Source organism: Pseudomonas haemolytica, from assembly GCF_009659625.1.
Lineage (GTDB): Bacteria > Pseudomonadota > Gammaproteobacteria > Pseudomonadales > Pseudomonadaceae > Aquipseudomonas > Aquipseudomonas haemolytica.
In genome coordinates, this window is record NZ_VOIW01000003.1 from 676,755 (window position 1) to 734,021 (window position 57,267).

Sequence of the window (57,267 nt, forward strand, 5' to 3'; positions counted from 1 at the left end):
GGCCCGACCATGAAGCGGCGGATTTCCCCAGTGCTCGGGTCGGCACACAGCATCTGGTTGTTACCCATGCCGGCAAATTCGCCTGCGTTGCTGTAGTCGCCATCGGTGAGGATCCACAAGCGCCCGGCCTTGTCGAAACCCAGGCCATCGGGGCTGTTGAACATGTTCTGTGGGTTGATATTGGATGAGCCGCCCTTGGGTGTACCGCCGTGCACGCGTGGGTTGCCGGCCACCACGAACAGGTCCCAGCTGAAGTCCGTGGCGCCGTGGTTATCGGCGTCGGCTTTCCAACGCAGGATCTGGCCGTAGATGTTTTTCTCCCGTGGGTTGGGCCCGCCCACGGGCTGACCTTCCTCGCCACGTTTGGCGTTGTTGGTCAGGGTGCAATAGACCTGGCCGTCAGTGGGGCTGACCACGATCCATTCCGGGCGGTCCATGCGCGTGGCTTTCACTACGCTGGCAGCCAGGCGGGCGTGAATGAGCACCTCGGCCTGGTTGGCGAAACCGCTGCTGGCGTCGATACCGTTTTTACCGTGGGTCAACTCTACCCATTGGCCTTTGCCCTTGGGGTGGTCGGCGTTGCCGTCGCCCGCGTCGAAGATCGCCACGTACAAAGTGCCGTGGTCCAGCAGGTGTTTATTGGCCTTGGCATTGTGGTGGTTGATCGGGTCGCGGCTGACGAACTTGTAGATGAACTCACCGCGTTCATCGTCGCCCATGTACACCACGGCGCGGCCGTCGCGGGTCTCGGCGAGAGCGGCGTTCTCGTGCTTGAAACGGCCCAATGCCGTGCGCTTGACCGGAGTGGATTGCGGGTCGAATGGATCGATTTCCACCACCCAGCCATGGCGATTGAGTTCGTTGGGGTTCTTGGCCATGTCGAAGCGTGGGTCATGCTGATGCCAGTTGATGTCTTTACTGGCGCCCACCACGCCATAGCGCTTCTGCCCGGCGTCGAAGGCTTGCTGGGGGTTGCTGCTGCCGAAGCAGTCGGTGAAGTTTTCTTCGCAGGTCAGGTAAGTGCCCCATGGGGTCTTGCCGTTGGCGCAATTCTGGAATGTCCCGAGGGCTTTCTTGCCGGTTTTGTCGGCGCGGGTTTTCAGCCAGTCATGGCCGGCGGCGGGGCCGCTCAGGCGGATCGGTGAGTTGCCGTGGATGCGCCGGTTGTAGCGCGAGTCCTGTACGAACTGCCAGGTGTCGCCCTTGCGCCGCACTTCGATCACCGACACGCCTTCACTGGCCAGGGCCTTGCGCACATCTTCGGCCGATTGCGGCGCGCCACCGTGGGGGAAAAGGTAGCGGTAGTTGGTGTATTCGTTGTTGATCGCCATCAGTGCGCGGTTGTTGTCGCCCGGGAAGGGAAACAGGCTCATGCCGTCGTTGTTGTCGCCGAACTGCTGTTCCTGGGCCTTGGCGGTGCCATTGCCGGACGGATCGAAAGCCGGCGCGTTCTTGTGCAGCGGCTGGCCCCAACTGATCAGCACCGACGCGCTGTAGCCAGGCGGCAAGGTGATGGTGTCGCTGGTGGCGGCGGCGATGCTGGTGAACCCCAGCAGCGGGCTGGCAGAAGCGGCATTCACGGCCAGGGCACTGCGGCTCAGCAGGTTGCCACCCAGAAACATCGCCGCACCGCACAGGGCGCCTGCGCCGATAAAGCGACGGCGGGTGAGGCCGACCATCTGTTCAAGATCGGTGGCGTGGTTTTCTTCTAATAGGCTCATCTCAGGCTCCCTGCGGTTTTTGCAGACACCTTAAGCAGCGCTTGTGACCAGATTGTTGCAGCTTGAAGACGTTCGCCCGCTACACCGGCGTGCCCAGCAACACATTGCTGGGGGCAAATTGCACACGGACCGGCTGGCCTTCGCCAGCGTTGAGTGCCTGGAGTGCGGCGGGCTGGGCCAGCGCGCATAACACCTGGCCGTTGGGCAGAGAGATACGCACCTCACTGGGGCCATCTTCGGCGCCGAGAATCGTCTCGATCACACCGCTCATACAATTGTGTCCAGGTGTTTCAGGCTGGCCGATCGCCAGTAGTTCGAGCCATCCGGCCTTGATCAGGGCGACCACTTCCACGCCGGCCTGCAGTTCCAGTCGTTGGGTACTGTCGTGGGTGATCTGTGCATCAAGATGCAGGCCACCGGCCAACTGCAAGCGAATCATGTCGTTGCGACCCTGGCTGTCGATAGCGCTGACCTGGCCGTGCAATTGGTTGCGGGCACTGGTGCGCAGCATCAGGCGCCCCAGCAGGTTGAAGTCGCTCGCCGCTTCGTCCGAACCCAGTACCTGGGCCTGCAACACTTGCAGGCGCTGATAGAGGCGCAGCACCCGTTGACCTTCTTGCGTCAGCCTGGCGCCGCCACCGCCCTTGCCACCGACGCTGCGTTCAACCAACGGTTTTTGCGCCAGGTTGTTCAGTTCGTCGATGGCGTCCCAGGCGGCCTTGTAACTCAACCCGGCGCTTTTGGCCGCACGGGTAATGGAACCCTGCTCGGCGATGTGCCCCAGCAAGGCAATTCGCTGGGGGCGACGGATGATGTGTTGGTTGAGAGGGCTGGGCAGAGACATGGGCATACGCTTGGATGAGATGAACGGACGTTGCCGCCCTGGCGCAAGGGAGTCAAGTCAGGTGCCGGGTTTGGGCGTGCGGGCCAGGCAATAAACGTCGACCTGGCGTGCACCGGCGGCCACCAAAAGCCGCGCCAGGGCGTGGGCCGTGGCGCCGGTGGTGAGTACGTCATCTACCAGCGCCAGATGTTGGCCTGCTACCTGAGTGCCGGGGGCCAGGGCGAAGGCGTTTAGCAGGTTGCGTTTGCGCGTCCTGGCATCAAGGTCTTGCTGCGCGACGGTTTCATGAGGTCGCAACAGCAGGTGTTCATTGTGGGGAATATCGAGGGCAGCACTGAGCCAACGCGCCACCATCAGTGCTTGGTTAAAGCCGCGTTCGCGCAGGCGTTTGCGTGCCATGGGCACCGGCAGCAGGCAGTCGGGGCGGCTGAGTTCGGCGTTATCGAAGCGGTGTTGCAGATGTTGCGTGAGCAGGCGCGCGAGCATGTGCCCCAGCGGCCAACGCGCCTGATGTTTGAAGCGGCTGATCAGGGTGTCGATGGGAAAACTGTAGGTCCAAGGGGCGACGACCTGGTTAAAGGCGGGTGGATGTTTTTGGCATTGGCCGCAGAGCAAGCCGTCCATCGGCAAGGGCAGGGCACAGCGTTCACACTGCTCCATCAGCCATGGCAGTTCTGTTTCGCAGACGTTGCACACATTTTCAGCCGCTTCAGTGCATTCATCGCAGATCAGGCAGGTTTGTATACTTTTTGACCAGATGTAAACTTGGTGCTTGTACTCAGGTTGACAGTGCATGAATCTTCCTTAAATATGCCGAGCATCCGTGTCGTGCCTGTGGGTATTGCCCTTCCCGCAGCGCTTGCCAAAGCATAATCAAGGAATCGCCCATGAGCGCCAGCACCTCTGCCACCCTGCGTCACGATTGGTCTTTAGCCGAAGTCAAAGCCCTGTTCGTGCAGCCGTTCAATGACCTGTTGTTCCAGGCGCAGACCGTGCACCGCGCGCATTTCGACGCCAACCGCGTGCAGGTGTCGACCCTGCTGTCGATCAAGACCGGCGCCTGCCCGGAAGATTGCAAATATTGTCCGCAGTCGGGCCACTACAACACCGGCCTGGAAAAAGAAAAGCTGATGGAAGTGCAAAAGGTCCTCGAAGAGGCCGCCCGCGCCAAGGCCATCGGTTCGACGCGTTTCTGCATGGGCGCAGCGTGGAAACACCCGTCGGCCAAAGACATGCCCTACGTGCTGGAGATGGTCAAAGGGGTGAAGGCCATGGGCCTGGAAACCTGCATGACCCTCGGGCGCCTCGATCAGGACCAGACCGAAGCCCTGGCCCAGGCGGGCCTGGACTACTACAACCACAACCTCGATACGTCGCCGGAGTTCTACGGCTCGATCATCACCACCCGCACCTACAGCGAGCGCCTGCAAACCCTGGCCTATGTGCGTGATTCGGGGATGAAAATCTGCTCGGGCGGTATCCTCGGCATGGGCGAGTCCCTCGACGACCGTGCCAACCTGCTGATCCAACTGGCCAACCTGCCGGAGCATCCCGAGTCGGTGCCGATCAACATGCTGGTGAAGGTTGCCGGTACACCGTTGGAAAACGCCGACGACATCGACCCCTTCGATTTCATCCGCATGCTGGCGGTGGCGCGCATCCTGATGCCGCAATCCCACGTGCGGCTGTCCGCCGGCCGCGAAGCCATGAACGAGCAGATGCAGGCCCTGGCGTTTTTTGCCGGCGCCAACTCGATCTTCTACGGCGACAAATTGCTGACCACCGCCAACCCCCAGGCTGACAAGGACATGCAATTGTTTGCACGCCTGGGCATCCTGCCGGAAGCCCGTGAAGAGCACGCTGATGAAGTGCACCAGGCGGCGATTGAGCAGGCGTTGGTGGAGCAGAAGAGCAGCGAGCAGTTCTACAACGCTGTCGTCTGATTGAAATGGGATCCCAATGTGGGAGGGGGCTTGCTCCCGATAGCGGTGTGTCAGTCTCAGTATCTGTAACTGAACCACCGCTATCGGGAGCAAGCCCCCTCCCACATTATTTGATCCAGTTGAACCCGCCAAATCGAGGCCAGCATGTCTTTTGATCTCTCCGCACGCCTCGCTGCCCGCCGTGCCGAACACCTTTATCGTCAACGCCCCTTGTTGGAGAGCCCGCAGGGCCCGGAAGTGGTGGTGGATGGCCAACCGCTGTTGGCGTTCTGCAATAACGATTACCTGGGCCTGGCCAACCACCCGCAGGTGGTCGAGGCCTGGCGCGCTGGTGCATCCCGCTGGGGCGTGGGCGGTGGTGCTTCGCATTTGGTAGTGGGGCACGCCACGCCGCACCATGAGTTGGAAGAAGCTCTCGCCGACCTCACGGGGCGCCCGCGGGCACTGCTGTTCACCACCGGCTATATGGCCAACCTCGGTGCGGTAACAGCATTGGTGGGGCAGGGCGATACGGTGCTGGAAGACCGTCTCAATCACGCTTCATTACTGGATGCCGGTTTATTGTCCGGGGCGCGTTTCAACCGCTACCTGCATAACGACGCTGTCAGTCTGGCCAAGCGCCTGGAGAAGGCCACCGGCAATACGCTGGTGGTCACCGATGGTGTGTTCAGCATGGACGGCAATCTGGCCGACCTGCCCGCGCTGGCCCGTGAAGCCAAGGCCAGAGGTGCCTGGCTGATGGTGGATGACGCCCATGGCTTCGGCCCGCTGGGCGCCCATGGCGGTGGCATTGTCGAGCATTTCGGCTTGAGCCAGGAGGAGGTGCCGGTGCTGGTTGGCACCTTGGGCAAAGCCTTCGGTACCGCCGGGGCGTTTGTGGCGGGCAGTGAGGCGTTGATCGAAAGCCTGATCCAATTTGCCCGCCCGTATATCTACACCACCAGCCAACCACCGGCACTGGCCTGCGCCACCCTCAAAAGCCTGGAGCTGCTGCGCAGCGAACATTGGCGGCGTGATCATCTCAACGGGTTGATCCGCCAGTTCCGCCAGGGCGCCGAGCAGATGGGCCTGGCATTGATGGACAGCTTTACGCCGATCCAGCCGATCCTGATTGGCGACAGCGCCCGGGCGTTGCGCCTGTCGCACATGTTGCGTGAGCGTGGCCTGATGGTGACCGCGATCCGCCCGCCTACCGTGCCCGCCGGCAGTGCCCGTTTACGGGTGACATTGACCGCGGCCCACAGCGAGGCGCAGGTGCAGCTATTGTTAAACGGACTCGAAGAATGTTTCCGCTTGTTAGGCACCTCGGAGCCCGACCATGCGTAATCGACTGATATTGCTGCCCGGCTGGGGCCTTGGTGTGTCACCGCTGGAGCCGTTGGCCGCGGCATTGCACGGCCTGGACGAACACCTGCGGGTACAGGTCGAGCCTCTGCCAGCGCTGGACTCCAGTGATTTGAATGAGTGGCTCGACGAACTCGATGCGACGCTGCCGGACAACGTCTGGCTCGGTGGTTGGTCCCTGGGCGGCATGCTCGCTTCAGAGCTGGCAGCGCGCCGTGGCGAACGTTGCTGTGGTTTGCTGACCCTGGCGAGCAACCCGTGCTTCGTCGCCCATGACGGTTGGCCCCACGCGATGCCTGCCGAGACCTTCGACGCATTCCTGGCGGGCTGCCACGCCGACTCCCAAGTCACCCTCAAGCGCTTCGGCCTGTTGTGTGCCAAGGGCGCCGAAGACCCTCGCGGGCTGTCGCGGTTGCTGGTCAGCGGTGCGCCGAATACCGCCCCCAGCGTATTGATGCCCGGCCTGGAGCTGCTGGCCCAACTGGATACGCGGGCGGCCTTACAGGCATTTCGCGGGCCGCAGTTGCATCTGTTTGCCGGCCTGGATGGGCTGGTGCCTGCCGAAGCCGCCAGCGACCTGCTGGCATTGCTCCCTGATGTAGAAGTCGGCCTGATTGAACAGGCCGGTCACGCGTTTCTTCTGGAAGACCCCCACGGTGTAGCGGGGGCCATCCAGGCTTTTTTGCATGAGTGTGTTGATGACTGATTTATCCCATCCTCCCTTGCCAGGGGGCTTGCCGGACAAGCGCCAGGTCGCGGCCTCGTTTTCCCGTGCGGCGGCCAGCTACGACAGCGTGGCCGAGTTGCAGCGGGCGGTGGGGCATGAATTGCTCAGCCGTTTGCCATCCGACGTTTCGCCCCAACGCTGGCTGGATATGGGCTGCGGCACGGGTTATTTCAGCCGCGTATTGGGCGAGCGTTTGCCTGCCAGCCAAGGTGTGGCGCTGGATATCGCCGAGGGCATGCTCAACCATGCGCGGCCATTGGGTGGCGCCGCGTACTTTGTCGCCGGTGACGCCGAGCGCCTGCCGTTGCAGACGAGCAGTTGCGGACTGATCTTTTCCAGCCTGGCGGTGCAGTGGTGTGCACATTTTGATGCCGTGCTCAGCGAGGCTTCTCGTGTGCTGCAACCAGGCGGTGTGTTGGCCTTCGCGAGCCTGTGCGTCGGTACCCTGGGTGAGCTGCGCGAAAGCTGGCGGGCCGTGGATGGCCTGGTTCACGTCAACCGCTTCCGCACTTTCGACGCTTATCAACAGCTGTGTGCGGCCAGTGGTTTACGAGTGGCAAGCCTGGAGCGACAGCCCCATGTGCTGCATTACCCGGACGTGCGCAGCCTGACCCACGAACTCAAGGCGTTGGGCGCCCATAACCTCAACCCGGGCCGCCCGGGAGGGTTGACGGGGCGCGCGCGGATTGTTGCACTGGTAGACGCTTACGAGCAGTTCCGTCAGGCTCAGGGCCTGCCCGCCACCTATCAAGTGGTGTACGCCGTATTGGAGAAACCTTTATGAGCGCCGCTTACTTCATCACCGGCACCGACACCGATGTGGGCAAGACCACCATCGCCGCTGGCCTGTTGCATGCGGCCAGGCTGGCGGGTAAAAGCACGGCGGCAGGAAAACCGGTGGCGTCGGGCTGCCAGCTGACTGCCCAAGGACTGCGCAATGCCGATGCGTTGGCGCTGCTGGCCGAATGTTCAGTACCGCTGAGTTATACCGAGGTCAACCCGGTGGCATTCGAGCCGGCGATCGCGCCGCATCTGGCCGCGCGCGAGGCGGGTGTCGCGCTGACGGTGCAATCGTTGCTCAAACCGATGCAGCACATCCTGGCACGTGGAGCGGATTTCACCTTGATCGAAGGCGCGGGTGGTTGGCGCGTGCCCTTGGCTGACCAGGCCAACCTGTCGGACCTGGCCATAGCGCTCAAGCTGCCGGTGATCCTGGTGGTGGGCGTGCGCCTGGGGTGTATCAGCCACGCACTGCTCACCGCTGAAGCCATCGCCCGGGACGGCTTGCCGCTGGCGGGCTGGGTGGCGAACATTATCGACCCCAAGACCTCTCGTCTGGAAGAAAACCTCGCCACCCTGGCTGAGCGCTTGCCGGCGCCTTGCCTGGGGCGGGTGCCGAAACTCAAGCATGCCGGGGCCGCCGCGGTGGCCGAGTACCTGGAACTGGACCTGCTTGACTGATTTTGGCTATCACTAAGGCAATATGCCATTAGTGTTTTTGACGGGCCTTTTGCCAGGATGTCTGCTTCAATCCAGTTTCACGATTCTCTAAAGGCAGGCTTACGCCATGGAAATCTCTGGAAGCAGCGCGTTTTATTCGGGCCTGAGCAGCATTCAGACCGGGCAGAACCGTGTCGACCAGGCGGCCGGCAAGATTGCCAGCGCCGCGACGACCCAGCCATCGGGTGCACAAAGTGATCGTCTGCAAGCCAACGACCGCGCCCAGCCGTCCAACTCGGCGAGCAATATGGTGGAAATGGCCCAGGGCAAGTTTCAAGTCGAGCTGGGGGCGAAAGTCGCCAAGGCTTCGGATGAAATGCTCGGCACCTTGATCGATACCTACGCTTAATCCCTCTCTAAATTCATGCCTGCTCTTCTGTGGGAGCGGGCTTGCTCGCGAAGGCGAATCTTCAGCCAGCATTGCAGCTGACTGACGCACCGCTTTCGCGAGCAAGCCCGCTCCCACATTTGTCCTGCGTCATTCTGCTGAACCTCTTCGAATCATGCGGCGTCTTGCCGCAAGCATTGGCGTGCCTGAGATTGACCCGCATCAAGACAAACGGCATCCGGCCGACGCTTGACAACCCTGGGTCGTAAACGTATGTTTCAAACACCTGTTTGACCGCCATAACAAATCCACGCGGTTGTTCATCCCAGCTACATCAGCAGAGGTTTATCGCTATGCCTGACTACAAGGCCCCCTTGCGTGATATTCGCTTCGTTCGTGACGAACTGCTCGGTTATGAAGCGCACTATCAGAGCCTGCCGGCTTGCCAGGACGCTACCCCGGACATGGTTGACGCCATTCTCGAAGAAGGTGCCAAGTTCTGTGAGCAAGTACTGGCACCGTTGAACCGCGTGGGCGACATCGAAGGGTGTACCTGGAGTGAGTCAGGCGTTAAGACCCCTACCGGCTTCAAAGAAGCCTACAAACAATTCGTCGAAGGCGGCTGGCCGAGCCTGGCCCACGATGTGGAGCACGGCGGCCAAGGCCTGCCGGAATCCCTGGGCCTGGCGGTGAGCGAAATGGTGGGTGCCGCCAACTGGTCGTGGGGCATGTACCCGGGCCTGTCCCATGGTGCGATGAACACTATCTCCGAGCACGGCACCCCAGAGCAGCAAAACGCCTACCTGACCAAACTGGTGTCGGGCGAGTGGACCGGCACCATGTGCCTGACCGAGCCGCACTGCGGCACCGACCTGGGCATGCTGCGCACCAAGGCCGAGCCTCAGGCTGACGGTTCCTACAAAGTCTCCGGCACCAAGATCTTCATCTCGGCCGGTGAGCACGACATGGCCGATAACATCGTCCACATCGTGTTGGCCCGCCTGCCGGACGCACCGGCTGGCACCAAAGGCATCTCGCTGTTTATCGTGCCCAAATTCCTGCCTAACGCCGATGGTTCGGTGGGCGAGCGCAACGCAGTGACCTGTGGTTCCCTGGAACACAAGATGGGTATCCACGGCAACGCCACCTGCGTGATGAACTTCGACGCGGCCACCGGTTTCCTGATCGGCCCGGCGAACAAAGGCCTGAACTGCATGTTCACCTTTATGAACACCGCTCGCCTGGGTACCGCGCTGCAAGGCCTGTCCCACGCCGAGATCGGCTTCCAGGGTGGCTTGAAATACGCCCGTGATCGCCTGCAGATGCGCTCGCTGACTGGCCCGAAAGCACCGGACAAGGCCGCTGACCCGATCATCGTGCACCCTGACGTGCGCCGCATGTTGCTGACCATGAAAGCCTTCGCCGAAGGTAACCGTGCGATGGTGTACTTCACCGCCAAGCAAGTGGACATCGTCAAGTACGGCACTGACGACGAAGCCAAGAAACAGGCTGATGGCCTGCTGGCGTTCATGACCCCGATCGCCAAGGCGTTCATGACCGAAGTCGGTTTTGAATCGGCCAACCACGGCGTGCAGATCTACGGTGGCCACGGTTTCATCGCCGAGTGGGGCATGGAGCAGAACGTTCGCGACAGCCGCATTTCGATGTTGTACGAAGGTACTACCGGCATCCAGGCGCTGGACTTGCTCGGCCGTAAAGTACTGATGACCCAAGGCGAAGCGCTCAAGGGCTTCACCAAGATCGTGCACAAGTTCTGCCAGGCCAACGAAGGTAACGAAGCCGTCAAAGAGTTCGTTGCACCGCTGGCGGCACTGAACAAAGAGTGGGGCGAGTTGACCATGAAGGTCGGCATGGCCGCGATGAAAGACCGTGAAGAAGTCGGTGCCGCCTCGGTGGATTACCTGATGTACTCCGGCTACGCGTGCCTGGCTTACTTCTGGGCCGACATGGCGCGCCTGGCGGCTGAAAAGCTGGCTGCCGGTACCACCGAAGAGGCGTTCTACACCGCCAAGTTGCAGACCGCACGCTTCTACTTCCAGCGCATCCTGCCGCGTACTCGTACCCATGTGGCGACCATGCTGTCGGGTGCCAACAACCTGATGGACATGAAAGAAGAAGACTTCGGCCTGGCTTACTAAGCCTTACCGGGTCCTTTGAAAACCGCCGTCTCCCTAGGGAGGCGGCGGTTTTTTATGGCCGGTTAAAAAACCACAGCACAGCACTCAGGGATTAGGAGCGCCTGCCGTTAAAGTGATGGCAATGTGATACGTGTCGGTCGGTTGTGCTTAACTGATCGAATAGAGGCACAGTGCCATTATTTTTTACGGGTCGGAGTTTTACCCTTGTCACGCGTGTCCGCTGTACGTTTCAGTCATTTCCTACCTTCGCTGCTGCTGTTGCTGGCTGGGCTCTCGGCTGCGTACGTCAAGGACCTCAACGTCTTCTTCACCTCGCTGTTCAACGTGCTGCCGACCTTGGTGTTGCTGCTCGGCGGTGCGTATTGCGCGGTGTATCGGCGCCAGCGTGAACTGTTCTTGATGATCACGGTGTACGTCGCCTATTTCCTGCTGGATACCCAGACCGATTTCTACCGTGACAATGGCCGTGTGCGCGAAGACGCCGCGGTGGTCTTTCATCTGTGTTGCCTGCTGTTGCCACTGCTGTTCAGCATCTACGCGGTGTGGCAGGAGAAAACCCACCTGTTCCGTGACTTCGTCGCACGCGGCGCGGTGTTACTGGCGGTGGGCAGCGTGGCGTTGGCCCTGGAGCAAAGTTATCCCCAGGCGCTCCTAAACTGGCTGGCGGAGATCCGCTGGCCACTGTTGCATGGCGCCTGGATGAGCCTGATCCAACTCTCTTACCCGATGTTCCTGATTGGTTTCCTTACCCTGGCCGCACAGTACTGGTATCAGCCGCGCCCGCTGCACGCCGCGCAACTGGTAGGGTTGTTGGGCTTGTTCTGGATGCTGCCGCAAACCTTCATTCTGCCATTCACCCTTAACATTATGTGCAGCCAGGTCATGTTGATGATCGCTGCCGGTGTGGCTCATGAAGCCTATCAAATGGCGTTCCGCGACGAATTGACTGGCTTGCCGGGGCGGCGAGCCCTCAACGAGCGCATGCAGCGTTTGGGGCGCAACTATGTGCTGGCGATGAGTGACGTTGATCATTTCAAGCGTTTCAACGACACCCATGGCCACGACGTGGGTGATCAGGTATTGCGGCTGGTGGCGAGCAAGCTGTCCAAGGTCAATGGCGGCGGGCGTGCCTATCGTTACGGCGGCGAAGAGTTCGCCGTGGTGTTTGCCGGCAAGACCCTGGACGAATGCATGCCGCACCTCGAGGAGATCCGCGAGATCATTGCCAGCTACGATATCAAGTTGCGTAATCCGGACCGCCCCCATGATGATCATCAGGGTCGGCAGCGGCGTGCGGGTAGTGGCGCTTCCAGTGTGTCGGTGACGGTCAGCATTGGCGTGGCCGAGCGCCAGGCCGAGCAGCGTAGCCCCGAAGAGGTGCTCAAGTCCGCTGACCAGGCGCTGTATGCCGCCAAGGGTGCCGGGCGCAACTGTGTGGTCGCGGCCGGGCAAACCCGTCGTGGCGCGGTACGCATGGAAAGCGCTGCCGGTTGAGTAATGGCGGTGTATTCAGCAACGCTATAGTGAATGCCTGATGCGACTGCCTGCCGACGTTTGTCCCTTACGGCTGCAAGCTTGATAATCCAAAGAAAAAGGCTGGCATGACTTGTAAATACTTACGGGTCACAACTGGACTCTATGTGTCTTAAAAGTTGTTCGGTTACACTCGGAGCCTGTAAAACCGATCCTGTCGAATTACTTTTCACGTTCTCACGAGGTTTGCCATGGCTGATTACAAAGCGCCGTTGCGTGATATGCGCTTCGTCCTCAACGAAGTTTTTGAGGTCGCCAAGACTTGGTCCCAATTGCCGGCATTGGCAGACGCCGTTGACGCCGAAACCGTTGAGGCGATCCTCGAAGAAGCCGGCAAGGTCACCGCCAAATCCATCGCCCCACTCAGCCGCGGTGGCGATGAGCAAGGCTGCCACTGGACGGACGGCGCAGTCAGCACCCCTGACGGTTTCCCCCAGGCCTACAGCACCTACGCCGAAGGCGGTTGGGTTGGAGTGGGCGGCGACCCGACCTACGGCGGCATGGGCATGCCCAAGGCGGTGTCGGCGCAGGTCGAGGAAATGATCAACTCCTCGAGCCTGGCATTCGGCCTATACCCGATGCTGACCTCCGGTGCCTGTGTATCGATCAACACCCACGCCAGTGAAGAGCTCAAGGCCACCTACCTGCCGAATATGTACGCCGGCACCTGGGCAGGCTCCATGTGCCTGACCGAAGCCCACGCGGGCACTGACCTGGGGATGATCCGCACCAAAGCCGAGCCTCAGGCGGACGGTTCCTACAAAGTCAGCGGCACCAAGATCTTCATCACCGGTGGCGAACATGACCTGACCGAAAACATCATTCACCTGGTGCTGGCCAAACTGCCGGATGCACCGGCCGGGCCCAAGGGCATTTCGCTGTTCCTGGTGCCCAAGTTCCTGGTCAATGCCGATGGCAGCCTGGGCGCGCGTAACCCGGTAACCTGCGGCTCTATTGAACACAAGATGGGCATCCAGGCGTCCGCGACCTGTGTGATGAACTTCGACGAAGCCGTGGGTTATCTGGTAGGTGAGCCCAACCGGGGCCTGGCGGCGATGTTCACGATGATGAACTATGAACGCCTGGGGGTGGGTATCCAGGGCTTGGCGTCCGGCGAGCGCTCCTATCAGAACGCGATTGAATATGCCCGTGACCGTCTGCAGAGCCGCTCCCCGCTGGGTGCACAGGCCAAGGACAAAGTGGCCGACCCGATCATCGTGCATCCCGATGTACGCCGCATGCTGCTGACCATGAAGGCGGCGAACGAGGGTGGCCGGGCGTTCTCCACCTACGTGGCGACGCAGTTGGACATCGCCAAGTTCAGTGACGATGCGGCTGCTCGGGAGCGCGCCGATAAGCTGGTCGCGTTGCTGACGCCTGTCGCCAAGGCTTTCCTTACGGATCTGGGCCTGGAAACCACCGTGCTCGGCCAGCAAGTGTTTGGCGGCCATGGTTACATCCGCGAGTGGGGCCAGGAGCAGTTGGTGCGTGACGTGCGCATTACCCAGATCTACGAAGGCACCAATGGCATTCAGGCCCTGGACTTGATGGGACGCAAGATCGTCGGCAGCGGCGGTGCGTTCTACACCCTGTTCGCCGATGAGATCCGCCAGTTCATCGCTGAGTCGGGCCCTGAGTTGGCCGAGTTCACCAAGCCGCTCAGCGTGGCGGTGGATAACCTGGATGAATTGACGGCCTGGGTGCTGGACCGCGCCAAGAGCAACCCGAATGAAATCGGCGCAGCGTCGGTGGAATACCTGCATGCGTTCGGCTACATGGCCTATGCCTACATGTGGGCGCGCATGGCCAAGGCCGCGTTGGGCAAAGAGGCCGAGGAGGCGTTCTACGCCAGCAAACTGGGCACCGCACGTTTCTACTTTGCCCGTCTGTTACCGCGTATCCACTCGTTGAGTGCGTCGGTAAAAGCCGGTAGCGAATCGCTGTTCCTGATGGATGAAGCCCTGTTCTAAGGGCGGGGAGGGCGTGTAAGCATTCTCTTACATCACGTGCTGCTATTCGTCCTCTATCGCCACATTGGATCCACGGCTAATCTACTTCACATGGACGTCGCGCAGGAAGCGCAAAGCAACAACACGGACACGTAGGATTCTGCCAGGATGGCGGAGTGAAATGGATGTCAGGGAAACAGTCTGCAAAGCCCCGCTTCGGCGGGGTTTTCTTTTGCCCGCGAAAAAGTCAGGCGCTCGCCTGCGGGGCATTCATCACGTCCTCCAGCAAGGTACGCAGCAACGCTACCGTCGCCTGCTGGCGCTGCACATCGCGGCACACCAGCCCCACTTTCAGCGACACCCTGGGTTCACTCAAGGGTTTCCACAGCAGTGCCTTGCTGTTGTGTTCGTCCTGGGAGCGCCCTGGCAGCACCGTCGCCAACCGGGTGTGGGGCAGGCTGTCGAGGATGCCCACCATGGTATTGAGCTCTGCCTGTACTTGCGGGCGTCGTCCCAGGTTGGCCAACTGGCCCTGCCAGATCTGCCTGACTTGAAACTCTTCCCCTAGCAGCAACATCGGCAACTCGGCTGCCTGTTTCAGCGAGACTTTCTTGAATTCGCGCAGCGGATGGTCTTCGGGAATCACCAGCTTCAACTCATCTTCATACAACAACACACCGTGCAGGCCTGGCTGACGTGGCGGCAGGTAGCTGATGCCAATGTCGAGGGAGCCGTTGAGCAGTCGGCGCTCAATTTCGTGCCCCGTCAACTCGTAGATCTGCACCACCAGGTGGGGCTGGGCCTTGCGCACGCGCTCAAGCATCTGCGGCACCAGGCTGGTGTGTACGGTTTGCAGCACGCCGATGGCCAAGGTCCGCATAGCCTGGCCCTTGAAGTTGCGCAGCGCCTCGACAGCCTGCTGCATGCCATCGATGAGCGGCAACGCATGGTTGTATAAGGTATGTGCCGCCAACGTCGGTAGCAGGCGCTTGCTGCTGCGTTCGAACAGGCTCACGTCGAGGTTCTGTTCCAGTTGGCGGATTTGTTGCGACAAGGCTGGCTGGGAGATCGACAGGCGCTCCGCTGCACGACCTACGTGGCCTTCCTCATACACCGCGACGAAATAACGCAGTTGCTTGAAATCCATAAGGTTTGCTTATCGAAAAAGCTGGAAAATCGAAATGGCCGTTGGCCCCCGAGACGCCTAGTCTAGCGCCTATTCGCAGGGCTTACAGGGCCGGATCGGACAATGAATAACCTTTGTGTTGATAGCGTTTACATAGGCAATACAAAAAATTCCCAGGTGGATTGGCCGGGGTGCACCGACCAAGGTCCGGTTGCCATCGGGGGTAACTTGTGAACCTGTTCAATATGCGCCGCCCCGCTCCGAGCCTGGATGACCTTATCCTGGATTCAACACGCAACAATCACTGCGCCGAGTCCCTGATGCCCGCGGTGGCCCGCCCACCTCAAGTGTTCGTACGTGGCCAGGGCTCCTGGCTCTGGGACAGCGAAGAGCGTGCGTATCTGGATTTCAGCCAGGGCAATGCCGCCAACAGCCTCGGCCACAGCCCACAGGTGTTGATCAAGGCCCTGGCTGAACAAACCCAAGTGCTGATCAACCCCGGCAACGGCCTGCATAGCCGCGCACAGCTCAATCTCGTCGAGCGTCTTTGCCGGCAGACTGGCAGCGACCAGGCTTACCTGCTCAACAGTGGCGCACAGGCCTGCGAGGCGGCGATCAAGCTGGCGCGCAAATGGGGGCAACTGCATCGCGGCGGTGCCTATCGCATTATCAGCGCGAGCAACAGTTGCCATGGTCGAAGCTTCGCCGCGCTGGCAGCTTCGGCCGGGGCGCTGGGTAACCGCTTCGAACCGCAACTGCCGGGTTTCAGTCACGTCCCTTTCAATGATCTTCCTGCCCTGCATGCCGCTGTGGATGCCCAGACGGTAGCTATCATGCTGGAGCCGATCCAGAGCGCTGCTGGCGTTATCCCGGCGACCGAGCACTATCTCAAGGGCGTCGAGCGGCTATGTCGCGAACTGGGGATCCTGCTGATCCTCGACGAAGTGCAAACCGGCATCGGTCGCTGCGGCACCTTGCTCGCCGAGCAACAGTACGGCGTACGCGCCGACATCATCACCCTGGGCAAAGGCTTGGGCGGCGGTGTGCCGTTGGCGGCGCTGCTGGCTCGGGGCAAAGCCTGTTGCTTTGATGCCGGCGAGTTGGACGGTACCCACCTTGGCAATGCGCTGATGGCCTCGGCCGGGTTGGCCGTAACCGATACGGTGCTGGAGCAAGGCTTTCTTGAGCATGTACGCGAGTCGGGCTGCTACTTGGGCGAAGGCCTCGCCCGTCTGGCGTATCGCTACGACCATGGCCAATTGCGCGGAAATGGCCTGATGTGGGGGCTGACGTTGTCGGATGATTCTGCGGATGCAGTGGTAAAAGCCGCCTTGCATGAGGGGCTGATCCTCAACGCGCCGCAATCCGACTGCCTGCGCTTCACGCCGGCTCTCACGGTAAGCAAAAGCAATATCGACGAAATGCTCCTGCGCCTGGCCCGCGCTTTTTCACGGGTGCGCACCGCCCAACTGCAATGCCGCCGGGGCATTGCGGTTTAACCCCTTATTCCAGAACCGTCTCGCGGCATACGCGGCGCCCTCAGCCTGATTTTTTTGGCTGGGGGCGTTTTTTTTCCGGTTCAGTAAAGGATGGCGCAGTGCCAGATCCCACTGAACCCTCACGAACGTCCAAGGTCGATTAGCTACACGGCTCACACGAGCCGATTTTTATGGAGCTGACCCATGGACATCATTCGTATCATCATCGCCATTCTGCTGCCGCCACTGGGTGTGTTCCTGCAAGTAGGTTTCGGCGGTGCATTCTGGCTGAATATCCTGCTGACCCTGTGCGGTTACTTCCCCGGCATCATTCACGCGGTGTACATCATCGCCAAGCGTTAAGGCGCTCAGCCTTTTGCAATGAGCCGTGAGTTGCGCTCATTGCGAAAGGCCAGTTGCTCGATGGTCTGGGTGGCGTGTTCGGCTTCTTCCCGTGCCTGAAGAATGATGCCGTGCTGTTCGGACTTGCTGCACACCGGGTCGGCATTGCTGGCATCACCGGTGAGCATGAACGCCTGACAACGGCAGCCGCCGAAGTCCTTTTCCTTTTCATCGCATGAGCGACATGGCTCGGGCATCCAGTCGTAGCCACGAAAGCGATTGAAGCCAAACGAGTCGTACCAGATGTGCTGCATGCTGTGGTCACGCACATTGGGAAATTGCACCGGCATCTGTCGAGCACCGTGACAGGGCAGGGCGGTGCCGTCCGGTGTCACCGTCAGAAAGATGCTGCCCCAGCCATTCATGCAGGCTTTCGGGCGTTCCTCGTAATAGTCCGGAGTGACGAAGATCAGCTTGCACGGGTGGCCTTCGGCCTCCAGCTTGGCGCGGTATTCGTTGGTGATGCGTTCGGCACGCACCAGTTGTTCCCGGGTCGGCAACAAACCCACACGATTGAGCTGCGCCCAGCCGTAGAACTGGCAGGTGGCGAGCTCGACAAAATCCGCTTCCAACGCAATGCACAGTTCGATAATGCGGTCGATCTTGTCGATATTGTGCCGATGGGTGACAAAGTTCAGCACCATCGGGTAGCCATGTGCTTTTACCGCACGGGCCATTTCCAGTTTTTGCGCGAAGGCTTTTTTCGAGCCGGCCAGCAGGTTGTTCACCTGTTCGTCGCTGGCCTGGAAGCTGATCTGGATGTGGTCCAGGCCAGCCTTCTTGAAGTCGCTGATTTTCTGCTCGGTCAGGCCAATGCCGGAGGTGATCAGGTTGGTGTAGAAGCCCAGCTTGCGCGCTTCTGCGATCAGCTCGGCCAAGTCCTGTCGCACCAGCGGTTCGCCGCCGGAAAAACCCAGCTGCGCGGCGCCCATCTCGCGGGCTTCGCGAAACACCTTGATCCACTGTTCGGTGCTCAGCTCCTTGCCCTGTTCAGCGAAATCCAGCGGGTTGGAGCAATACGGGCATTGCAACGGGCAGCGATAGGTCAGCTCGGCCAGTAGCCATAGCGGCAGGCCGATGGCCGGTTTTTCAGGCAAGGGTGATCCAGTGCTCAGCACGGGCGACCTCCATGAATTGCTCGATGTCTTCACCGAGTTCAGGCACACCGGGAAACTGCTTATCCAGCTCGGCAATGATTGCTGCCACGTCGCGCTTACCGTCGATCAAGCCACCGATCAATGCGGCGCTGTCGTTGAGTTTGATCATGCCCTCGGGGTAGAGCAACACATGGCCTTTCTGTGCGGGTTCGTACTGGTAGCGATAGCCTTGGCGCCAGGTCGGTGTTCTGCTGCGATCAAAGCTCATAGGGTGATCCCTTTATGCCAGACCCGCTGTTCGGTCACGCTGTGATACGGCGGGCGTTTCAGTTCGTAGGCCATGCTCATGGCATCGAGCATGCTCCACAGGATGTCCAGTTTGAACTGCAGAATCTCCAGCATGCGCTCCTGGCCTTCACGGGTGGTGTAGTGCTGCAGCGTTATCGCCAAGCCGTGCTCTACATCGCGCCGCGCCTGGCCCAGGCGGGTGCGGAAGTACTCGTAGCCGGCCGGGTCGATCCACGGGTAATGCTGCGGCCAGCTGTCGAGGCGTGACTGGTGGATCTGCGGCGCGAACAGCTCAGTCAGGGAGCTGCTGGCGGCTTCCTGCCAACTGGCGCGGCGGGCGAAGTTGACGTAGGCGTCCACTGCGAAACGCACGCCGGGCAGCACCAGTTCCTGGGAGCGAAGTTGATCCGGGTCGAGGCCGACAGCCTGGCCCAGGCGCAGCCAGGCTTCGATACCGCCGTCTTCACCGGGGGCGCCGTCGTGGTCAAGCAGGCGCTGGATCCACTCACGGCGAATTTCACGGTCCGGGCAGTTGGCCAGGATCGCGGCGTCTTTCAAGGGAATGTTCACCTGATAGTAGAAGCGATTGGCGACCCAGCCCTGGATCTGCTCACGGGTGGCACGGCCTTCGTACATCGCCACATGGTAGGGGTGATGGATGTGGTAGTAGGCGCCCTTGGCCCGCAGGGCTGCTTCGAACTCAGCGGTAGTCAGCGGTGTGTCAGTCATTTCAATCGCTCCTACAATTCAATACTCATGCCGTCGTAAGCCACTTCCACATTGCGCCGCACCAGCTCGGCCCGCTCGGGGGAGTCTTCATCGAGGATCGGGTTGGTGTTGTTGATGTGGATAAGCACCTTGCGCTGCTTCGGTAACTGCTCCAGCACTTCAAGCATGCCGCCAGGGCCGTTCTGCGCCAGGTGGCCCATTTCGCGACCGGTGCGAGTGCCGACGCCACGGCGCTGCATTTCGTCGTCGTCCCACATCGTACCGTCCACTAGCAGGCAATCGCTGCCAGCCATGATTTCCAGCAACGGCGCGTCAACCTTGCCCAGGCCCGGGGCGTAGAAGAGTTTGCCGCCAGTGCGCAGGTCTTCGACGATCAGGCCGATATTGTCGCCTGGGTGTGGGTCGAAGCGGTGCGGCGAATAGGGCGGCGCGGCGCTGCGCAACGGCAGCGGGGTGAAACGCAGGTTGGGGCAGGCCGGGATGGTAAAACTGGCATCTAGCTCAATGCGGTTCCAGGCCAGGCCACCGTTCCAGTGGGTCAGCATGGTGAACAACGGGAAACCGGTGCTCAGGTCTTCATGGACCATGTCGGTGCACCACACCTGGTGCGGGCAGCCTTCGCGCAGGCTCAACAGGCCGGTGGTGTGGTCGATCTGGCTGTCCATCAGGATGATCGCGCTGATGCCTGTATCGCGCAGGGCGCGGCCTGGTTGCATGGGCGCAAAGCCCTGGAGTTGTGCGCGGATATCCGGTGACGCATTGCACAGCACCCAGTTCACGCCATCGTCGGAGATCGCGATGGACGACTGGGTACGCGCCTGGGCCCGCAGGCTGCCATCACGAAAACCTGCACAGTTCACGCAGTTGCAGTTCCACTGCGGGAAACCACCGCCGGCGGCGGAACCTAGAATCTGGACAAACATGATCGCTCCATCAGGCAAAGCTCAAAACAAAAACGCCCCGGGCGAACCGAGGCGTTGTATTACTCAGCCAATCAACGGCTGGCGAAGTACATGGTGACTTCGAAACCGATACGCAGATCAGTGTAAGCAGGTTTGGACCAAGTCATATTCTTACTCCTATCAAGGGATGGGACGTTCACTACCAAGTAATACATATAGTCCACCTCCCATTGGAGATGTTCAGATATTGCTGCGGAATATTACGCAATTCTTTCCAAGTTAGCGCTGTCTCGACGGAAAAAGCCTGTTGCAGGGTTGGCAATGATCATTGCGCCGCATACCAGTCATGGTTGCTGCACGGCCCGTTCGCCACGCAGCGCCAGCCGCCTGTAGCGTTATTGAGTTGTTCAGCGGCGTGCTGCAAATCCTCGCGTGTACGGCTTTGAATCAGCTGTTGAAGTTGATCCAGATAACCCGACGAATGACCCGCCAGTTGCGCTTGCCAAAGCAAGTCGGCGGCTTGGCTGATGGGTAGTGTCTCGGCCGCGAATTGCTGCGCCAGGGCCTGGTTGCCCAAGTCTGGGCTGCGCTCGATCAAGGACGGTAGTTGCCCCAGGAAGGCTTGCAGCTGCTCAGAGATCCCGTCCAGGGACATGCTGGGCGATTGCACGCCAAACAACAGGCCGGTTTGCCCGTTGATTTGTCGGATACCGCTGAACACGGCGTAGCCGATTTGCAGCTCGACTCGCAGGCGCTGATAGAACGGCCCCTGGAGCACATGCCCGAGCAATCGCCACGTGGCTTCATCGGCCAGGGATTGACTCGGAGCAGGACAAAAAAGCAGCAATGCAGCGTCGCTGGACTCGGTGTTGACCTCGTGCCAGAGATGCTGGCCGTTGAGAAGTCGAGGCGTGTACGGGATGTTTGCCGGTTGCCCTGGCAATCGGGCGGCTGCGAGTTTGATCGCCGCCTCACACGCGGCGGGCAAACCTGAACCCAGCCCTTGCCACTGCGCAGTGGCCCACGATGCATGGGTTTCTCGGGGCCCAGGGTGAACACCGTCACAGCAAACGGGCAACGCCTTGAGCAATTCCCGAATGGCGATCATCGGCACCGGTGCGGGTGGCGATAGTTGTTCATCGTCACCGCTCAGACAACGCGTCAGCGCTTCGAGCACGGCCGGCATCGGTGCGTGAAGGCCGTGCATTTTTACCAGCCAGTCATTGGCGATGGTTTCGCAAGACAACTCGATGCCCGCCTGGCGCGCATGTTCGCGCAACGGCTGCAGCGCGTGTTCGAGCCCGGAGGGGGCGGCAGCGTCAAACCGCCAGTGCAGGTACAACGCGCCTTCGTCGGTGTCGTCCGCCAACGCTTGGCTAAATGTCAGTGCAGACAGCTCCCGTCGACCCCGTAAGCGATCCTGGGCAAAGGTACGCAAGCCACGGTGGGCGCTGGTTTGGCCGCGTATCAGGCCGGCGCGTTCCTCTTTGGCCGGCGGACGCAGCAAGGGGTTGTTCGGCGGGAGCTGCCAGCTGTGCTCAGCGGCGGGCAGGCTCAGTGCATCGAGCATCGCCTTGAGGGCTGCGACGCCCTGTTCCGACAGGTCTTCGGCGTCGTTGCGAGCCAATGCCAGGGCGCCTTGGACCTGCTGTTGACGAGCATTGAGCAAGGCGAACTCTTCGCGTAACGCTGTCCAATCGCTGCGTGCGAAAAAACTCAGCCAGTCGTACAGCAGCGCTTCGATTTGCGTGGCCCGTTCGCGTTCGCTATCGAGGGTAAAGTCGATATCCAATACCGCCTGATCAGCGAAGTGATACAGCACGGATGCGTGCAGCGCGGTGGCCAGTTGCCGTGCTTTCAGTTCAGCGAGCAACCCGCCTGGCGCAGAGGCGTTAAGCCAGGTGCAGAGGAACGCCAGCGCTTCACGTGGGGCGTCACAGGTGATGACCTGATGCAGATGATGATTGGCAACGTGTTGATAGCTGTGTGCTGGGCCGTGCATCAAGGCGGGTGGGGCGGCTTGCGGATGCAGTGGCCCTGAGTTCAATTCGTCACTGAACTGCTGGGCCAAGGCTTGCAGTTCTGCCAACGGCTGTGGGCCGGCGAGGCTCAAGGTCATCTGCCCGCTTTGATAGAAATGCCCGTGGAACTCGCGCAAGGCTTGCTGAAAGGCGTCACTTTCAACCGGCAGGCTGTCGCGGTTGCCGGCATGAAAACCCCGCAGCGGATGATCCGCCGCCAACCCTTGCAGCAACGCCACTTGCTGTTGCGCCTTGGCATCCTGGGACCAGGCCACACATTCCGCGTCCAGCACTTCGCGTTCACGCCGTTGATCGTCGAGCGTCAGCCGTGGATGGGTCAGCATATCCGCCAACTGCGCCAGCCCATCTGCAAAGGCCGACACTGGCAGTTCAACGAAGAAGTCGGTGGTGCGTTCGCGGGTGCTGGCATTGACCTGCCCACCGTGACGCTGCACGTAAGCCATCAGCCCCTTGTCTGTCGGAAAACGCTCGGTACCGAGAAACAATAAATGCTCAAGAAAATGCGCCAGCCCCGGCCAGGCCAATGGCACGTCATGGCTGCCGGCAGCCACCTGTAAAACCGCGGCGCTACGTTTCAAGCGCGGCGCATGGCGCAGCGAAACCCGCAGCCCATTGGCCAGGGTCAGGTGAACGGGGTGAGGGTGAACCGGCGCAGGCATGGGCACTTCCGAGGCATGGGAAGCGCCTATGCTAGCAAACCCACCGGGTCAGGGCTTGTGCAGTGCGCCGTAAAGTTCGGGGCGACGGTCTTGCAGGTAGTGATTGGCGGCGCGGGCGTCGAGGATCGATTGACGCTCCAGCGTGCCGACGATCAATGCTTCATCCAGGCCGGCCTGGGCGAGCCGCTGGCCATCCGGCGCGGCAATGCTGCTTTGCCCGCAATAGTGAATATCGCCTTCATGCCCGCAGTAGTTGGCATAGGCCACGAAACATTGGTTCTCGAATGCGCGCGCACGCACGGTGACGTCGGCAACGAAGTCGAACGGCACCATATTGGCGGTAGGCACCAGGATCAGTTCGGCACCGGCCAGGGCCAGGCGCCGGGTGTTTTCCGGGAACTCCAAGTCGTAGCAAATCAGCAAGCCCAGCTTCCATCCGTTCAACTCCACCACGGGGAAATCATCCGGCCCGGCGCTGAACATCGAGTGATCGAGATCGCCAAACAGGTGGGTCTTGCGGTAGTTGCACAAGCGCTGGCCCTGGGCGTCGATCAACTGTACGGCGTTGTAGATCTGGCCATCCTCGGCCCGTTCCGGGTAACCGTACAGAATCGCCAGCCCGGCACTTTGCGCCAGTTCGGCAATCGCCTGTGCCGACGGCCCATCCTGAGCCTCGGCCAGCGCGCCAACGGCTTCGGCGCCAATGTTATAGCCGCTGAGGAACATCTCCGGCAGCACCAGCACATCGGCGCCGCACGCCTCATGGGCCAGTTGGTGCAGGCGCTTCAGGTTAGCGGCCACATCCAGCGGCAGCGGCGGGCATTGGTACAGGGCAATACGCATGCTCAACTCCTTACTCGGCGAGGGCGATTGGCCCGATTTCATCGAACACATCGCCCGGGCCCGGGTTCTCTGGGTGGGTGCTGCCACCGAAGTGGGTCATGATGCCCCATACCGCATTAAGCGAGGTTTGCACCGCGCCTTCCACCCAGGCTGGGGTCCAGGAAACATCATCGCCGGCGATAAAAATCCCACGTTGTTCGGCGGGCATGTCCTTCTGCATGAAGTGCGCATACATGCGCTGATTGTAACGATAGTGGCCGGGCAATGCGCCTTTGAAGGCCCCGAGGAAATGCGGGTCGGCTTCCCAGGATACGGTGATCGGGTCGCCGATGATGCGCGCCTTGATATCAACCTTCGGGTAGATCTTATTCAGCGCGTCGAGTGCCAGCTTGACTCGTTTATCGATAGGCTGGGGCAGCATTTTCAGTGCATCGCTCATCCACGAGTAGGACAGGCAGATCACGCCCGGCTTGTCGTCACCGTTATCGAACAGATAGGTGCCGCGGGTCAGGCGGTCGGTGAGGGTCATGCTCATCAGGTCGCGGCCGGTTTCCGGGTCTTTGTCTTTCCAGAACGGGCGGTCAACCATCACGAAGGTCTTCGATGACTGCATGTAGCGCGTGCGGTCCAGGGCCATCCACATTTTTTGCGAGAACAGGGTTTCGTCGCATTCGATCTGGGTGGTCAGCAGCCAGCTTTGGCAAGTGGTCAGCACTGCGGCGTATTCACGGGTGTCGCCGTAGTTGTCGGTAACGGCGAAACGGCCATCGGCGGCGTGGGCAATGCGCTTGACGCCTGCCCGAGGTGCGCCTCTATGCAGTGAGCTGAGGCTGGTGCCCGCTGGCCAGTGGGCGCAACGCTCCGGCACGTGGCGCCAGATGCCCATGGGCACTTGTGCCACGCCGCCGACGATCAGGTGTTGATGGTCATCGCAGTTGGTCATCACCACGCGGAAGATTTCCAGCATGGAATTGGGGAAATCCGAGTCCCAGCCGCCAGTGCCGAAGCCGACCTGGCCAAACACCTCGCGATGATGGAATGACAGCTTGGCAAAGGCCTTGGAGGTGGCGACGAAGTCGTAGAAGGTACGGTCATCCCACAGCGGCACCAGCTTGTTCCACAGTTCCTTGAGGCGGGGCACATCGCGATCGCGGATCGCCTGCTGGATATCACCGAACTGCGAGCCGGCTTCCAGGGCATCGGCCCAGGCATCGGCCACTTCCTGGAACAGTGCAGGCAGGTCGGAGAGTTTCTGTGCGTAGTGGGTCTGGCCTTCCAGATCGATGACGGTACTGCCGGACGCCGGGGTCAGCGGGTTGGGGAAGGGTTTCGTTTCCAGGCCCAGCTTGTCCACGTAATGGTAGAACGCGGTGGACGACACCGGGAACCGCATGCCGCCCAGCTCGGCGATGATACCTTCGGCACCTTCAAAGGCCTGTGAGCGCAAACGGCCACCCATCTTCGAGGCTTCATACACCACCGGTTTGAGGCCCAGCTTCATCAACTCGTAGGCCGCAACCAGGCCTGCGATACCAGCCCCCACGATTGCCACTTCGGCGCCATGGTTGGCGGCGGGAATACTGCCCAGCCCGGCGGGGTGTTCGATCCAGTCATCAAAGGCAAACGGGAAATCCGGACCGAAGATGGTGATGGGTTTCTTACCGTCTGCTGGGTGGCGATTGGTCTTGCTGATGGTGCTGGACGGAATGCTCATGGCTGACCTTACTGACGGCTCGGCGGGATATGGCCCGTTGAGTATAGGAAAAGATGGCAGCCAGTTTAGGGAGCGTTACGCTCGTTAATAAGACGCAATGTGTCGTCGGATTGAACTGGTTTTGGTCAATATGACGAAGTTGGTGATCAAACTGGTTGGCCGCGATCCAGTTTGTTGCTGAGGATGATCGAGGTGGTGGTTTTCTCCACACCGTCGACACTGCCGATCTGGTCGAGCAATTGGTCCAACTGCTCCGGCGAATCGGTGCGCAGCCAAGCCACGTAATCGAATTCTCCACTCACCGCACACAACTGTTGCACCTGAGCCATGGCACTCAGCCTGCGCAGCACCTCTTTGCCCGAACGCGGTTGTACGGTAATCCCCACATAAGCCTGCAACCCCCCATCCGCAACGCGTTGGCCAAGCCGCACGCCATAACCGGTGATCACCTGGGTTTTCTCCAGGCGCGCCAGGCGCGACGTCACCGTAGTGCGCGCAATACCCAACTGCCTGGCGAGCATGGCCACGCTTTCGCGAGCGTTGAGCTGAAGGGCGGCGATCAGTTGGCGGTCGATTTCGTCTAGGGCGGGCAAGGGGGGCTCCAGTGCAGGGTGCAATCGGGAGATATGTTACAGGCTTGTGTTGGCGAGATGGCATACGCGGAGGGTGTTCAGCATGGCCCGCCACGGAACGTAAACGCTCCAATGCATAAAAACTGACAGAAGTTTGCTGGCGAGATGGTTTACCTCGTTGTCATCATATTTTTTCAGGGGCCCGTTCAGAGATTGGGCGGTCTTTTCATTGGTGAGTTTTGTGTGTGCAAAAAAGCGCGCTACCGATTGGTGGTGTGTAATATACACACTGCAAGGTGGGGCGATGAGAAGTAGAGAGGTGATTGATCTGCTGGTTGTGGATGGATGGTATGAGGTGGCGACAAAGGGAAGTCATCACCAGTTCAAACACCCTACAAAGCGAGGACGAGTGACCGTTCCTCATCCCAAGTCAGAGATTGCCAAAGGCACTTTGCACAGTATTTTTAAATCAGCAGGGCTTAAGTGATGAGCCTGACTGATGGTTTGAATGAGCCCTGCGGGCTTGTTCAGAGGAGGACTGATGAAATTTCCAGTGGTAGTACATAAAGATGCTGATTCGGACTACAGCGTAACGGTCCCTGATGTGCCCGGTTGCTTCTCGGCGGGTTCTTCGTTTTCCGAAGCGTTAGATAATGTCCGGGAGGCGCTGGCGCTGCACCTTGAGGGACTGGTTGCCGACGAGGAAAAACTTCCCCAGGCGCAAGAGGTTGATGCTCATCTCGAAAATCCGGACTACGCCGGTGGTGTCTGGGCGATCGTTGATTTTGATCTCACGCCTTACTTGGGTAGGTCGGTACGGTTCAATGCTTCTTTACCGGAGCAGCTTTTGCACCGGATTGACGAGCGCGTGCAAAAAGATCATCGCTACGCCTCGCGATCAGGTTTTTTGGCAACGGCGGCGCTGCGTGAGTTGTCTGCTTGAGTCAAATGCCAGATACACGAAAGCCGCGCAGTGCGCGGCTTTGAGTATGGTGGGCCCAGTAGGACTCGAACCTACGACCAAGGGATTATGAGTCCCCTGCTCTAACCAACTGAGCTATAGGCCCTCAGTAGGCCGCGGATTATAACGATGGTTTCTTCACTGTGCCATCCGAAAAATCCTCCAGCCTCGTACGAAGGAAGTTCGCGGCAAAAAGCGCAGGCGGCAGCGGCAGGCTGACGATGTAGCCTTGCATCTGTTCACAGCCTTCGGCGGCGAGGAAGGCCTGCTGTGCGGCGTTCTCTACGCCTTCGGCGATGATGGTGAATTGCATGCTGTGGCCGAGGGCGATGATGGCGCGCACGATGGCGACATCGTGCGGATCGTCGGGCAGGCCGCGGACGAAGGATTGGTCGATCTTGAGGAAGTCCAGGGGCAGGCGCTTGAGGTAGCTGAGGGACGAATAGCCGGTGCCGAAATCATCAATCGCCAGTTGTACACCCAGCCGCTTGAGTTGGTGCAGCACTTCCAGCGCTTCTTCGGCCTGGCTCATGATGAAGTTTTCGGTGATCTCCAGCTGTAGGCAACCGGGTTCGAGACGGTAGTCGCGCAGCAGCTGTTCGATGCGTGACAGCAGGTTGGGGTGACGCAATTGTGCGCCTGCGAGGTTGACCGACAGTGGTCCGAAAGCGTCGAAAGCTCCTTGCCAGGCGTGCAGTTGCCGGCAGGCCTGCTCCAGTACCCAGTCGCCAATCTGCAGGATCATGCCGTTCTCTTCGGCCAGGGCAATGAAGTGTTCGGGCGGGACATCGCCCAAGGTCGGGTGGTGCCAGCGGATCAAGGCTTCGGCGCCGATTAGCTCCTGAGTCACCAAATTGCGCTTGGGTTGGTAATACAGGCTCAATTCTTCACGTTCAATGGCGCGACGTAGTTCGTGCTCCAGTGCCACGCGCTCATTGGCCTGCGCCGTCAGGTCACGGGTATAGCTTTCGACACGGTTGCGGCCCTTGGCTTTGGAGCGATACATCGCAGCGTCGGCGTTTTTTACCAAAGTGGCGACGTCAGTGCCGTCCTGTGGATACAGGCTGGTGCCGATACTGGCGCTGATAAAGAACTCGTGCTCGCCGGCCTGGAATGGCGGCGTAAAACAGTCAAGCAGCTTATTCGCCAGGTGCTGGGCATCGCTGGCCTGCTGCAAGCCGGGGAGCAGGATGATGAACTCATCGCCGCCGAGGCGAGCGACGGTATCCACGTCCCGCAGTTGCTCCTTGAGGCGTACGGCGATGTCTTTGAGTAACAGGTCGCCGACCGGGTGGCCGAGGCTGTCGTTGATGTGTTTGAAGCGGTCCAGGTCGAGAAACAATACCGCACCCTGTTTGCCGCTTTCCTGCTGGCCGTTGAGGGCGGCCTGCAGCCGATTCTCAAACAGGGTGCGGTTGGGCAGGCCGGTCAACGGGTCGTGGTGGGCCTGGTAGTCCAGGCGTGCCTGGGCCAGCTTGAGGCTGGAGATATCGGCAAACACGGCAACGAAGTGCGTGATCAACTGGTCGCGGTTACGCACGGCGCTGATGGTCAACCAACTCGGATACACCTCGCCGTTCTTGCGCCGGTTGGAAATCTCACCTTGCCAGTGGCCGTGGGTCGTCAATTGGTGCCACATTGCCGCATAGAAAGCGCTGTCATGCAGGCCGGAGGCGAGCAGGCGTGGGGTATGGCCGAGGGCTTCGGTCTCGCTGTAGCCGGTAATCTCACTAAAGGCGCGATTGACGGCGCTGATGTTCTGTCGCGTGTCAGTGATCAACACGCCTTCAGCGGTGCTCTCGAATACGGTAGCGGCTTGCTGCAGTTTTTCCTGCATCAACTGGCGCTCGGTAATGTCCCGGGCGATGGTCAGCATGCAATCTTCGTCACCGATGGGCAGCGGGCGGCTGGACACTTCGCAGAGTCGAATCTGGCCGTCTGCGCGGCGGATATGGCAGATGAAGTCGCGGACAAAGCCGTCGCGTCGCATCAACTCCAACATGTGCTTGCGTTCGTTGAGGTCGACCCAGATGCCCAGGTCCAGGGTTGATTGGTCAAGGGACGTTGCGCTGGTGAAGCCGGTCAGGTGGCTGAAGCCTTCGTTCACCTCAACCAGCAGGCCATCACTTTGGCGGCTCAGCAGCAAGCCGTCGGGGGAGGCATGGAATGCCTTGGCAAACTTTTCTTCGGAGGTTTGCAATCGTTGTTGGGTTTCTTTGAGTTGGGTGATATCCCGTACCACAACCACCAGGGCTTCGGTGGTATCGAGTTGGAACGGCTCAGCCGAGATCAGCCCAGTAAACGCCTGACCATTGCTGCGCAGAAAGGGCATTTCCAGATTGCGAATACTGGTGGTCTGTACCCGTTGCAGCAAGTCCGGGCCAACGCCTTGAATGCCCCATATATTCAGCTCGGTGGCGGTTTTGCCCACGACGTCGTCGGCACTCAGGCCAATCTGGTCTTCGAATGCCTTGTTGACCTCCAGCAGGCAGCCATCGGACAGCCGGGCAATCACCAGGATGTCCGGGCATTGCTGGAACACTGAGGCAAACTTCTGCTCGGACAGTTGCAGGGCTTCTTCAGTGCGCTTGGCTTCGCTGATGTCGATCATCAGGCCGCGCAGCACCGGCTCATGGCCGTGTTCGATCAGGCTGACTATGTCGCGCACCCACAGGCAGCGGCCATCAGCCGTGATAACGCGGTAGTCGAGGCTATGATCGCGGTTGGCGCGGGTTTCTTGGTAGGAATACGCTTCGGCGCGGGTCAGGTCGGCGGGGTGAATGATATTGCGCCAGAAGCCGGGAATCAGCCAATGGGCGCGGGGATAGCCGAGCAGGTCTTCGGCATGGGGCGATACATAGCTGTAGGTGAAATCGCTGATGCTTGCTTCCCAGGCAATAGCAGACAAACTCTCCACCAAACCGCGATAGTGGTACTCGCTGCTCCGCAGTTCTTGCTCGAGTGCGACCCGGCGGGAAATTTCCGAGCTGAGCCGGCGATTGATCCGAATCACCACGGCCAGCACGGTACTGAGCAATAACACCGCTGGCAGGCCGTACATCAGCAAGTCAGCCCAGAGCGTGCGGTGATCGGTGAAGCTGCCGACCCAATGTTGCTGGATCGCATCGGTTTCGGTTGAACTGAGGTCGGCGAGGACTTTGTCCAGGATGCCCACCAGTATTTTTTCATCCCGTGGCACGCCCATCGCCAGTTGATAGCGGTAGGGCGTTTCACCGCTGACGTACAAACCATCGAGTTTGAGTTGGCGCAGGCTCCAGACGCTGGAGGCCAGGTCGCCGACTACCGCATCGACTTCATCGGTAGCCAGGGCTTGCAGGGTCGAGCTGACGTTGGGCATCGCCACCAGATTCAGGTCCGGATGGTGGGTGCGCAGCAATTCATGGGGTGCGTAGTTTTCCACCACGGCAACTTTCAGGCCGTACAAATCCTTGAGGTTGCGTGGTTTCGCGCCGCCTTCATGGGCAAGGATGACGATGGGAAAATCAAGATAAGGGCGTGTGAAGGCCAGGAAGCCTTGGCGCTCCGGGGTGGACATGATGCCGGGTAGCAGGTCGAGCTGATTGCTCCGGGCTTGTTCAAGCACAGCGGTCCAGTTGGCCGGCTCGATCAGCTTGATCGTGACGCCAAGGCGGTCCTGGATCAGGCGTACATAGTCGGCAGCCAGGCCCTGATAACGGCCATTTTCATCGCGGTATTCGAAGGGTGGCCAAGACGCGTCCACACCCAGGCGCAGCTCCTGATGGTCCGCCAACCAGCTACGCTCATCATCCGTAAGAGTCAACGCGCCAGCCGTTGCGGTCCAGGTCAGCAGCGACAGTAGTATCACGGTCGGCAATCTGGGCATAACGGTCTCGTTATGGCACGGGGAATGTTTCGAGTGTAGACGGGCATTTCGGGAGAGGGGGCGTTGCGAGGAGTTTTATCTATGCAAAACAAAACCCCCGGCCTGGGCCGGGGGTTCTGGTATCACTCGTCGAGGAAGGAGCGCAGATGCTCGCTTCGCGTCGGGTGGCGCAACTTGCGCAGCGCCTTGGCTTCGATCTGACGGATCCGCTCGCGGGTCACGTCAAACTGCTTACCGACTTCCTCAAGGGTGTGGTCGGTATTCATGTCGATGCCAAAACGCATGCGCAGTACCTTGGCTTCACGGGCAGTGAGGCCGGACAGTACGTCGCGAGTCGCTTCCTTGAGGCTCTCAACAGTGGCGACATCGATGGGCGACTGCATAGTCGAGTCTTCGATGAAGTCACCCAGATGGGAGTCTTCGTCATCACCAATCGGCGTTTCCATGGAGATCGGCTCTTTAGCGATCTTCAATACCTTGCGGATTTTATCCTCAGGCATTTCCATGCGTTCGCCCAGCTCTTCCGGGGTCGGTTCGCGACCCATTTCCTGCAACATCTGCCGGGAAATGCGGTTGAGCTTGTTGATGGTCTCGATCATGTGCACCGGGATACGGATGGTGCGGGCCTGGTCGGCAATCGAGCGAGTGATCGCCTGACGGATCCACCAGGTGGCATAAGTCGAGAACTTGTAGCCGCGACGGTATTCGAACTTGTCCACAGCCTTCATCAAGCCGATGTTGCCTTCCTGGATCAGGTCGAGGAACTGCAGGCCACGGTTGGTGTACTTCTTGGCAATGGAGATCACCAGACGCAAGTTCGCTTCAACCATCTCTTTCTTCGCGCGGCGGGCCTTGGCCTCACCGATCGACATGCGACGGTTGATGTCCTTGATCTCGGCAATCGTCAGACCGGTTTCGGTCTGCAATGCAGTCAGCTTCTGCTGGCAACGGACAATGTCCGGCTGCAGGCGACCAATGGCTTCGGCGTACTTCGCCTTGCCCTTGGCCAGTGCGTCGGTCCAGCTTTCGTCAACTTCATTGCCCGGGAACTGGCGCAGGAAGTCAGTACGCGGCATACGCGCATCACGCACACAGAGCTGCATGATTGCACGCTCTTGAGCACGCAGACGCTCAAGGGCACTGCGAACGCGCTCAACCAGGCCTTCGAATTGCTTCGGCACCAGCTTGATTGGCATGAACAGCTCAGCCAGGGCCACCAGCTCGGCAATTGCCAGCTTGTTGCCACGACCGTGCTTCTTCAAGGCCTTGCGGGTGATTTCCATTTGATCGGAAACCGCACCGAAACGCTGGGCCGCAACAATTGGGTCCGGGCCGCTTTCGACTTCATCTTCGTCGTCGGTGCTGGCTTCAGCCTCGTCGTCGTCGGTGTCGTCATCCGCTTTCGCGGCCTTCGCATCGACTGGCGGCGGTATTTCGGCAGCGGGCGGCGCAATGCCGTCGTCCGGGTCGATATAACCGCTCAGGACGTCGGACAGGCGGCCACCTTCGGTGGTGACGCGGGTGTACTCGGAGAGAATGTGGTCAACCGTGCCAGGGAAGTGCGCGATTGCGCCCATCACTTCACGGATACCCTCTTCAATACGCTTGGCGATTTCAATTTCGCCTTCGCGTGTCAGCAACTCGACGGTACCCATTTCACGCATATACATGCGCACAGGGTCAGTCGTGCGACCGATGTCGGTCTCCACCGCGGCCAACGCTGCAGCGGCTTCTTCAGCGGCTGCCTCGTCGGTATCGGCGTCGGCCAACATAAGGGCATCCGCATCCGGAGCACTCTCGTGTACGGGGATCCCCATGTCATTAATCATGCGGATGATGTCTTCCACCTGCTCTGGATCTGAAATATCCTCAGGCAGGTGATCGTTGACCTCTGCGTAAGTCAGATACTTCTGCTCACGACCAAGGGTGATCAACTCTTTGATACGAGACTGCTGTTGCGCTTTTCCGGACATAACACCCTATCCACTGAAGGTCTTGGCGGGCAAAAAACAAGCCGAGGATTATACCCGAGCTATGACCTCACACGCCAGCTGAGGTCGGGTTTGATGCGGAAACATTCTGTTTTAAGAGGTCACGCATCTGTTTTGCTATCTGAATTTGCTCTTCAGCCGATAATCCCGGCTGCCTTGCTCTCTTGATAAGTTCATCGAGGGTCTGTGTGTGCTGACCCGCGGATAACCTATTAATGGTGTCTAAAAACTGTTGTTCAAGGTTATCGCCGTCAATTAGCCACTCCTTTTCCGCAAGGGCTTTCAATAACCGCCCCTGTTCCGTGCCATGCCAACGAGCCATGAGCTGAATTGAGTTTAGCTTAGGATTTTTCTGCACCGCCTCGATCAGGGCAATCAGCACCTGTGCATAGGTATTGCTCTCATTGGCAAAATGGTCAGCGCTTTCAACTTTGCCGGCCAGTTGCGGGTGGTGAATCAAGGTGCGCAACGCAATCAGTGTCGGCGCTTCTACTGCCACGGGCGTGCGCGGGGCATAGGCTTCATCGCGATCACCGCGCTTGCCGTTCTTGCTCCAGGGCTTCTTATCCCATTTCTTGCCGCCAGCACCGGATTTCTTCGGTGTCCACTCCTGCTGGGGCGCAAAGGCCTCCTGGGGTTGGTGGAAGTCGGCATAGTCCGGCATGGCGTCGTAATCCATGCCGGGGTCGTAGGCTGGTGGTGCATCCTGCGGTGCGCTGTGCACCAGCTGGCTCACAGCTTCGCCGCTCAAGCCGGTGATCTCCAGCAAGCGCTGGCGCATCAGGGTGCGCAAGTTGGCACCCGGGACCTTGTCGATCAGCGGCGCTGCGAGGGTGGCCATATGGGCCTTGCCTTCGAGCGAGCGCGGGTCGGCTTCTTCGGTCAGTTGCTGGAAAAAATAATCTGCCAGCGGTTGCGCATGTTGATTGATGCGCGCACGAAACGCGTCGGTGCCTTCCGAGCGGACCAGCGTGTCCGGGTCTTCGCCTTCGGGCAGGAACAGGAAGCGTGCGCGGCGCCCGTCCTGCAGGCTCGAGAGCGTGGCCTCGAGCGCGCGCCAGGCAGCGTTGCGGCCAGCCTGGTCGCCGTCGAAGCAAAACAGCACGCTGGGCACGACGCGAAACAGGCGTTTCAAGTGTTCTTCGCTGGTGGCGGTGCCGAGTGTGGCGACTGCATTACGCAGGCCTTGCTGGGCCAGGGCGATGACGTCCATATAGCCTTCAACCACGATAATCTCATCGAGGTTGCGGTTGTTCTTGCGTGCTTCGAACAGGCCGTAGAGTTCTTGGCCCTTGTGGAACACCGGTGTTTCCGGGGAATTCAGGTACTTGGGCTTGTCGTCCCCGAGTACGCGGCCGCCAAAGGCGATGATGCGACCACGGCTGTCGCGGATCGGGAACATTACGCGGTCGCGGAAGCGGTCATAGCGCTTGCCGGTTTCGGCGTTCTCCACCAGCAGGCCGGCATCGATCATGGCTTTTTGCTGGAGGGTATCGCTGCTCAGGTGCTTGTACAGATTGTCCCAGCCGGGCGGGGCGAATCCGAGGCCGAAGTCGCGGGCGATTTCGCCGGTCAGGCCGCGGCCCTTGAGGTAATCGACAGCGGCCTTGCGCTGCGGATGGCTCTTGAGTGACTGGCGGTAAAAATCGGCAGCGGCGGTCAGCAGCGGATACAGCGGCGAATCGGTGGGTTGCCTGGGTTTGTGTGGGCGGCCGCTTTCTTCGCGAGGAATTTCCATGCCCGCAGCTTTTGCCAGGTCCTCGACGGCCTGGGGGAAATCCAGGTTGTCGTGGTCCATCAGGAAGCCGAGGGCGTTACCGCCGGCGCCGCAACCGAAGCAGTAGTAGAACTGTTTGTCGGGGCTGACGCTGAAGGATGGGGTTTTTTCTTTATGGAACGGGCAGCAGGCGGTGTAGTTTTTGCCGGCTTTTTTCAGTTGTACGCGTGAGCTGACAACATCGACGATGTCGGTGCGGTTCAGAAGGTCGTCAATAAAGCTCTGGGGAATCAGCCCGGCCATGGCGTTCTCGTCATCACTGCGTGTAAATGAGGGCCCGTGAAGTGTTCAAGCGCACGCACTAGTGCCCGATCATCATCGTTTGCATGGGGTGTCAGGAAGTGTATCTGCCGAACGTTCACTGACGGTAGTTTCTGATCAGTCGTCGGCATGGACATGTTGCCCGGGCGTCCGGTGTTGGCCAATGGAGGCCTCGGAAGCGCATCGATGGGCACAGCCGATACAGTTGATCGTCTGCTTGAAGAATAGGTGTGCTCGTCAGTAGCCTTGTTAGGCTCGTCAGAAGAGACGTGCACCGCTGGCAAAAGAGCCAGCCCTGACGTGTGAAGCGGTGTCTCGGTCGCATGTGCGGCGTCGACGGTGAAGCATCAAGCGATATCCGCAAATGCCAACAGCCCGGCTGAGGGCCGGGCTTGGCAGAAGCTTGCTACGAGCGTCTGTGTATTAGTACAGACGAACGGCGCGGCGCTGTTCGCGCTGAACTTTCTTGGCGTGACGCTTAACAGCGGCTGCTGCTTTACGCTTACGCTCAGAAGTTGGCTTCTCATAAAATTCGCGGCTACGAACTTCAGCCAGAACACCGGCTTTTTCGCAGGAGCGCTTGAAACGACGCAGAGCTACGTCGAAGGGTTCGTTCTCTTTTACTTTGACGGCTGGCATCCAGAGCTACCTTCTTTCATTACCGGGAATCAACGTTCTCGTCGCAAAAAATTCGCGGCTGAGGTCGTCGGTTTTTAAGGGTTGCGGATGTTAACCCCTCATTGCCCGGAATGCAAAGCCTCTGATCGAAAACCGCTAGTCGGGAGGGGGAGCGGGGACTATTATGCGCGCCTTCGAATTCAGCCTCTACAAGGCGCAAACCCATGCTAGTACTGGGACTTGAAACCTCCTGCGACGAAACCGGTGTCGCACTCTACGACAGTGAACGCGGGCTTTTGGCCGATGCACTGTTCAGTCAGATCGACCTGCACCGCGCTTATGGTGGCGTGGTGCCGGAGCTTGCCAGCCGCGATCACGTCAAGCGCATGCTGCCGTTGATTCGCCAGGTGCTGGATGAGGCCGGCTGTGTACCGACCGAGATCGATGCCATCGCTTACACCGCAGGCCCGGGATTGGTCGGAGCCCTGCTGGTTGGGGCCTCTTGCGCCCAGGCGCTGGCTTTCGCCTGGGGTATTCCTGCCCTTGGTGTGCACCATATGGAAGGCCATTTACTGGCCCCCATGCTGGAAAAAACACCACCCGAGTTCCCGTTCGTCGCTTTGTTGGTTTCGGGTGGCCATACGCAGCTGGTCCAGGTCGATGGCATCGGCAAATACACGTTATTAGGCGAGTCCCTCGACGACGCCGCCGGCGAAGCATTCGACAAAACCGCGAAGATGATGGGGCTTAACTATCCTGGTGGTCCGGAAATCGCCCGACTTGCTGAGAAAGGCGTGGCCGGTCGCTACATTTTCCCTCGCCCGATGTGTGATCGTCCTGGCCTGATGTTCAGTTTCAGCGGGTTGAAAACCTCCGCGTTGAACACCTGGCAGCAAAGCGTCAGCGCCGGGGACGACGGTCAGCAAGCCCGTTGCGACATCGCACTGGCATTCCAGCAGGCCGTGGTAGAGACTTTGACCATCAAGTGCAAGCGCGCCCTGAAACAGGCGGGCATGAAGCGTCTGGTAATCGCAGGCGGCGTCAGCGCCAACAAGGCCTTGCGCAGTTCGCTGGAAAAAATGCTCGGCGACATGAATGGCAATGTGTTCTACGCCCGCCCGGAGTTCTGCACCGACAACGGCGCGATGATCGCCTATGCAGGTTGCCAGCGCTTGCAGGCCGGGCAACACGAAAGCCTGGCGATCAGCGTGCAGGCGCGCTGGCCGATGGAGCAACTGCCGCCGTTGTAGGGCTCAACGTGAGCCTGGTTCATCTGGGGTATTTAAAAATGCCGTTCGCGCCCGGCAAACAGGTCGCGTAGATTGCCGCGGTGGCGCCAGACGATCAGCAGGGTGAGCACGCTCATTGGCACCAACGCTTGCGGTGCCTGCCAGGCCAGCAGCGGTAGGGTCAGTGGAGTGGCAATCAGCGCGGCCAGTGAGCTGGTGCGAGTCAGGTAGAACGTCAGCAGCCAGGCGAGCAGGGCCAGTAAAGCCGCCGGTGGGTAGATTCCCAGCAGCATCCCGGCCGCCGTGGCAACACCCTTGCCCCCGCGAAAGCGGAAGTACAACGGAAACAGATGGCCCAGGACGGCGCATACGCCAACCCAGGCCTGCTGTTGCAAGTTAAGGCCGACGAGGCTGGCGATCAGCACGGGCAGCAGGCCCTTGCATACGTCGCCCAGCAGGGTCAGGACGGCGAGTTTCTTGCCGGCCAGGCGCAACATATTGGTGGCGCCGGCATTGCCTGAGCCACTCATTCGCGGATCGGGATTTCCCGTCAGGCGGCTGAGCAAAATGGCGAAGGACAGCGAGCCGAGCAGGTAGGCGAGAATCGCCAGTGACCAAAACATGCTAACTATTCCGGGCGAGGACGCCCTGATTCTAACGGGGCATCGCGCCCTTGTCGTGCTGCGGAGAAGAGTACTTGGACAGAGTGTTTATCGAAGGCCTGGAAGTCGACACCGTGATCGGGGCCTACGACTGGGAGCGCGGAATCCGGCAATGTCTGCGCCTGGACTTGAGTTTTGCCTGGGATAATCGTCCAGCCGCTGCCGGTGATGACCTGACCCTGGCGCTGGATTACGCCAGCGTGTCTGCACGTATCCAGGCTTTTGCCGAGCAGTCCCAGTATCAATTGGTGGAAACCTTTGCCGAGCGCTTGGCCGAAGTGCTGATGAGTGAATTCCAGATTCCCTGGCTGCACCTCAAGTTGACCAAGCCAGGCGCGGTGCCGGCTGCCAGGGGCGTGGGTGTGGAGATCGAGCGCGGATGTCGTTGACTCAGATTTACCTTGGGCTTGGCAGCAATATCGAGCGCGAGCGCCGTCTATGCGGCGGTCTGGATGCACTAGCGAGTTTCTTGAAGGATATGCGCTGTTCGGCCGTGTTCGAAAGCCAGCCGGTGGGGATCAAGAGCGGGCCGTTTTTCAACCTGGTGGTATCGGCCTACACTGACCTGCCGTTGATGGAGCTGGATCGCCGACTCAAATCCATTGAAGCCGATAACGGCCGCTACGCGCCGGACCGCAAAGGGTTGCCGCTGGATATCGATGTGCTGCTGTACGGCGATTGGGTCGGTGACTTTGATGGTCTGGTGTTGCCGCGTGCAGAGATCCTGAAAAACGCGTTTGTGTTGTGGCCGCTGTCGTTGATGGCACCGGATCGTGTGCACCCCGAGGCGGGCAAGACAATGGCCGAGTTGTGGCGTGATGCGCAGATCGATCAGGTACTGGAGCCTGTCCGCTTCGAATGGCAGGGTCAACAGCTCACGCCCGATGTCCTTCTATAGGCACGAGCTTGTTGTGGCGAGGGAGCTTGCTCCCTCGCCACAAAGGCCATCTCCTACGTTGAGGTGTGTTCCTTGTAGGCTTTCAACGCTTTGAGCCGTTCGCGCTTGAGCGCTTCGCCCAGCTCCGGGCCTTTGAAACCTTTCTCCAGCAGTGGCGCCACTGCGACCGTGCGGGCCACCGTTGCCGCGCCGCGCAAATAATCCGCCTGTGGATAACTGCGCAGCTCAAAACCCTTGCGGCCGCGGGCGTCCATTTCGCAGGCCGCTACAAACTCTTCGAAACGCTGCGGCCGGCGATACACATCAAAACTCTGCAGTAACTCCAGCAATGTCGAGGCTTTGAGCTCGAGTGCACGGTGACCATGGGTGTGATACTGGCCCACCAACATTGCCAGTTCCTGACAATCCTTCGGGACCTTGAAGCGCTCATTCACCGCCTTGATCAGCTTTAAACCTCGGTGTTCATGGGCAATGTGCTGCGGCAACTTATCCACAGGTGTCAGGCCTTTGCCCAGATCGTGCAGCAAGCAGGCCCAGCGCACGGTCAGCGGTTGGTTGTGCAAGGCAGCTTGTTCCAGCACGCTCAAGGTGTGCACACCGGTATCGATTTCCGGGTGATGGGCCGCGGGTTGCGGCACGCCGAACAGTGCATCTACCTCCGGCATCAGGGTTTTCAGTGCATCGCAGTCGCGCAGCACTTGGATAAATACCTGGGGCTGATCTTCCATCAGCGCTCGTGAGATTTCTTTCCAGCTGCGTTCGGGGGTGAGGGCCTCCAGTTCGCCGGACTCACTGAGTTGGCGCATCAATTCCAGTGTTTCAGGTGCAACCGTGAAACCCAGGTGCGCATAACGTGCGGCAAAGCGGGCAACACGCAGTACACGGAGGGGATCCTCGGCGAACGCGGGGGAAACGTGACGCAAGATACGCGCTTGAAGATCGCGTTGGCCGTGGTAAGGATCGGTCAGGTTACCATCGTCGTCTTCTGCCATGGCATTGATGGTCAGGTCGCGACGGATCAGGTCTTCTCCCAGGGTGACGTCGGGGCTCGCGTGAAACACAAAGCCGCCGTAGCCCCGGCCGCTCTTGCGTTCGGTGCGGGCGAGGGCGTATTCATCACCATTTTTCGGGTCGAGAAATACCGGGAAATCAGCCCCTACCGGCTTATAACCTTTGGCGAGCATCTCTTCAGTGGTTGCGCCGACGACGACGCGGTCGATATCGGTGACCTTGATGCCCAGAAGGCGATCACGCACGGCGCCGCCGACTTTGTAGATTTTCATGAAAAAGCCTCCATTAGCGCCACAGGATAACGCCTGTACTGCGCCAATGGAGGCTTTGCTGTTTCAGAGATGAACGACGGCCAGGTCCAGGCGGCCGTAGTCGCTATCGTTATGATCAGTGCGCGGTGGCACATGGTGGGTTTTCATCACCTGATCGCCCTGCAGGGTTTCCAGGTGGATGTCGAAACCCCACAGCCGGTGCAGGTGCTTGAGCACTTCCTCGGTGGATTCGCCCAAGGGTTTGCGGTCGTGTTGCTGGTGACGCAGGGTCAGCGAGCGGTCACCGCGCACATCGATGCTGTAGATCTGCACGTTAGGCTCGCGATTGCCCAGGTTGTACTGGGCGGCCAGGGTTTCGCGAATGATCCGGTAGCCAGGTTCGTCGTGAATGGCCGGGACCACCAGGTCGTCTTTCAGGTCGTCATCCAGGATGCTGAACAGCTTGAGGTCGCGAATTACCTGGGGCGACAGGTACTGCAGGATAAAACTCTCATCCTTGAAGCTGCTCATGGCGAACTTGATGGTCGATAACCAGTCGCTGCCAGCGATTTCCGGGAACCAGCGGCGATCCTCCTCCGTGGGGTGCTCGCACATACGGCGGATATCGCGGTACATCGCAAAGCCCAGGGCATAGGGGTTGATGCCGTTGTAATAGGGGCTGTCGAAGCCGGGCTGGAATACCACGCTGGTGTGCGAGGTAAGGAACTCCATCATGAAGCCGTCAGTGACCAGGCCTTCGTCGTACAGATCGTTCATCAGGGTGTAATGCCAGAATGTTGCCCAGCCTTCGTTCATCACCTGGGTCTGGCGCTGAGGGTAAAAGTATTGGGCGATCTTGCGCACGATGCGCACGATTTCCCGTTGCCAAGGCTCCAGCAGTGGTGCGTGTTTTTCCAGGAAATACAGGATGTTTTCCTGGGGTTCGGCGGGGAAGCGTGCATTGTCCTTGTCGTTGTTTTTGCCGGCGCGCTTTGGAATGGTGCGCCACAGGTCGTTGATCTGTTTCTGCAGGTGCTCCTCGCGCTCCTTCTGGCGCAGGCGCTCTTCCTCAGCCGAAATCGGATAGGGGCGCTTGTAGCGGTCGACCCCGTAATTCATCAGGGCATGGCAGGAGTCCAGCAGGTCTTCCACTGCATCGATGCCGTGGCGCTCTTCACATTGCATGATGTACTGCTTGGCGAACACCAGGTAGTCGATGATGGAACTGGCGTCGGTCCAGGTGCGAAACAGGTAGTTACCCTTGAAGAAACTGTTATGCCCATAGCAGGCATGGGCCACCACCAGCGCCTGCATGCAGATGGTGTTTTCTTCCATCAGGTAGGCGATGCACGGGTCGGAGTTGATCACGATCTCGTAGGCCAGGCCCATCTGGCCTCGAGTGTAGGACTTCTCGGTGCTGAGAAAGTGTTTGCCATAGGACCAATGGTGGTAGCCCAGTGGCATGCCCACTGAGGCATAGGCATCCATCATTTGTTCGGCGGTGATCACTTCAATCTGATTGGGGTAAGTGTCCAGGGCATAACCTGCCGCGATACGGCTGATTTCCCGGTCATAGGCCTGGATCAGTTCAAAGGTCCACTCGGAACCGGTGGAAATGGGTTGACGCTTGTTCTCTTTTTTGGCGGTCATGTCACTAACCTGCGCTGGAAGAGTTCACGGAAGACCGGGTAGATATCGCCGGCCGAGACCAGTTGCTGCTGGGCGAACGTATCGGCAAAGGCTTCTCCGATGCGTTCGTATTCGAACCACAGGGCCTGATGCTCACGAGGGGTAATTTCGACGTAGGTGTAGTACTGCACGAAGGGCATGATCTGGTTAATCAAGATGTCGCGGCAGATCGGCGAGTCGTCGTTCCAGTTATCGCCGTCGGAAGCTTGGGCGGCGTAGATATTCCAGTCGTTGGCGGGGTAGCGCTCGGCCATGATCTCCTGCATCAGCTTCAATGCGCTGGAAACGATGGTGCCGCCGGTTTCCCGCGAGTAGAAGAACTCTTCTTCGTCCACTTCCCGAGCGCTGGTGTGGTGGCGGATGAAGACGACGTCGATTTTGTCGTAGTTCCGTTTCAGGAACAGGTACAGCAGGATGAAAAAGCGCTTGGCGATGTCCTTGGTGGCCTGCGTCATGGAGCCGGATACGTCCATCAAGCAGAACATGACGGCCTTGGAACTGGGGTTGGGTTGTTTGACGAGCAGGTTGTATTTCAGGTCAAAGGTATCGAGGAACGGCACACGGTGAATGCGCGCGCTGAGTTTCTCTATTTCTGCTTCTGTTTCCTGGATATCGCCGAAGTTATCCGGTTCCTCACGCTTCAAGCGTGCCAACTCTTCTTTTGCCTGCTTTAGTTTGGCGCGGCTGCTGCCAGAGAGGGCGATGCGCCGTGCATGGGCTGAGCGCAAGGTGCGGATGATGTTGATGCGCGAAGGGTTGCCCTCGTTGCTGATGCCGGCGCGAACGGTCTTGAACGTATCGGTACCGGTCAGGTTGCGCTTGACCAGGTTGGGCAGTTCCAGGTCTTCGAACATGAACTCCAGGAATTCTTCCTGGGTGATCTGGAACACGAATTCATCCATGCCTTCACCGGAGTTGCCGGCCTTACCCGGGCCTTTACCGCCACCGCCACCTTGTGGGCGCTGGATGTGTTCGCCGGTGGTGAACTCCTTGTTGCCGGGGTGCACGACGGTCTGTTTGCCGCCGCGGCCGTGATGCAGCACCGGTTCGTCAATGTCCCGGCCCGGGATACTGATTTGTTCGCCATGCTCCATGTCGGTGATGGAGCGGCGGCTGACGGCCTCTTCGACGGCCTTTTTGATGTGGTCACGGTAACGCCGCAGGAAACGCTGGCGGTTTACCGTGCTTTTGTTCTTGCCATTGAGGCGTCGGTCGATCACATAGCTCATAGGGAGCCCTCCGGGCAGCTTCACGTTACAAGCTTCAAGCCGCGAGCTGGAAGCTTAGAGACAAGCGGTCAACTGCCAGGCGAGATGCCTGGCAGCGCACGCTTGTCGCTGCCTTACTGCGATTTACGCACCCGCAGGTACCACTCGGAGAGCAGCCGTACCTGTTTGTCGGTGTAGCCGCGCTCGACCATTCGTGTGACGAAGTCGTTGTGTTTTTGCTGATCCTCCTTGCTGGCCTTGGCGTTGAAGCTGATGACCGGCAGCAGGTCCTCGGTGTTGGAGAACATTTTCTTCTCGATGACCACCCGCAGCTTCTCGTAGCTGAGCCAGGTGGGGTTCTTGCCGTTGTTGTTGGCCCGGGCGCGCAGTACGAAGTTGACGATTTCGTTGCGGAAATCCTTCGGATTGCTGATACCAGCCGGTTTCTCGATCTTTTCCAGTTCTTCGTTGAGGGCCACGCGGTTGAGGATTTCGCCGGTTTCCGGATCTCGGTATTCCTGGTCCTGAATCCAGAAGTCGGCGTACAGCACGTAGCGGTCGAAGATGTTCTGGCCGTACTCGCTGTAGGACTCCAGGTATGCGGTCTGGATTTCCTTGCCGATAAACTCGATGTAGCGCGGTGCCAGGTACTCCTTGAGGAAGCGCAGGTAGCGTTCACGGGTTTCGGCCTGGAATTGCTCCTGCTCGATCTGCTGTTCCAGTACATAGAGCAGGTGTACCGGGTTGGCGGCAATCTCGTGGGGGTCGAAGTTGAAGACTTTCGACAGGATCTTGAATGCAAAACGCGTCGACAGGCCGTTCATGCCCTCGTCCACGCCGGCGGTGTCGCGGTATTCCTGGATCGACTTGGCCTTGGGATCGGTGTCTTTGAGGTTTTCGCCGTCGTATACGCGCATCTTCGAATAGATATTCGAGTTCTCCGGTTCCTTGAGGCGCGACAGCACGGTGAACTGGGCGAGCATCTTCAGGGTGTCTGGCGCGCAATGGGCCTTGGCCAGGGAGCTGTTGAACAGCAGCTTGTCGTAGATCTTGATTTCATCGCTGACCCGCAGGCAGTACGGCACCTTGACGATATAGATCCGGTCGATGAAGGCTTCGTTGTTCTTGTTGTTGCGGAAGGTGTGCCATTCCGATTCGTTGGAGTGGGCCAGCAGGATCCCGGTGAACGGAATCGCGCCCAGGCCTTCGGTACTGTTGTAGTTGCCTTCCTGGGTGGCGGTGAGCAGTGGGTGCAGTACCTTGATCGGCGCCTTGAACATCTCCACGAATTCCATCAGGCCCTGGTTGGCCCGGCACAGTGCGCCCGAGTAGCTGTAGGCGTCGGCGTCGTTCTGCGGGAATTCTTCCAGTTTACGGATATCGACCTTGCCCACCAGCGCCGAGATGTCCTGGTTGTTTTCATCGCCCGGTTCGGTCTTGGCGACGCCGATCTGGTTGAGGATCGACGGGTAGAGTTTCACCACCCGGAATTGGCTGATATCACCGCCGAATTCGGCCAGGCGCTTGGTGGCCCAGGGCGACATGATGGTGTTGAGGTAGCGCCGTGGGATGCCGAAGTCTTCTTCGAGGATCGCGCCATCTTCCGTGGCGTTGAACAGGCCCAGGGGCGACTCGAAGACAGGTGAGCCCTTGATCGCGTAGAAGGGCACCTTCTCGATCAGTTGCTTGAGTTTCTCGGCCAGGGACGACTTGCCGCCGCCGACGGGGCCGAGCAGGTAGAGGATCTGTTTCTTCTCTTCCAGGCCTTGGGCGGCATGGCGGAAGTAGGAGACGATCTGGTCGATGCATTCTTCCATGCCATGGAAGTCTTCAAAGGCCGGGTAGCGGCGGATCACCTTGTTGGAGAATATTCGCGACAGGCGCGAATTGTTGGCGGTTTCCACCAGCTCCGGCTCGCCGATCGCCAATAGCAGGCGCTCGGCGGCAGATGCGTAGGTGCTGCGGTCCTGCTTGCACAGCTCGAGATACTCTTGAAGTGTGAGTTCTTCCTGCTGCGTGGACGCGAAGCGTTGTTGGAAGTGGCTGAAAATACTCATGACGTCGTCACCTCGCTCGATACGTGGAGCCGACGCCGGATCAATCAGTCGATGCTGGCAGTCATTGACGGACGCCAATGGCTGTTTTCCCCCCAGAACACCCTGAAACGCTACCGATGACCCGTACGCCGGTGTACCGGCTCTCCCCTGATTCGGATGGCCTGCGCTTAAGGATAGTTCGGAATCCGGGAGGTCAAGGCACGATACGCAATTAGTTTGCCTGCGCCGTTCGTCAGAAACGGCGCGAGCCCAAGCATCACGCGGGGTAGCGGGGTGTGAAAAAAATTATTGCGAATTGCCGGAGGAAATTTCTGCAGGATAGGTCGTACGCCACAGCTCAAAGCCGCCGTCCAGGCTGTAGACGTCGGAGAAGCCCTGGCTGACCAGATAGGCGGCCGCGCTCTGACTGGAATTGCCGTGGTAGCAGGCAACGATCAGGGGTGCATCAAGGTCGGCGGCGCGGATGAAGTCGGCGATGTTGACGTTGTCCAGGTGCTGGGCGCCGGTGATATGGGCGGCGGCGTAAGTGGGTTGATCGCGGATATCAACCACTACGGCACCTTGCTCACGCAGGGCCTGGGCTTGTTCTGGGGGGATACGCTTGAATTCGCTCATGGCGGGCTCCTATGACTTGGCGGCGGCCGGCTGGGTAATGGAAAGGGGTGGTTCACACTGGCAGTCAAGGCGCTCGCCAGTGTCGATGTTCATCAGGGTCATGGCGCCGCCCCACACGCAACCGGTGTCGAGGGCGAACACACCGGGCTCGTCGCACCGGCCTTCCAGGGCGGCCCAGTGACCGAAGATGATCCTGGTATCACGGGTCTTGCGTTCCTTGTGGGCGAACCAGGGCTTATAACCCGGTAGCGCCGTGTCGACGCCTTCCTTGCTTTTGAGGTCCAGCTTGCCTTCGGCGGTGCAGAAACGCATGCGGGTGAAGTAGTTGGTGATCACGCGCAGGCGGGGCACGCCGGTGAGGTCGTTGTCCCACTTCACTGGTTCGTTACCGTACATGCCGTCGAGGTAGGCGGTGTACAGGTTGTCGTCGGCCAGCGCACTTTCAACTTCTGCGGCGCATTTAAGGGCTTTTTTCAGCGTCCACTGTGGCGGGATGCCTGCATGCACCAAGGCCATGTTGCGGCGTTCGTCGTAATGCATGAGCTTTTGTCGGCGCAGCCAGTCGAGCAATTCAGCGCGATCCGGTGCTTCGAGAATTTCCCGCAGGGTGTCGCCTTTTTTCAGGCGTTCGATGTTACTGCCGGCCGCGAGCAGGTGCAGGTCATGGTTACCGAGCACACACACCAGGGAGTCTCGCAGGCTATAGAGGTAGCGCAGGGTTTCCAGGGACTGCGGGCCGCGGTTGACCAGGTCGCCCACCAGCCACAGGCGATCATTTGCCGGGTCGAAGGCTACACGCTCCAGCAGGCGCTTGAGAGGCTCCAGGCAGCCTTGCAGGTCGCCGACCGCATACGTCGCCATCAGTGCAGGGCTCCGGGCACAGCGAGGCGAAAGGGCGCGATGACGGCGTCGAACAGTTTGCCGTCGGTGGCCTTCATCTGATACGAGCCTTGCATGGTGCCGACCTTGGAGGTCATCACCGTGCCGCTGCTGTAGGTGTGGCTGGCGCCGCTGTCGATCAAGGGTTGCTGACCAACAACGCCAGCACCACGCACTTCCTCGACCTGGCCGTCACCGTCGGTGATAACCCAGTGGCGCGACAGCAGCTTGGCCGGTACCAGCCCGTTGTTTTTCACCGTGACGGTGTAGGCAAAGGCGAAGCGGTTCTGTTCAGGTTGCGATTGTTCCGCCAGGAAGCGGGTGACGACGCTGACGTCGATCTTATAGCGAGGATCGGACATGCAAGAGGCCTTAAAAGCGGAGGACAGCAGATGCGGGTCAGTCTAGGCCATGAGGAGGGCACTAGGCCAGACATGCTGTCTGGCCATACACCGCAGGCTTCAGTCCGCGGCGGGTGCCGGCTGAATGGCCAGTTGATCGGCCAGGCGTACAAATGCGGCCAGGTCCAACTGCTCGGGGCGCAGGCTGCCATCGACGCCGGCGGCTTCGATTTCAGCGGTGCTCAGCAGGGCCTTGAGTGTGTTGCGCAGGGTCTTGCGACGTTGGTTGAACGCTTCGCGTACCACACGCTCCAGCAATTTATGGTCCTTGGCTGGGTGCGGCAGCACGGCGTGAGGTACCAGGCGCACGATGGCTGAATCGACTTTAGGCGGCGGGTTGAACGCGCCAGGCCCAACGTTGAACAGGTGCTCCACGCGGCAGTGGTACTGGACCATGATCGACAAACGACCCCAATCGCCGCCGCCAGGGCCGGCAGCGAGGCGTTCCACCACTTCTTTTTGCAGCATGAAGTGCATGTCGCGGATGATCCCGGCGTTGTTCAGCAGGTGAAAAATCAGCGGCGTGGAAATGTTGTACGGCAGGTTACCCACCACCCGCAGGCTGTTGGGCGCGGCGTTGAGGCTGTTGAAGTCGAACTTCAGCGCGTCGCCCTGGTGCAGGTTGAAGTTGGGCTTGCCGGCGAACTGCTGGTTGAGGATCGGGATCAGGTCCTTGTCCAGTTCCACCACATCCAGTTGCCCACCACTGGCCAGCAGGCCCTGGGTCAGCGCGCCCTGGCCCGGGCCGATTTCCAGCAGGCGGTCTTCGGGCTTGGCATGGATGGAACGCAGGATACGGTCGATTACGCCAGCGTCGTGCAGGAAGTTTTGCCCGAAGCGCTTGCGCGCCCGGTGTTGGTATTGCTCAGTCATATACGGGTCTCGGCCATCTGATAGGCGGTTTCCAGGGCCACGTGCAGGCTGCCGGTATCGATCTTGCCGCTGCCTGCCAAGTCCAGGGCTGTGCCATGGTCGACGGAGGTGCGGATGATCGGCAGGCCCAGTGTCACGTTGACTGCAGCGCCGAAGCCTTTGTATTTCAGCACGGGCAGCCCTTGGTCATGGTACATCGCCAGCACTGCGTCGCAGTGCTCCAGATATTTGGGGGTAAACAGAGTGTCTGCAGGCAATGGGCCACGCAGGTCCATGCCTTCTTGGCGCAGGCGCTCTAATGTCGGTTCAATGATGTCGATTTCTTCATGGCCCAGGTGGCCACCTTCACCGGCGTGGGGGTTGAGCCCGCAGACCAGGATACGCGGTTGGGCAATGCCGAACTTCTGTTGCAGGTCGGCATGCAGGATGCGCGTGACACGCTCCACGCGCTCGGCGGTAATGGCATCGGCGACTTCACGCAGCGGCAAGTGCGTGGTCACCAGGGCCACGCGCAGGCCACGGGTGGCGAGCATCATCACGACTTGAGCGGTGTGGGTCAGTTCAGCGAGGAATTCGGTATGGCCGGAAAAGGCGATGCCGGATTCGTTGATCACACCTTTGTGCACAGGGGCGGTGATCATGCCGGCGAAGTCGCCGTCGATACAGCCTTGGCCTGCACGGGTCAGGGTTTGCAGCACAAACGCCGCATTGGCCTTGTCCAGTTGCCCGGCAACGACCTTGGCGTGCAGTGGGGTATCCCATACGTATAGGCTGCCTGCGGGTGCCGGCAGGTCGGGCCAGTTGCTTGGTGCCACGTCCAGCAGGTTGACGGCCACACCCAGTTGCGCGGCCCGCTCAAGGAGCAGGTCGCGGCTGGTAATGGCGATCAGGGGGTGTGGCTGGGGTTGCGAGGCGAGCAGCAGGCACAGGTCTGGACCAATGCCGGCCGGCTCGCCGGGTGTCACGGCGAAACGCTGGGGTTTCACTGGGCGGCCTGGTCGGTGCCTGTTTGCTCGGCGCCTGGCAGCTTGTTCTCTACATAAGCTTCGTCACGGATCTGACGCAACCAGGTTTGCAGCTCTTCGTCGTATTTGCGGTTACGCAGTACAGTCAGGGCTTGCTGCTCGCGGGCCTGGGTGGTGTTGTCAGTGGCACGACGGCCAAGGACTTCAAGCACATGCCAGCCGTATTGAGTCTTGAACGGTTTGGACAAAACGCCTTGCGGAGTATCGGCCATGACCTGCTGGAACTCCGGCACCAGGGCTTTCGGGTCGATCCAGTTCAAGTCGCCGCCGTTGAGGGCAGAACCTGGGTCTTCCGAGAAGCTTTTGGCCAGGGTAGCGAAGTCTTCGCCGCTTTCGATGCGGTCGTAGATCTTCTGGGCCAGTTCCTTGGTTTGTGCCTCGGTGCGGATTTCGCTTGGTTTGACCAGGATGTGACGAACGTGTACTTCGTCTTTCAGCGAGGTCTCGCCGCCGCGCTTGCCCAGCAGCTTGAGGATGATGAAACCGCCTGGCGTACGTGCCGGTTGGGTAATCTCACCCACGTTCATGGCGCTCAACTCACGGTCGAACGGCGGTGGCAGTTGTGCGGCTTTACGCCAGCCCATGTCACCACCGTCCAGCGCGTTATCGCTGCCGGAGACGGCAATCGCGGTCTGGGCAAAGTCAGCCCCGGCCTTCAGGCGGTCGTAAACCGCTTGAGTCTTGGCGGCTGCGGCATTCAGTTGCTCGGCGCTGGCGCTGTCTGGCGTTGGGATCAGGATATTGGCCAGGTGCAGTTCTTCGGAGAGCTGCATCTTGCCAAGGTCCGAAGCCAGGAAGTTCTTCACTTCCTGCTCGGATACCTGGACCCGCTCGGCCACACGGCGCTGACGCACACGGCTGATGATCATCTCGCGCTTGATCTGGTCACGAGCGTCCTCATAGGACAAACCATCGTGAGCCAGGGCGGCGCGGAACTGATCAATGCTCATGTTGTTGCGTTGAGCGATGGTACCAACGGCCTGGTTCAGTTCTTCGTCCGAAATACGGATGCCGGAGCGTTCGCCGATCTGCAGTTGCAGGTTTTCGACGATCAGGCGCTCCAGCACCTGCGGTTCCAGGACGCTGGTAGGTGGCACGCCACCGCCACGCTTGGCGATGGTTTGCTGAACTTCCTTGACCCGTTGGTCCAGCTGGCTTTGCATGATCACGTCGTTGTCGACGATGGCCGCTACTTTATCCAGCTGTTGGACCGCGGCGTGTGCCGATACGGTGCCCAGGAACAGCGCGCCCAGTACTAGCGGGCGCAAGCGATCAGAAAGCTTTGTCTTCACGTTCACGATAACCTTCAATGCCTTTGTCGAGGAAGCTCTCTACCTTGGCGCCGGTCAGGCCGCCGAGTCCTTTAAGGACGATCTGGAGGAAGAGCCCGTGGTCACCCTTTTCGTTCTGCGGGGCGATCTGGCTGTATTCGTCGTTGGAAACCCAGTAGCGGTTGATGACGCGCAGTTTCCAGCAGCAGTTGTCGTACTCGAAACCACCGAAGGCTTCCAGGGTACGGTTGCGGGCATAGTCATACTGCCAGCGGGTGATCAGGTTCCACTGCGGAACGATCGGCCACATCATCGAGAAGTCGTGTTGCTGGATTTTGTAGTAATCCTTCACGAAGCCAGGATCGCCTTCTTTGCCGAAGTCACCACCGAACTGCCACTTGCCGGTCAACTGGTTGTAGACGATCTGATCGTTCCGATAGCGGTAGCCGAGGTTGACCACCTTGTTCGGGTTATCTTCCGGCTGGTAGTGGAACATTGCGCTGCCCGAACGTGGGGTGTGGTTTTCAGTGTCCCAGTTATAGTCGGCCGTCGCACGCCAGTCACGGTTGAAGCGGAACTCATATTCCAGGGCGATCGGCGATACATCACTCTGGGCGTCTGCACGGTCGGCGGCCAAAACGCCTGGCAGTTGAACTTCACGATCCTTGAAGTACAAGGCCTGACCGACGCTCACACGTTGGCGTTCGAAACCGTTTTCTTCGATCCAGCGGCTGGTTACGCCCAGGGACAGCTTGTTCTCATCACCGATCCGATCATTACCGACGAAGCGGTTGTCACGGAACAGCGACGCGTAGCTGAACGAGTATTCACCCGAGTCGAAAACCGGGATATCGCTCTGGTCTTTATTGGGAACATAAAGGTAGAACGCGCGCGGCTCGAGGGTCTGGCGATAGTCTTTGCCGAACCAGTTGGTATTGCGATCAAAGAAGAGACCGCTGTCGATGCTGGCAATGGGTACTGCACGATCTTGCGAGCTTTTGAACACACCGCCCGCGTAAGGAGCTGCACCAGGCACCGTGGCGGCCAATTGCCCGTCGGCGATGTCCTGCTTACCTTTACTGTCCAGGTCGAGGTCATACTTGGTGTAGACGTATTTGAGCCTTGGCGTAATAAAGCCGTAGCTCGAGGTCATCGGGTACTCGATGGCCGGCGCTACATTCAAGCGCGTACCGTTTGCACGGGTCAGGCCGTTGACGTAGTTATCCAGGCGTCGTTCACCAATAATCCCATTGTTGAATGGCCCGCCATCTTCGTTAACCACATTGCCGCTTCTGAGGTGGCGGTCGAATCTTACGGCTTCTGTCTCATAGGACAGATTGACCCCACCCGGATGGTACGGCAGCAAGCCATTAAAGGTGATTTGCGGGAGTCGATCATACGGCGTGATTTGTGAAATCGTGGCCAACTGCATCGACTGGACATTCAGGCGAGCCTGATAGGAGTCCCCGCGATAGGTCAAAGCACCTTGCTGGTTCAGGAAGTCCTGGCTCTGAACGCCTTCCTGATAGGCCTTCAAATCTTGGAAGTAGAACGGATCACTGATCTTGGTGTAGTCAACCAGTGTCGACAGGCGCGAATCCAGACCACCCCTATGCTGCCAATTGAGCATGTAGCGAGTTTTTTCGTAATCGGTCTGTTTCTTGCGCTCGTCGCTATCATCATTCAGATACGCCCCACCAAACTGCCCTTCGCTGGACTTGGTCAGGTAGCGGAATTCGCCTTCCATCAACAAGCCACGCTTGGTCATGTACTGCGGGTACAACGTGGCGTCGTAGTTCGGTGCCAGGTTGAAGTAGTACGGCGTCACCAGGGTGAAGCCCGTCTCGCTGCCGGTACTGAAGCTTGGCGGCAGGAAGCCCGATTGACGACGGTCGTCGATCGGGAAGTAGATGTAAGGGGTGTACAGGATCGGGATATTCTTGACCCGCAACGTCGCGTTGGTAGCCGTACCGAAACCGGTGGCCGGGTTCAACGTGATGTTGTTGCCCTTGAGCTGCCAGGCATTGCTGTCTGGCTCGCAGGTGGTGTACGTACCGTCCTTGAGACGGATGATCGCGTTCTCTGCACGCTTGGCGTACAGCGCGTTACCGCGGATGCGTGACTTGTGCATCACGTATTCGGCGTTGTCGATCTGGGCGGCGCCGGTGTCGAGCTGGACCTGGGCATGGTCACCCACGATCAGGGCGCCGTTGTCGCGCAGACGCACCTTGCCGTTCAGCTCGCCACGGTTCTCGGCCTGGTACAGGCTGGCTTCGTCCGCTTCCAGCTGCATGCTGCCCTGGCGCATGACCACGTCACCGGCCAGGGTTGCGACCTGCTGTTCCTGCTCGTAACGAGAGGCCTTGGCACCGATGAAGGTCGGCGCATCGCTCTTGTTCGTCTTGTCATTCATGCCAGGACGAACCGGCTCGATGTAGGCGCCGCTGCAGTAAGGGCCGGTTTCAGCCAACTGCGCTGCAGTCAGTTTCTCACGAGGCACCCAGTCCAGGTGGCTGTAGTCGGCGCTGCGCGAACGCAGGCCACGGCCCTTGGCTTCGGTGACCAGCATGGTCTTCGGCTCGGCGTCGACGCTGCCTTCAGCCTTGCCTTGCGGCGTGCTGTTGGCCGAGCTGACGGCAGAGCCGTCATGCACCGGGCGCGGTGGCAATGGGGCGGCGGCGGTTTTCGGCGCGCAATCCCAGGCACCCGAAGCAGAGACTGAGCAGTCATACTGTTCCGCGGCGACCACGAATGAGGTGGCGAAAGGTTGCAAGGCCAGCAGACTGCCGGTTACCAGCAACGGAAATTTTCTACGAAACGCGGGGGATTTCAATGCCATCTTATTAGTCCGGGCTTCCTGCGTGCCATCTGCCCGCGGTTTGGGCCGCACGCCTCTCGATGGTCTGAAAAAGATGCGTGATAATAAAGCATGCCCCGCTTGACGGCTAGCGCCGTCGGAGACCCTTGTAATGCCCGAGCAAGATCTACGTTTACAACAGCTGGAAGTCTGGCTGGATGAGCAGTTGCCAATTCTTTTCAACGCTCAGGACTGGGGCCCCGTACCCCCGGCCACATTGACCGCGGCCAGCAGCGACGCGAGTTTCAGGCGTTACTTCCGCTGGGAGGGCGGTGCGCATACGTTCGTCGTAATGGACGCGCCACCCCCCCAGGAAAACTGCAAACCTTTCGTCGATATCGCGGATTTGCTCGCGAAATCGGGAATAAATGTGCCAAAAATTTATGCAGAAGACTTGCCCCGAGGTTTTCTTTTGCTCAATGACCTGGGCAGAAAAACCTATCTGGACGTGATTGACGGTGAAAACGCCGATCAATTATTTGCCGATGCCATCGACGCTTTGCTCGCGTTCCAGCAATTGCCGATGGACGCACCGCTGCCCAGCTACGACGTGGCCTTGTTGCGTCGCGAGCTGGAATTGTTCCCGGAATGGTACGTACGCCGTCACTTGGGGATCGACTTTGACGCTGAGCAACAGGCTCTCTGGCAGCGTGTCAGCGAGCAGTTGATCGATAGTGCCCTGGCGCAACCCAAGGTGCTGGTGCATCGCGACTATATGCCGCGCAACCTGATGATCAGCGAGCCAAACCCTGGCGTACTGGATTTCCAGGATGCGGTCTACGGCCCAGTGACCTACGACATCACTTGCCTGTTCAAGGACGCCTTCCTCAGTTGGCCCCAGGCCCGCGTGCGAGACTGGCAGCACGGCTACTGGCAGCGCGCGGGGCAGTTGGGAATTGCGGTGCAGGACGATTTTGAAGACTTCCTGCGCGCCAGCGACCTGATGGGCGTGCAGCGTCACCTCAAGGTCATCGGCATTTTTTCGCGCATTTGCCACCGCGACGGCAAGCCACGCTACCTGGCCGACGTGCCGCGCTTCTTTGCTTATATAGATGCGGTGATCGCCGACCGACCTGAACTGAGCGAACTGGGCGAACTACTCGCCAGCCTGCACCAACCCGCCGAGGCCAGCGTATGAAGGCGATGATCCTGGCCGCGGGCAAAGGTGAGCGCATGCGTCCGCTCACGTTGCATACGCCCAAACCGCTGGTGCAAGCGGGCGGTAAACGGCTTATCGAATATCACCTCGAAGCGCTGGCGAAAGCCGGCTTCACCGAGATCGTGATCAACCACGCCTGGCTTGGCCAGCAGATTGAAAGCTACCTGGGCGACGGTTCGCAGTTTGGCCTGCGCATCCAGTATTCAGCCGAAGGTGAGCCGCTGGAAACCGGCGGCGGAATCTACCAGGCATTGCCGTTGCTGGGAGACGAGCCCTTTCTGGTGATCAATGGTGATATCTGGACCGATTACGACTTCTGCCAATTGAAACGGCCGCTCCAGGGCCTGGCCCATCTGGTGATGGTCGACAACCCGGCACATCACCCCTCGGGAGGGGATTTTTACCTGGACCAGGGTTTGCTTCATGATGCCGCGCCCGGTGCCGATAACCTGACCTTCAGTGGCATTTCAGTGCTTGACCCTCAATTGTTCGCGGGTTGCAGCGCCGGTGCCTTCAAGCTGGCCCCGCTGTTGCGGGCGGCCATGGCCAAAGGACGGGTAACGGGGGAGCATATGACGGGACGCTGGGTGGATGTCGGGACGCTGGAGCGACTGGCGCAGGTCGAAACTTTGCTGACAACGGGGCAGTAGGATGTTGTGGCCAGGGACGCTGATCGGCGCCGGGGCTGGCTTTGCCATTGCCAGCATACCGGGGGCCTTGTTGGGTGCATTGCTGGGGCAGGCGCTGGATCGCCGCCTGCAATTGCACAGTTGGGCGCAGTTGCGCGAACGCTTGGGCGGGCGCCCGGTATTGCGCAACGACGAACTGTTGTTTGTGCTGCTGGGGCGACTGGCCAAGAGTAATGGCCGGATTGTGGATGGGCATATCCAGCAGGCTCGTCAGGAAATGCGTTCATTGGACATGTCCGAGCCGGCTCAGCGCCGCGCCATCACGGCATTCAACCGAGGTAAGTCCGGCACCGATCGAGTGCGCAGTTACCTGCGTGTGCTCAAGGCGCAGCCTCATGCGGCGGAAGGCGTATTGCGCGCTTGTTGGCGCATGGCCTGGGCGGACGGCCGGGCGGATGATGCCGAGCGCGACCTGATTGACCTGTGGGGCAAGTGGCTGGGGTGGACGCCGCAACAACTTCAGGCGTTGGCGGCCGATTACGCGCCGCAGCGTAAGCCGGTGGTGAGTCGTAGCGGGGGCTATCAGGAGGCGCTGCGGATTCTGGGGGTGACGGCAACCACTGAACCCTCGGTGATCAAACGCGCCTATCGTCGCCTGCTCAGCCGTCACCACCCGGACAAGATCGCCGGCAGCGGTGCCAGCCCCGCGCAAGTGCGAGAGGCGACCGAGCGCACCCGTGAGCTGCATAGCGCCTATGCGTTGATTCGCGAGCGGCGGGATTTTCGCTGAGGCTATTGGCCTGAAAACCCAATCCAATGTGGGAGGGGGCTTGCTCCCGATAGCTGGGTGCCAGTCAGCACATGTGTCAGCTGATGCACCGCCTTCGGGAGCAAGCCCCCTCCCACATTGGTTCTACATTGCGTTCAAATTTGTGATCAGTCGGCACCGGGCTGCGGGCTCAACCATCCACGGACCCGCCGATACAACTGTTCCTGCTCCGCTGCGCTATTGCCGGGCAACGCCGTGAGCGAAACCTGCTTATAGCCTGCATTCTTCGAACGCTTGGCCGCCTGGATACGTTCCTGAGCGTCTTTGCGCTCCTGGGCACCGTCTTGATAGAACACATCCGCCGTAGGCACCTTCAAGCTCGGCGCCAGTTGCTGCAGGTCCGGGTGTCGAGCCGCGGGCGTCTTCCCGGCCACCATGACCAACTTCTGCACCTGGGCGGGTTGTTTCTCGCTCAAGTACCGTGCGGCCCACCAGGCGCCGGTGCCATGGCCGAGCAATACCACGCTGCGCGCGCTCTGGGTCTGGGCAAAGGCGACTGCTGCGTCGATACGATCGAAGATGCGCTTGGCGTCGGTCTTGTCCTGTTCATCGGCGCCCGGCACCACCGCCGGGTCAGTACCTTCGGCCTCGGCGCTGGCGGCCTGTTCGACGGGCTTGGCCACCGTGCTGCCGTCCTTGCTGCTGGTATCGACGGCCGCCTTGGGCGGTTCGATGACGCGTGGCGGCAGGGTGTCCATATTCACGTCCGGCAATGACAGGCTGAGGGTGCCCCAGGCGGCGTCGGGCAATTTGCGCCGCAAGGGGGCGATTGCCTGCGGCCAGTCAGCGTTCTCCCCAGCTCCCGGTACGATGATCACCACGCCTTCAGCTTCAGCGCTGTTGGCGGGTTTCCATAGCGCCAGGAACGAATCGCTGCCAGCTTGCAGCTGTTGTTGTTCCTGTGGCGGAATCTGCCGTTCGAGACCGCTGGTTTCTGCCTGGCTACGCTCGGGCAGGGGTTGGCGTTCAGCCGGCTTTTCGGTGGCGGGCGCCGGCGCATCGGCGGCCTGAACAGTCATGGCGCTGGTAAATAGTAGCGACAGGCACAATGCTGGCAGTGCCGAACGGTGGAGAAAGAGCATCGTTAATTCCCGGCCAGAAGTGATTCCAGCAGCCTAATGGGTTGGTCAGTATTTGTCAGTGCTGTGACGCGTGGTTTTCGCTAACTGCCGGTTATCGGCTGTTTGTACTTTGCCTTTAAGAGTGGGGCGGCGTCTGGGCTCTCTGACTATTCAACCAATGAATGGCAGACAACACGCCATGGGCAGCTATTCTTGTGCCAGCCCAACATTAATAAGAGGCCGCGCACATGAGTACTTCCTCATTCAAGATCGCCCATAAACTCCTGACCGGCGCGGGCGCCATCGAACAACTGGCGTCTGAGCTCACGCGTCTGGATGTGGATAACCCGCTGATCGTCACCGACGCCGCGCTGGTCAAGTCCGGCACGGTGGCGCTGGCTCTGGAGCATCTGGGTGAGCGCGTCTACGAAATCTTCGATCGTGTGCTGCCCGACCCGGAAATCGCCATTGTCGAAGACTGCATGCGTGTGTACCGCGAAGGCGGGCACGACGGCCTGATTGGTGTGGGCGGCGGCAGCGCCATCGATATCGCCAAGAGCGTGGCGGCCTATGCCGGCTACCACGGCGCGCTGGCGGACTTATTCGGTGTAGACCAGGTGCCGCGCAAGGGCCCGCCGCTGATCGCCATCCCGACCACGGCCGGCACCGGCTCGGAGGTGACCAATGTGGCGATCCTCTCCGACAAGGCCGCACAGCTGAAAAAAGGCATCGTCAGCGACTATCTGCTGCCGGATGTCGCGCTGATCAGCCCGCAAATGACCCTGACCTGCCCGCGCAGTGTCACCGCAGCCAGTGGTGTGGACGCCTTGGTGCATGCCATCGAATCCTACCTGTCGCTGAATGCCTCGCCGATCACCGACGCCCTGGCCATCGGTGCGATCAAGCTGATTGCCAACGCATTGCCCAAGGCTTATTCCAACCCCGCCAACTTGCAGGCCCGTGACGACATGGCCACCGCCAGCCTCATGGCGGGCATGGCATTCGGAAATGCCGGGGTCGGCGCCGTGCATGCGCTGGCGTACCCGCTGGGTGGGCGCTTCAATATCGCCCATGGTGTGAGCAACGCGCTGTTATTGCCCTATGTAATGCATTGGAACAAATTGGCGTGCGTTGAACGAATGCAAGATATTGCTCAGGCCATGGGAGTGAATATCACGGGGCTGAGTGTCAATGATGCCGCCGACCAAGCCGTCGAGGCGATGACGCGACTGTGTGCCGCAGTGGAAATACCGGCGGGGCTGCGCAGCTTCGGGGTGCCTGAGGATGCCA

50 protein-coding genes and 1 tRNA gene (2 of these 51 running past the window's edge) are annotated in these 57,267 nt (G+C 59.9%); 20 read left to right on the top strand and 31 right to left on the bottom strand.

What is annotated here, in order from left to right; genetic code table 11:
* The 3 genes from FRT59_RS13520 to FRT59_RS13530 all read right to left on the bottom strand — a co-directional run.
* Positions 1-1,721, bottom strand: partial view of a PhoX family protein gene (locus FRT59_RS13520; RefSeq protein WP_153871423.1) — the 5' portion only. 178 nt of this gene lie to the left of the window's left edge; 1,721 of the gene's 1,899 nt are visible here — the first part of the coding sequence; it begins with the start codon at positions 1,719-1,721; its stop codon lies off the left edge, out of view.
* Between the two features lie 79 nt (positions 1,722-1,800).
* The gene (locus FRT59_RS13525) at positions 1,801-2,565 is read right to left on the bottom strand and encodes a TOBE domain-containing protein (protein ID WP_034116110.1); all 765 of its coding nucleotides are present in this window, start codon (positions 2,563-2,565) and stop codon (positions 1,801-1,803) included.
* A 57-nt stretch (positions 2,566-2,622) separates the two neighbouring features.
* Positions 2,623-3,360, bottom strand: a complete 738-nt coding sequence (locus FRT59_RS13530; protein WP_034116109.1) for a ComFC family protein — start codon at positions 3,358-3,360, stop codon at positions 2,623-2,625.
* Positions 3,361-3,452: 92 nt separating this feature from the next.
* On the opposite strand from FRT59_RS13530, the gene bioB reads away from it, so the two are divergent.
* The 9 genes from bioB (at position 3,453) to FRT59_RS13575 (ending at position 14,069) form a co-directional block, all read left to right on the top strand.
* The gene (bioB, locus tag FRT59_RS13535) at positions 3,453-4,508 is read left to right on the top strand and encodes a biotin synthase BioB (RefSeq protein ID WP_014720209.1); all 1,056 of its coding nucleotides are present in this window, start codon (positions 3,453-3,455) and stop codon (positions 4,506-4,508) included.
* 144 nt (positions 4,509-4,652) lie between these two features.
* Positions 4,653-5,834: an 8-amino-7-oxononanoate synthase gene (bioF, locus tag FRT59_RS13540; protein ID WP_153871424.1), complete on the top strand. Its 1,182-nt coding sequence runs from the start codon at positions 4,653-4,655 to the stop codon at positions 5,832-5,834.
* Positions 5,827-6,558 carry an alpha/beta fold hydrolase gene (locus FRT59_RS13545; RefSeq protein ID WP_153871425.1) on the top strand — a complete coding sequence of 244 codons (732 nt, stop codon included), beginning with the start codon at positions 5,827-5,829 and terminating at the stop codon, positions 6,556-6,558. The genes bioF and FRT59_RS13545 overlap by 8 nt, the downstream gene beginning before the upstream one ends.
* Entirely contained in the window at positions 6,551-7,363 is an 813-nt protein-coding gene (gene bioC / locus FRT59_RS13550; RefSeq protein ID WP_153837525.1) for a malonyl-ACP O-methyltransferase BioC, read from the top strand. The genes FRT59_RS13545 and bioC overlap by 8 nt, the downstream gene beginning before the upstream one ends.
* Positions 7,360-8,040, top strand: coding sequence for a dethiobiotin synthase (gene bioD / locus FRT59_RS13555; RefSeq protein ID WP_153837526.1), 681 nt, complete (start codon positions 7,360-7,362; stop codon positions 8,038-8,040). Before bioC ends, bioD begins: the two co-directional genes overlap by 4 nt.
* A 106-nt stretch (positions 8,041-8,146) precedes the next feature.
* Positions 8,147-8,428 carry a hypothetical protein gene (locus tag FRT59_RS13560; RefSeq protein WP_034116104.1) on the top strand — a complete coding sequence of 94 codons (282 nt, stop codon included), beginning with the start codon at positions 8,147-8,149 and terminating at the stop codon, positions 8,426-8,428.
* A 332-nt stretch (positions 8,429-8,760) separates the two neighbouring features.
* Positions 8,761-10,566: a phenylacyl-CoA dehydrogenase gene (locus FRT59_RS13565; RefSeq protein ID WP_034116103.1), complete on the top strand. Its 1,806-nt coding sequence runs from the start codon at positions 8,761-8,763 to the stop codon at positions 10,564-10,566.
* 204 nt (positions 10,567-10,770) lie between these two features.
* Positions 10,771-12,060, top strand: coding sequence for a GGDEF domain-containing protein (locus FRT59_RS13570; protein WP_153871426.1), 1,290 nt, complete (start codon positions 10,771-10,773; stop codon positions 12,058-12,060).
* Between the two features lie 230 nt (positions 12,061-12,290).
* A complete protein-coding gene (locus FRT59_RS13575; protein WP_153871427.1) occupies positions 12,291-14,069 on the top strand; it encodes an acyl-CoA dehydrogenase C-terminal domain-containing protein in 1,779 nt (592 codons plus the stop codon).
* A gap of 226 nt (positions 14,070-14,295) precedes the next feature.
* Here FRT59_RS13575 and FRT59_RS13580 read toward each other — a convergent pair whose 3' ends face one another.
* Positions 14,296-15,195, bottom strand: coding sequence for a LysR family transcriptional regulator (locus FRT59_RS13580; protein WP_034116100.1), 900 nt, complete (start codon positions 15,193-15,195; stop codon positions 14,296-14,298).
* 209 nt (positions 15,196-15,404) lie between these two features.
* On the opposite strand from FRT59_RS13580, the gene FRT59_RS13585 reads away from it, so the two are divergent.
* Positions 15,405-16,673 carry an aspartate aminotransferase family protein gene (locus FRT59_RS13585; RefSeq protein WP_198809871.1) on the top strand — a complete coding sequence of 423 codons (1,269 nt, stop codon included), beginning with the start codon at positions 15,405-15,407 and terminating at the stop codon, positions 16,671-16,673.
* 183 nt (positions 16,674-16,856) lie between these two features.
* Complete coding sequence (locus tag FRT59_RS13590) at positions 16,857-17,015, top strand: YqaE/Pmp3 family membrane protein (protein ID WP_003194776.1); 159 nt, start codon at positions 16,857-16,859, stop codon at positions 17,013-17,015.
* Positions 17,016-17,020: 5 nt separating this feature from the next.
* Here FRT59_RS13590 and pqqE read toward each other — a convergent pair whose 3' ends face one another.
* From pqqE to FRT59_RS13635, 9 genes are all read right to left on the bottom strand, one after another.
* A complete protein-coding gene (pqqE, locus tag FRT59_RS13595) occupies positions 17,021-18,151 on the bottom strand; it encodes a pyrroloquinoline quinone biosynthesis protein PqqE (RefSeq protein WP_015886197.1) in 1,131 nt (376 codons plus the stop codon).
* On the bottom strand, positions 18,144-18,419 hold the full coding sequence (gene pqqD / locus FRT59_RS13600; protein ID WP_153871428.1) for a pyrroloquinoline quinone biosynthesis peptide chaperone PqqD: 276 nt from the start codon (positions 18,417-18,419) through the stop codon (positions 18,144-18,146). The genes pqqE and pqqD overlap by 8 nt, the downstream gene beginning before the upstream one ends.
* Positions 18,416-19,168 (bottom strand): pyrroloquinoline-quinone synthase PqqC, encoded by a 753-nt coding sequence (gene pqqC, locus FRT59_RS13605; RefSeq protein ID WP_153837529.1) that lies wholly within the window; start codon positions 19,166-19,168, stop codon positions 18,416-18,418. Before pqqC ends, pqqD begins: the two co-directional genes overlap by 4 nt.
* An 11-nt stretch (positions 19,169-19,179) precedes the next feature.
* Positions 19,180-20,091, bottom strand: a complete 912-nt coding sequence (gene pqqB, locus FRT59_RS13610) for a pyrroloquinoline quinone biosynthesis protein PqqB (RefSeq protein WP_010207003.1) — start codon at positions 20,089-20,091, stop codon at positions 19,180-19,182.
* Positions 20,092-20,162: 71 nt separating this feature from the next.
* Entirely contained in the window at positions 20,163-20,237 is a 75-nt protein-coding gene (gene pqqA, locus FRT59_RS13615) for a pyrroloquinoline quinone precursor peptide PqqA (RefSeq protein ID WP_003194766.1), read from the bottom strand.
* Positions 20,238-20,395: 158 nt separating this feature from the next.
* The gene (gene pqqF, locus FRT59_RS13620; RefSeq protein ID WP_153871429.1) at positions 20,396-22,771 is read right to left on the bottom strand and encodes a pyrroloquinoline quinone biosynthesis protein PqqF; all 2,376 of its coding nucleotides are present in this window, start codon (positions 22,769-22,771) and stop codon (positions 20,396-20,398) included.
* A gap of 48 nt (positions 22,772-22,819) precedes the next feature.
* On the bottom strand, positions 22,820-23,614 hold the full coding sequence (locus tag FRT59_RS13625; protein ID WP_153871430.1) for a carbon-nitrogen hydrolase family protein: 795 nt from the start codon (positions 23,612-23,614) through the stop codon (positions 22,820-22,822).
* A gap of 10 nt (positions 23,615-23,624) precedes the next feature.
* Complete coding sequence (locus FRT59_RS13630) at positions 23,625-25,307, bottom strand: flavin monoamine oxidase family protein (protein WP_034116684.1); 1,683 nt, start codon at positions 25,305-25,307, stop codon at positions 23,625-23,627.
* A gap of 167 nt (positions 25,308-25,474) precedes the next feature.
* On the bottom strand, positions 25,475-25,921 hold the full coding sequence (locus tag FRT59_RS13635; protein ID WP_034116093.1) for an Lrp/AsnC family transcriptional regulator: 447 nt from the start codon (positions 25,919-25,921) through the stop codon (positions 25,475-25,477).
* A gap of 283 nt (positions 25,922-26,204) precedes the next feature.
* Here FRT59_RS13635 and FRT59_RS13640 point away from each other — a divergent pair, with 283 nt between their 5' ends.
* Both FRT59_RS13640 and FRT59_RS13645 read left to right on the top strand, forming a co-directional pair.
* A complete protein-coding gene (locus FRT59_RS13640; protein WP_153871431.1) occupies positions 26,205-26,387 on the top strand; it encodes a type II toxin-antitoxin system HicA family toxin in 183 nt (60 codons plus the stop codon).
* Positions 26,388-26,441: 54 nt separating this feature from the next.
* A complete protein-coding gene (locus FRT59_RS13645; protein WP_153871432.1) occupies positions 26,442-26,843 on the top strand; it encodes a type II toxin-antitoxin system HicB family antitoxin in 402 nt (133 codons plus the stop codon).
* 47 nt (positions 26,844-26,890) lie between these two features.
* On the opposite strand, the gene FRT59_RS13650 is transcribed toward FRT59_RS13645, so the two are convergent.
* From FRT59_RS13650 to rpsU, 5 genes are all read right to left on the bottom strand, one after another.
* Positions 26,891-26,967 (bottom strand) — tRNA-Ile (locus FRT59_RS13650).
* Positions 26,968-26,982: 15 nt separating this feature from the next.
* A complete protein-coding gene (locus tag FRT59_RS13655) occupies positions 26,983-30,726 on the bottom strand; it encodes a bifunctional diguanylate cyclase/phosphodiesterase (protein ID WP_153871433.1) in 3,744 nt (1,247 codons plus the stop codon).
* A gap of 122 nt (positions 30,727-30,848) precedes the next feature.
* Positions 30,849-32,699 carry an RNA polymerase sigma factor RpoD gene (gene rpoD, locus FRT59_RS13660; protein WP_034116091.1) on the bottom strand — a complete coding sequence of 617 codons (1,851 nt, stop codon included), beginning with the start codon at positions 32,697-32,699 and terminating at the stop codon, positions 30,849-30,851.
* A 67-nt stretch (positions 32,700-32,766) separates the two neighbouring features.
* Positions 32,767-34,737: a DNA primase gene (dnaG, locus tag FRT59_RS13665; protein WP_034116090.1), complete on the bottom strand. Its 1,971-nt coding sequence runs from the start codon at positions 34,735-34,737 to the stop codon at positions 32,767-32,769.
* Positions 34,738-35,178: 441 nt separating this feature from the next.
* A complete protein-coding gene (gene rpsU / locus FRT59_RS13670) occupies positions 35,179-35,394 on the bottom strand; it encodes a 30S ribosomal protein S21 (RefSeq protein WP_002551877.1) in 216 nt (71 codons plus the stop codon).
* 203 nt (positions 35,395-35,597) lie between these two features.
* On the opposite strand from rpsU, the gene tsaD reads away from it, so the two are divergent.
* Positions 35,598-36,623, top strand: coding sequence for a tRNA (adenosine(37)-N6)-threonylcarbamoyltransferase complex transferase subunit TsaD (gene tsaD, locus FRT59_RS13675; RefSeq protein ID WP_153871434.1), 1,026 nt, complete (start codon positions 35,598-35,600; stop codon positions 36,621-36,623).
* Between the two features lie 32 nt (positions 36,624-36,655).
* Here the strand turns inward: tsaD and plsY are convergent, their stop codons facing one another.
* Complete coding sequence (gene plsY, locus FRT59_RS13680) at positions 36,656-37,225, bottom strand: glycerol-3-phosphate 1-O-acyltransferase PlsY (protein WP_153871435.1); 570 nt, start codon at positions 37,223-37,225, stop codon at positions 36,656-36,658.
* A 74-nt stretch (positions 37,226-37,299) separates the two neighbouring features.
* On the opposite strand from plsY, the gene folB reads away from it, so the two are divergent.
* Positions 37,300-37,653 (top strand): dihydroneopterin aldolase, encoded by a 354-nt coding sequence (folB, locus tag FRT59_RS13685; protein ID WP_034116087.1) that lies wholly within the window; start codon positions 37,300-37,302, stop codon positions 37,651-37,653.
* Positions 37,644-38,162: a 2-amino-4-hydroxy-6-hydroxymethyldihydropteridine diphosphokinase gene (gene folK, locus FRT59_RS13690; protein ID WP_153871436.1), complete on the top strand. Its 519-nt coding sequence runs from the start codon at positions 37,644-37,646 to the stop codon at positions 38,160-38,162. The genes folB and folK overlap by 10 nt, the downstream gene beginning before the upstream one ends.
* Before the next feature lie 53 nt (positions 38,163-38,215).
* On the opposite strand, the gene FRT59_RS13695 is transcribed toward folK, so the two are convergent.
* The 11 genes from FRT59_RS13695 to FRT59_RS13745 form a co-directional block, all read right to left on the bottom strand.
* A complete protein-coding gene (locus tag FRT59_RS13695) occupies positions 38,216-39,445 on the bottom strand; it encodes a multifunctional CCA addition/repair protein (RefSeq protein WP_153871437.1) in 1,230 nt (409 codons plus the stop codon).
* Positions 39,446-39,508: 63 nt separating this feature from the next.
* Positions 39,509-41,074, bottom strand: coding sequence for a SpoVR family protein (locus tag FRT59_RS13700; RefSeq protein ID WP_034116084.1), 1,566 nt, complete (start codon positions 41,072-41,074; stop codon positions 39,509-39,511).
* On the bottom strand, positions 41,071-42,342 hold the full coding sequence (locus FRT59_RS13705; RefSeq protein WP_153871438.1) for a YeaH/YhbH family protein: 1,272 nt from the start codon (positions 42,340-42,342) through the stop codon (positions 41,071-41,073). The genes FRT59_RS13700 and FRT59_RS13705 overlap by 4 nt, the downstream gene beginning before the upstream one ends.
* A 113-nt stretch (positions 42,343-42,455) precedes the next feature.
* Positions 42,456-44,378, bottom strand: coding sequence for a PrkA family serine protein kinase (locus tag FRT59_RS13710; protein ID WP_003194732.1), 1,923 nt, complete (start codon positions 44,376-44,378; stop codon positions 42,456-42,458).
* Between the two features lie 285 nt (positions 44,379-44,663).
* Entirely contained in the window at positions 44,664-44,993 is a 330-nt protein-coding gene (gene glpE, locus FRT59_RS13715; RefSeq protein ID WP_034116082.1) for a thiosulfate sulfurtransferase GlpE, read from the bottom strand.
* 9 nt (positions 44,994-45,002) lie between these two features.
* A complete protein-coding gene (locus FRT59_RS13720) occupies positions 45,003-45,854 on the bottom strand; it encodes a symmetrical bis(5'-nucleosyl)-tetraphosphatase (protein WP_153837540.1) in 852 nt (283 codons plus the stop codon).
* A complete protein-coding gene (apaG, locus tag FRT59_RS13725; protein WP_034116080.1) occupies positions 45,854-46,234 on the bottom strand; it encodes a Co2+/Mg2+ efflux protein ApaG in 381 nt (126 codons plus the stop codon). The genes FRT59_RS13720 and apaG overlap by 1 nt, the downstream gene beginning before the upstream one ends.
* A 99-nt stretch (positions 46,235-46,333) precedes the next feature.
* The gene (gene rsmA / locus FRT59_RS13730) at positions 46,334-47,146 is read right to left on the bottom strand and encodes a 16S rRNA (adenine(1518)-N(6)/adenine(1519)-N(6))-dimethyltransferase RsmA (RefSeq protein WP_034116079.1); all 813 of its coding nucleotides are present in this window, start codon (positions 47,144-47,146) and stop codon (positions 46,334-46,336) included.
* Positions 47,143-48,132 carry a 4-hydroxythreonine-4-phosphate dehydrogenase PdxA gene (gene pdxA / locus FRT59_RS13735; RefSeq protein ID WP_162524804.1) on the bottom strand — a complete coding sequence of 330 codons (990 nt, stop codon included), beginning with the start codon at positions 48,130-48,132 and terminating at the stop codon, positions 47,143-47,145. Before pdxA ends, rsmA begins: the two co-directional genes overlap by 4 nt.
* A complete protein-coding gene (locus FRT59_RS13740; RefSeq protein ID WP_152612287.1) occupies positions 48,129-49,463 on the bottom strand; it encodes a peptidylprolyl isomerase in 1,335 nt (444 codons plus the stop codon). Before FRT59_RS13740 ends, pdxA begins: the two co-directional genes overlap by 4 nt.
* Positions 49,444-52,281, bottom strand: a complete 2,838-nt coding sequence (locus tag FRT59_RS13745; RefSeq protein ID WP_153871439.1) for an LPS-assembly protein LptD — start codon at positions 52,279-52,281, stop codon at positions 49,444-49,446. The genes FRT59_RS13740 and FRT59_RS13745 overlap by 20 nt, the downstream gene beginning before the upstream one ends.
* Positions 52,282-52,411: 130 nt before the next feature.
* Between FRT59_RS13745 and FRT59_RS13750 the strand changes: the two genes are divergently transcribed.
* The 3 genes from FRT59_RS13750 to FRT59_RS13760 are packed head-to-tail and all read left to right on the top strand — an operon-like array spanning position 52,412 to position 54,877.
* Positions 52,412-53,437 carry an aminoglycoside phosphotransferase family protein gene (locus FRT59_RS13750; RefSeq protein ID WP_153871440.1) on the top strand — a complete coding sequence of 342 codons (1,026 nt, stop codon included), beginning with the start codon at positions 52,412-52,414 and terminating at the stop codon, positions 53,435-53,437.
* Positions 53,434-54,108, top strand: a complete 675-nt coding sequence (gene murU, locus FRT59_RS13755; RefSeq protein WP_153871441.1) for an N-acetylmuramate alpha-1-phosphate uridylyltransferase MurU — start codon at positions 53,434-53,436, stop codon at positions 54,106-54,108. The genes FRT59_RS13750 and murU overlap by 4 nt, the downstream gene beginning before the upstream one ends.
* 1 nt (position 54,109) lies before the next feature.
* Entirely contained in the window at positions 54,110-54,877 is a 768-nt protein-coding gene (locus FRT59_RS13760) for a TerB family tellurite resistance protein (RefSeq protein WP_153837545.1), read from the top strand.
* A 146-nt stretch (positions 54,878-55,023) separates the two neighbouring features.
* Here FRT59_RS13760 and FRT59_RS13765 read toward each other — a convergent pair whose 3' ends face one another.
* Entirely contained in the window at positions 55,024-55,998 is a 975-nt protein-coding gene (locus FRT59_RS13765; protein ID WP_153871442.1) for an alpha/beta hydrolase family protein, read from the bottom strand.
* A gap of 227 nt (positions 55,999-56,225) precedes the next feature.
* On the opposite strand from FRT59_RS13765, the gene FRT59_RS13770 reads away from it, so the two are divergent.
* A protein-coding gene (locus FRT59_RS13770) for an iron-containing alcohol dehydrogenase (RefSeq protein ID WP_153871443.1) crosses the window boundary here: on the top strand, positions 56,226-57,267 show its 5' portion. Its footprint extends 107 nt past the window's final position; only the first 1,042 of its 1,149 coding nucleotides appear in the window; the start codon lies at positions 56,226-56,228; its stop codon lies beyond the right edge, outside the window.

Bases quoted from the DNA above. Each gene is read 5' to 3' on its own strand.
- FRT59_RS13655 (WP_153871433.1), bottom strand. From the start codon at position 30,726: ATGCCCAGATTGCCGACCGTGATACTACTGTCGCTGCTGACCTGGACC.
- FRT59_RS13580 (WP_034116100.1), bottom strand. From the start codon at position 15,195: ATGGATTTCAAGCAACTGCGTTATTTCGTCGCGGTGTATGAGGAAGGC.
- FRT59_RS13530 (WP_034116109.1), bottom strand. From the start codon at position 3,360: ATGCACTGTCAACCTGAGTACAAGCACCAAGTTTACATCTGGTCAAAA.
- FRT59_RS13545 (WP_153871425.1), top strand. From the start codon at position 5,827: ATGCGTAATCGACTGATATTGCTGCCCGGCTGGGGCCTTGGTGTGTCA.
- FRT59_RS13575 (WP_153871427.1), top strand. From the start codon at position 12,291: ATGGCTGATTACAAAGCGCCGTTGCGTGATATGCGCTTCGTCCTCAAC.
- pqqD (WP_153871428.1), bottom strand. From the start codon at position 18,419: ATGAGCTTTGATCGCAGCAGAACACCGACCTGGCGCCAAGGCTATCGC.
- FRT59_RS13745 (WP_153871439.1), bottom strand. From the start codon at position 52,281: ATGGCATTGAAATCCCCCGCGTTTCGTAGAAAATTTCCGTTGCTGGTA.
- bioF (WP_153871424.1), top strand. From the start codon at position 4,653: ATGTCTTTTGATCTCTCCGCACGCCTCGCTGCCCGCCGTGCCGAACAC.
- FRT59_RS13750 (WP_153871440.1), top strand. From the start codon at position 52,412: ATGCCCGAGCAAGATCTACGTTTACAACAGCTGGAAGTCTGGCTGGAT.
- FRT59_RS13720 (WP_153837540.1), bottom strand. From the start codon at position 45,854: ATGGCGACGTATGCGGTCGGCGACCTGCAAGGCTGCCTGGAGCCTCTC.
- pqqB (WP_010207003.1), bottom strand. From the start codon at position 20,091: ATGTTTGTCCAGATTCTAGGTTCCGCCGCCGGCGGTGGTTTCCCGCAG.
- FRT59_RS13640 (WP_153871431.1), top strand. From the start codon at position 26,205: ATGAGAAGTAGAGAGGTGATTGATCTGCTGGTTGTGGATGGATGGTAT.
- FRT59_RS13695 (WP_153871437.1), bottom strand. From the start codon at position 39,445: ATGAAAATCTACAAAGTCGGCGGCGCCGTGCGTGATCGCCTTCTGGGC.
- tsaD (WP_153871434.1), top strand. From the start codon at position 35,598: ATGCTAGTACTGGGACTTGAAACCTCCTGCGACGAAACCGGTGTCGCA.
- FRT59_RS13710 (WP_003194732.1), bottom strand. From the start codon at position 44,378: ATGAGTATTTTCAGCCACTTCCAACAACGCTTCGCGTCCACGCAGCAG.
- FRT59_RS13705 (WP_153871438.1), bottom strand. From the start codon at position 42,342: ATGAGCTATGTGATCGACCGACGCCTCAATGGCAAGAACAAAAGCACG.
- murU (WP_153871441.1), top strand. From the start codon at position 53,434: ATGAAGGCGATGATCCTGGCCGCGGGCAAAGGTGAGCGCATGCGTCCG.
- dnaG (WP_034116090.1), bottom strand. From the start codon at position 34,737: ATGGCCGGGCTGATTCCCCAGAGCTTTATTGACGACCTTCTGAACCGC.
- FRT59_RS13760 (WP_153837545.1), top strand. From the start codon at position 54,110: ATGTTGTGGCCAGGGACGCTGATCGGCGCCGGGGCTGGCTTTGCCATT.
- apaG (WP_034116080.1), bottom strand. From the start codon at position 46,234: ATGTCCGATCCTCGCTATAAGATCGACGTCAGCGTCGTCACCCGCTTC.
- rpoD (WP_034116091.1), bottom strand. From the start codon at position 32,699: ATGTCCGGAAAAGCGCAACAGCAGTCTCGTATCAAAGAGTTGATCACC.
- rpsU (WP_002551877.1), bottom strand. From the start codon at position 35,394: ATGCCAGCCGTCAAAGTAAAAGAGAACGAACCCTTCGACGTAGCTCTG.
- FRT59_RS13645 (WP_153871432.1), top strand. From the start codon at position 26,442: ATGAAATTTCCAGTGGTAGTACATAAAGATGCTGATTCGGACTACAGC.
- FRT59_RS13565 (WP_034116103.1), top strand. From the start codon at position 8,761: ATGCCTGACTACAAGGCCCCCTTGCGTGATATTCGCTTCGTTCGTGAC.
- pqqC (WP_153837529.1), bottom strand. From the start codon at position 19,168: ATGACTGACACACCGCTGACTACCGCTGAGTTCGAAGCAGCCCTGCGG.
- FRT59_RS13625 (WP_153871430.1), bottom strand. From the start codon at position 23,614: ATGCGTATTGCCCTGTACCAATGCCCGCCGCTGCCGCTGGATGTGGCC.
- FRT59_RS13765 (WP_153871442.1), bottom strand. From the start codon at position 55,998: ATGCTCTTTCTCCACCGTTCGGCACTGCCAGCATTGTGCCTGTCGCTA.
- FRT59_RS13590 (WP_003194776.1), top strand. From the start codon at position 16,857: ATGGACATCATTCGTATCATCATCGCCATTCTGCTGCCGCCACTGGGT.
- bioD (WP_153837526.1), top strand. From the start codon at position 7,360: ATGAGCGCCGCTTACTTCATCACCGGCACCGACACCGATGTGGGCAAG.
- bioC (WP_153837525.1), top strand. From the start codon at position 6,551: ATGACTGATTTATCCCATCCTCCCTTGCCAGGGGGCTTGCCGGACAAG.
- plsY (WP_153871435.1), bottom strand. From the start codon at position 37,225: ATGTTTTGGTCACTGGCGATTCTCGCCTACCTGCTCGGCTCGCTGTCC.
- folK (WP_153871436.1), top strand. From the start codon at position 37,644: ATGTCGTTGACTCAGATTTACCTTGGGCTTGGCAGCAATATCGAGCGC.
- FRT59_RS13560 (WP_034116104.1), top strand. From the start codon at position 8,147: ATGGAAATCTCTGGAAGCAGCGCGTTTTATTCGGGCCTGAGCAGCATT.
- FRT59_RS13700 (WP_034116084.1), bottom strand. From the start codon at position 41,074: ATGACCGCCAAAAAAGAGAACAAGCGTCAACCCATTTCCACCGGTTCC.
- glpE (WP_034116082.1), bottom strand. From the start codon at position 44,993: ATGAGCGAATTCAAGCGTATCCCCCCAGAACAAGCCCAGGCCCTGCGT.
- pqqF (WP_153871429.1), bottom strand. From the start codon at position 22,771: ATGCCTGCGCCGGTTCACCCTCACCCCGTTCACCTGACCCTGGCCAAT.
- rsmA (WP_034116079.1), bottom strand. From the start codon at position 47,146: ATGACTGAGCAATACCAACACCGGGCGCGCAAGCGCTTCGGGCAAAAC.
- FRT59_RS13525 (WP_034116110.1), bottom strand. From the start codon at position 2,565: ATGTCTCTGCCCAGCCCTCTCAACCAACACATCATCCGTCGCCCCCAG.
- bioB (WP_014720209.1), top strand. From the start codon at position 3,453: ATGAGCGCCAGCACCTCTGCCACCCTGCGTCACGATTGGTCTTTAGCC.